Annotated in this window: 57 protein-coding genes and 1 riboswitch (1 of these 58 only partly in view); of the genes, 28 read left to right on the forward strand and 29 right to left on the reverse strand. The window is 62.5% G+C overall.

Annotated elements, in window-relative coordinates; genetic code table 11:
• Positions 1-107, reverse strand: a 107-nt coding sequence (locus AC07T0_RS03525) for a thiamine pyrophosphate-binding protein (protein ID WP_495000285.1), incomplete at its 3' end; no start/stop codon positions are given.
• A 272-nt stretch (positions 108-379) separates the two neighbouring features.
• Between AC07T0_RS03525 and AC07T0_RS03530 the strand changes: the two genes are divergently transcribed.
• The 5 genes from AC07T0_RS03530 to AC07T0_RS03550 all read left to right on the forward strand — a co-directional run bounded on the left by AC07T0_RS03530 (position 380) and on the right by AC07T0_RS03550 (position 5436).
• Entirely contained in the window at positions 380-1375 is a 996-nt protein-coding gene (locus tag AC07T0_RS03530; RefSeq protein WP_494999882.1) for an ArsR/SmtB family transcription factor, read from the forward strand.
• A gap of 18 nt (positions 1376-1393) precedes the next feature.
• A complete protein-coding gene (gene metK, locus AC07T0_RS03535; protein WP_248795169.1) occupies positions 1394-2584 on the forward strand; it encodes a methionine adenosyltransferase in 1191 nt (396 codons plus the stop codon).
• 188 nt (positions 2585-2772) lie between these two features.
• Entirely contained in the window at positions 2773-3171 is a 399-nt protein-coding gene (locus AC07T0_RS03540; protein WP_494999883.1) for a DUF1090 family protein, read from the forward strand.
• A gap of 97 nt (positions 3172-3268) precedes the next feature.
• The gene (ligB, locus tag AC07T0_RS03545; protein WP_494999884.1) at positions 3269-4939 is read left to right on the forward strand and encodes an NAD-dependent DNA ligase LigB; all 1671 of its coding nucleotides are present in this window, start codon (positions 3269-3271) and stop codon (positions 4937-4939) included.
• A 101-nt stretch (positions 4940-5040) separates the two neighbouring features.
• On the forward strand, positions 5041-5436 hold the full coding sequence (locus AC07T0_RS03550) for a DUF1090 domain-containing protein (protein WP_494999885.1): 396 nt from the start codon (positions 5041-5043) through the stop codon (positions 5434-5436).
• 178 nt (positions 5437-5614) lie between these two features.
• On the opposite strand, the gene AC07T0_RS03555 is transcribed toward AC07T0_RS03550, so the two are convergent.
• Complete coding sequence (locus AC07T0_RS03555; RefSeq protein ID WP_494999886.1) at positions 5615-6064, reverse strand: c-type cytochrome; 450 nt, start codon at positions 6062-6064, stop codon at positions 5615-5617.
• 146 nt (positions 6065-6210) lie between these two features.
• On the opposite strand from AC07T0_RS03555, the gene mltA reads away from it, so the two are divergent.
• Positions 6211-7362, forward strand: coding sequence for a murein transglycosylase A (gene mltA / locus AC07T0_RS03560; protein WP_494999887.1), 1152 nt, complete (start codon positions 6211-6213; stop codon positions 7360-7362).
• Positions 7363-7388: 26 nt separating this feature from the next.
• On the opposite strand, the gene AC07T0_RS03565 is transcribed toward mltA, so the two are convergent.
• Positions 7389-7775 (reverse strand): MAPEG family protein, encoded by a 387-nt coding sequence (locus AC07T0_RS03565; RefSeq protein WP_494999888.1) that lies wholly within the window; start codon positions 7773-7775, stop codon positions 7389-7391.
• Positions 7776-8005: 230 nt separating this feature from the next.
• On the opposite strand from AC07T0_RS03565, the gene AC07T0_RS03570 reads away from it, so the two are divergent.
• Positions 8006-9175 (forward strand): MFS transporter, encoded by a 1170-nt coding sequence (locus tag AC07T0_RS03570; RefSeq protein WP_494999889.1) that lies wholly within the window; start codon positions 8006-8008, stop codon positions 9173-9175.
• Here AC07T0_RS03570 and AC07T0_RS03575 read toward each other — a convergent pair.
• The 3 genes from AC07T0_RS03575 to AC07T0_RS03585 form a co-directional block, all read right to left on the reverse strand.
• Positions 9172-9396, reverse strand: coding sequence for a helix-turn-helix domain-containing protein (locus tag AC07T0_RS03575; RefSeq protein ID WP_494999890.1), 225 nt, complete (start codon positions 9394-9396; stop codon positions 9172-9174). The genes AC07T0_RS03570 and AC07T0_RS03575 overlap by 4 nt on opposite strands.
• A 13-nt stretch (positions 9397-9409) precedes the next feature.
• A complete protein-coding gene (locus AC07T0_RS03580) occupies positions 9410-9958 on the reverse strand; it encodes a DUF2975 domain-containing protein (RefSeq protein WP_494999891.1) in 549 nt (182 codons plus the stop codon).
• A 128-nt stretch (positions 9959-10086) separates the two neighbouring features.
• Complete coding sequence (locus tag AC07T0_RS03585) at positions 10087-10494, reverse strand: acyl-CoA thioesterase (protein ID WP_494999892.1); 408 nt, start codon at positions 10492-10494, stop codon at positions 10087-10089.
• A 198-nt stretch (positions 10495-10692) separates the two neighbouring features.
• Positions 10693-10799, forward strand: a riboswitch (S-adenosyl-L-homocysteine riboswitch).
• 21 nt (positions 10800-10820) lie between these two features.
• Between AC07T0_RS03585 and AC07T0_RS03590 the strand changes: the two genes are divergently transcribed.
• The 4 genes from AC07T0_RS03590 to rhlE2 all read left to right on the forward strand — a co-directional run bounded on the left by AC07T0_RS03590 (position 10821) and on the right by rhlE2 (position 16332).
• Entirely contained in the window at positions 10821-12230 is a 1410-nt protein-coding gene (locus AC07T0_RS03590; RefSeq protein WP_494999893.1) for an adenosylhomocysteinase, read from the forward strand.
• A 133-nt stretch (positions 12231-12363) separates the two neighbouring features.
• Positions 12364-13209 (forward strand): methylenetetrahydrofolate reductase [NAD(P)H], encoded by an 846-nt coding sequence (gene metF / locus AC07T0_RS03595; protein ID WP_494999894.1) that lies wholly within the window; start codon positions 12364-12366, stop codon positions 13207-13209.
• Between the two features lie 112 nt (positions 13210-13321).
• On the forward strand, positions 13322-14077 hold the full coding sequence (locus tag AC07T0_RS03600; RefSeq protein WP_494999895.1) for a substrate-binding periplasmic protein: 756 nt from the start codon (positions 13322-13324) through the stop codon (positions 14075-14077).
• A gap of 374 nt (positions 14078-14451) precedes the next feature.
• The gene (rhlE2, locus tag AC07T0_RS03605) at positions 14452-16332 is read left to right on the forward strand and encodes an RNA helicase RhlE2 (protein WP_494999896.1); all 1881 of its coding nucleotides are present in this window, start codon (positions 14452-14454) and stop codon (positions 16330-16332) included.
• Between the two features lie 197 nt (positions 16333-16529).
• On the opposite strand, the gene AC07T0_RS03610 is transcribed toward rhlE2, so the two are convergent.
• Positions 16530-17126 (reverse strand): YceI family protein, encoded by a 597-nt coding sequence (locus tag AC07T0_RS03610; protein ID WP_494999897.1) that lies wholly within the window; start codon positions 17124-17126, stop codon positions 16530-16532.
• 31 nt (positions 17127-17157) lie between these two features.
• Positions 17158-17709: a cytochrome b gene (locus tag AC07T0_RS03615; protein ID WP_494999898.1), complete on the reverse strand. Its 552-nt coding sequence runs from the start codon at positions 17707-17709 to the stop codon at positions 17158-17160.
• A gap of 284 nt (positions 17710-17993) precedes the next feature.
• On the opposite strand from AC07T0_RS03615, the gene AC07T0_RS03620 reads away from it, so the two are divergent.
• Together AC07T0_RS03620 and AC07T0_RS03625 are read left to right on the forward strand one after the other, a co-directional pair.
• Entirely contained in the window at positions 17994-19400 is a 1407-nt protein-coding gene (locus AC07T0_RS03620; protein WP_494999899.1) for an adenosylmethionine--8-amino-7-oxononanoate transaminase, read from the forward strand.
• 178 nt (positions 19401-19578) lie between these two features.
• A complete protein-coding gene (locus tag AC07T0_RS03625) occupies positions 19579-20298 on the forward strand; it encodes a 16S rRNA (uracil(1498)-N(3))-methyltransferase (RefSeq protein WP_494999900.1) in 720 nt (239 codons plus the stop codon).
• A 145-nt stretch (positions 20299-20443) separates the two neighbouring features.
• Here AC07T0_RS03625 and trhA read toward each other — a convergent pair whose 3' ends face one another.
• Positions 20444-21061 (reverse strand): PAQR family membrane homeostasis protein TrhA, encoded by a 618-nt coding sequence (trhA, locus tag AC07T0_RS03630; protein WP_494999901.1) that lies wholly within the window; start codon positions 21059-21061, stop codon positions 20444-20446.
• Between the two features lie 338 nt (positions 21062-21399).
• On the opposite strand from trhA, the gene AC07T0_RS03635 reads away from it, so the two are divergent.
• Both AC07T0_RS03635 and AC07T0_RS03640 read left to right on the forward strand, forming a co-directional pair.
• A complete protein-coding gene (locus tag AC07T0_RS03635) occupies positions 21400-21768 on the forward strand; it encodes a DUF6124 family protein (RefSeq protein WP_494999902.1) in 369 nt (122 codons plus the stop codon).
• Between the two features lie 255 nt (positions 21769-22023).
• Positions 22024-22938: a LysR family transcriptional regulator gene (locus AC07T0_RS03640; protein ID WP_494999903.1), complete on the forward strand. Its 915-nt coding sequence runs from the start codon at positions 22024-22026 to the stop codon at positions 22936-22938.
• Positions 22939-22942: 4 nt separating this feature from the next.
• Here the strand turns inward: AC07T0_RS03640 and madM are convergent, their stop codons facing one another.
• The 9 genes from madM to mdcA all read right to left on the reverse strand — a co-directional run bounded on the left by madM (position 22943) and on the right by mdcA (position 30368).
• Positions 22943-23707 (reverse strand): malonate transporter subunit MadM, encoded by a 765-nt coding sequence (madM, locus tag AC07T0_RS03645; RefSeq protein ID WP_494999904.1) that lies wholly within the window; start codon positions 23705-23707, stop codon positions 22943-22945.
• Between the two features lies 1 nt (position 23708).
• Complete coding sequence (madL, locus tag AC07T0_RS03650) at positions 23709-24125, reverse strand: malonate transporter subunit MadL (RefSeq protein WP_494999905.1); 417 nt, start codon at positions 24123-24125, stop codon at positions 23709-23711.
• A 65-nt stretch (positions 24126-24190) separates the two neighbouring features.
• Complete coding sequence (mdcH, locus tag AC07T0_RS03655; protein WP_494999906.1) at positions 24191-25120, reverse strand: malonate decarboxylase subunit epsilon; 930 nt, start codon at positions 25118-25120, stop codon at positions 24191-24193.
• The gene (locus tag AC07T0_RS03660) at positions 25117-25761 is read right to left on the reverse strand and encodes a malonate decarboxylase holo-ACP synthase (RefSeq protein ID WP_494999907.1); all 645 of its coding nucleotides are present in this window, start codon (positions 25759-25761) and stop codon (positions 25117-25119) included. Before AC07T0_RS03660 ends, mdcH begins: the two co-directional genes overlap by 4 nt.
• A 6-nt stretch (positions 25762-25767) precedes the next feature.
• The gene (mdcE, locus tag AC07T0_RS03665) at positions 25768-26571 is read right to left on the reverse strand and encodes a biotin-independent malonate decarboxylase subunit gamma (RefSeq protein WP_494999908.1); all 804 of its coding nucleotides are present in this window, start codon (positions 26569-26571) and stop codon (positions 25768-25770) included.
• Positions 26568-27419 carry a biotin-independent malonate decarboxylase subunit beta gene (locus AC07T0_RS03670; RefSeq protein WP_494999909.1) on the reverse strand — a complete coding sequence of 284 codons (852 nt, stop codon included), beginning with the start codon at positions 27417-27419 and terminating at the stop codon, positions 26568-26570. The genes mdcE and AC07T0_RS03670 overlap by 4 nt, the downstream gene beginning before the upstream one ends.
• Entirely contained in the window at positions 27412-27711 is a 300-nt protein-coding gene (locus tag AC07T0_RS03675; protein WP_494999910.1) for a malonate decarboxylase subunit delta, read from the reverse strand. The genes AC07T0_RS03670 and AC07T0_RS03675 overlap by 8 nt, the downstream gene beginning before the upstream one ends.
• Complete coding sequence (locus tag AC07T0_RS03680; protein WP_494999911.1) at positions 27711-28691, reverse strand: triphosphoribosyl-dephospho-CoA synthase; 981 nt, start codon at positions 28689-28691, stop codon at positions 27711-27713. Before AC07T0_RS03680 ends, AC07T0_RS03675 begins: the two co-directional genes overlap by 1 nt.
• Positions 28692-30368: a malonate decarboxylase subunit alpha gene (mdcA, locus tag AC07T0_RS03685; protein ID WP_494999912.1), complete on the reverse strand. Its 1677-nt coding sequence runs from the start codon at positions 30366-30368 to the stop codon at positions 28692-28694.
• A 496-nt stretch (positions 30369-30864) separates the two neighbouring features.
• Here mdcA and AC07T0_RS03690 point away from each other — a divergent pair, with 496 nt between their 5' ends.
• Complete coding sequence (locus tag AC07T0_RS03690) at positions 30865-31350, forward strand: hypothetical protein (RefSeq protein ID WP_494999913.1); 486 nt, start codon at positions 30865-30867, stop codon at positions 31348-31350.
• Positions 31351-31481: 131 nt separating this feature from the next.
• Here AC07T0_RS03690 and AC07T0_RS03695 read toward each other — a convergent pair whose 3' ends face one another.
• The 8 genes from AC07T0_RS03695 to pilG all read right to left on the reverse strand — a co-directional run bounded on the left by AC07T0_RS03695 (position 31482) and on the right by pilG (position 43164).
• Complete coding sequence (locus AC07T0_RS03695; RefSeq protein WP_494999914.1) at positions 31482-31916, reverse strand: hypothetical protein; 435 nt, start codon at positions 31914-31916, stop codon at positions 31482-31484.
• The gene (locus tag AC07T0_RS03700; RefSeq protein WP_494999915.1) at positions 31879-32508 is read right to left on the reverse strand and encodes a nucleotidyltransferase domain-containing protein; all 630 of its coding nucleotides are present in this window, start codon (positions 32506-32508) and stop codon (positions 31879-31881) included. The genes AC07T0_RS03695 and AC07T0_RS03700 overlap by 38 nt, the downstream gene beginning before the upstream one ends.
• A gap of 832 nt (positions 32509-33340) precedes the next feature.
• Positions 33341-33796 (reverse strand): chemotaxis protein CheW, encoded by a 456-nt coding sequence (locus AC07T0_RS03705; RefSeq protein ID WP_494999916.1) that lies wholly within the window; start codon positions 33794-33796, stop codon positions 33341-33343.
• Positions 33789-39710 carry an Hpt domain-containing protein gene (locus AC07T0_RS03710; RefSeq protein ID WP_494999917.1) on the reverse strand — a complete coding sequence of 1974 codons (5922 nt, stop codon included), beginning with the start codon at positions 39708-39710 and terminating at the stop codon, positions 33789-33791. Before AC07T0_RS03710 ends, AC07T0_RS03705 begins: the two co-directional genes overlap by 8 nt.
• Before the next feature lie 10 nt (positions 39711-39720).
• Positions 39721-41778, reverse strand: coding sequence for a methyl-accepting chemotaxis protein (locus AC07T0_RS03715; protein ID WP_494999918.1), 2058 nt, complete (start codon positions 41776-41778; stop codon positions 39721-39723).
• A gap of 3 nt (positions 41779-41781) precedes the next feature.
• Positions 41782-42333 (reverse strand): chemotaxis protein CheW, encoded by a 552-nt coding sequence (locus AC07T0_RS03720; RefSeq protein WP_494999919.1) that lies wholly within the window; start codon positions 42331-42333, stop codon positions 41782-41784.
• Between the two features lie 12 nt (positions 42334-42345).
• The gene (gene pilH / locus AC07T0_RS03725; protein WP_191489457.1) at positions 42346-42711 is read right to left on the reverse strand and encodes a twitching motility response regulator PilH; all 366 of its coding nucleotides are present in this window, start codon (positions 42709-42711) and stop codon (positions 42346-42348) included.
• Between the two features lie 45 nt (positions 42712-42756).
• The gene (pilG, locus tag AC07T0_RS03730) at positions 42757-43164 is read right to left on the reverse strand and encodes a twitching motility response regulator PilG (protein WP_100944626.1); all 408 of its coding nucleotides are present in this window, start codon (positions 43162-43164) and stop codon (positions 42757-42759) included.
• Positions 43165-43415: 251 nt separating this feature from the next.
• Between pilG and gshB the strand changes: the two genes are divergently transcribed.
• The 7 genes from gshB (at position 43416) to AC07T0_RS03765 (ending at position 49425) form a co-directional block, all read left to right on the forward strand.
• Positions 43416-44369, forward strand: a complete 954-nt coding sequence (gene gshB / locus AC07T0_RS03735; RefSeq protein ID WP_494999920.1) for a glutathione synthase — start codon at positions 43416-43418, stop codon at positions 44367-44369.
• Positions 44370-44446: 77 nt separating this feature from the next.
• Positions 44447-45346, forward strand: coding sequence for an energy transducer TonB (locus tag AC07T0_RS03740; protein WP_494999921.1), 900 nt, complete (start codon positions 44447-44449; stop codon positions 45344-45346).
• Positions 45347-45556: 210 nt separating this feature from the next.
• On the forward strand, positions 45557-46126 hold the full coding sequence (locus AC07T0_RS03745) for a YqgE/AlgH family protein (RefSeq protein WP_494999922.1): 570 nt from the start codon (positions 45557-45559) through the stop codon (positions 46124-46126).
• Positions 46126-46566 carry a Holliday junction resolvase RuvX gene (ruvX, locus tag AC07T0_RS03750; protein WP_494999923.1) on the forward strand — a complete coding sequence of 147 codons (441 nt, stop codon included), beginning with the start codon at positions 46126-46128 and terminating at the stop codon, positions 46564-46566. The genes AC07T0_RS03745 and ruvX overlap by 1 nt, the downstream gene beginning before the upstream one ends.
• 67 nt (positions 46567-46633) lie before the next feature.
• On the forward strand, positions 46634-47140 hold the full coding sequence (gene pyrR, locus AC07T0_RS03755) for a bifunctional pyr operon transcriptional regulator/uracil phosphoribosyltransferase PyrR (protein ID WP_494999924.1): 507 nt from the start codon (positions 46634-46636) through the stop codon (positions 47138-47140).
• A gap of 12 nt (positions 47141-47152) precedes the next feature.
• The gene (locus AC07T0_RS03760; RefSeq protein ID WP_494999925.1) at positions 47153-48157 is read left to right on the forward strand and encodes an aspartate carbamoyltransferase catalytic subunit; all 1005 of its coding nucleotides are present in this window, start codon (positions 47153-47155) and stop codon (positions 48155-48157) included.
• A complete protein-coding gene (locus tag AC07T0_RS03765; protein ID WP_494999926.1) occupies positions 48154-49425 on the forward strand; it encodes a dihydroorotase in 1272 nt (423 codons plus the stop codon). The genes AC07T0_RS03760 and AC07T0_RS03765 overlap by 4 nt, the downstream gene beginning before the upstream one ends.
• Before the next feature lie 125 nt (positions 49426-49550).
• Here AC07T0_RS03765 and AC07T0_RS03770 read toward each other — a convergent pair whose 3' ends face one another.
• Positions 49551-49970 carry a TM2 domain-containing protein gene (locus AC07T0_RS03770; RefSeq protein WP_191489448.1) on the reverse strand — a complete coding sequence of 140 codons (420 nt, stop codon included), beginning with the start codon at positions 49968-49970 and terminating at the stop codon, positions 49551-49553.
• A gap of 252 nt (positions 49971-50222) precedes the next feature.
• Between AC07T0_RS03770 and AC07T0_RS03775 the strand changes: the two genes are divergently transcribed.
• Entirely contained in the window at positions 50223-50876 is a 654-nt protein-coding gene (locus AC07T0_RS03775; RefSeq protein ID WP_494999927.1) for a C40 family peptidase, read from the forward strand.
• Positions 50877-51059: 183 nt separating this feature from the next.
• On the opposite strand, the gene AC07T0_RS03780 is transcribed toward AC07T0_RS03775, so the two are convergent.
• Together AC07T0_RS03780 and AC07T0_RS03785 are read right to left on the reverse strand one after the other, a co-directional pair.
• Positions 51060-52166, reverse strand: coding sequence for a PilT/PilU family type 4a pilus ATPase (locus AC07T0_RS03780; protein WP_494999928.1), 1107 nt, complete (start codon positions 52164-52166; stop codon positions 51060-51062).
• A gap of 64 nt (positions 52167-52230) precedes the next feature.
• Complete coding sequence (locus AC07T0_RS03785) at positions 52231-53265, reverse strand: type IV pilus twitching motility protein PilT (RefSeq protein ID WP_248806771.1); 1035 nt, start codon at positions 53263-53265, stop codon at positions 52231-52233.
• A gap of 56 nt (positions 53266-53321) precedes the next feature.
• Between AC07T0_RS03785 and AC07T0_RS03790 the strand changes: the two genes are divergently transcribed.
• From AC07T0_RS03790 to metX, 4 genes are all read left to right on the forward strand, one after another.
• Positions 53322-54008: a YggS family pyridoxal phosphate-dependent enzyme gene (locus AC07T0_RS03790; protein WP_494999929.1), complete on the forward strand. Its 687-nt coding sequence runs from the start codon at positions 53322-53324 to the stop codon at positions 54006-54008.
• Positions 54009-54041: 33 nt separating this feature from the next.
• Entirely contained in the window at positions 54042-54860 is an 819-nt protein-coding gene (proC, locus tag AC07T0_RS03795) for a pyrroline-5-carboxylate reductase (RefSeq protein WP_494999930.1), read from the forward strand.
• Between the two features lie 18 nt (positions 54861-54878).
• Entirely contained in the window at positions 54879-55466 is a 588-nt protein-coding gene (locus AC07T0_RS03800) for a YggT family protein (protein ID WP_494999931.1), read from the forward strand.
• Between the two features lie 219 nt (positions 55467-55685).
• Positions 55686-56082, forward strand: partial view of a homoserine O-succinyltransferase MetX gene (gene metX / locus AC07T0_RS03805; RefSeq protein WP_494999932.1) — the 5' end (the start) only. The gene runs 743 nt beyond the window's last position; only the first 397 of its 1140 coding nucleotides appear in the window; the start codon lies at positions 55686-55688; its stop codon lies beyond the right edge, outside the window.

Raw genomic sequence — 56082 nt, forward strand, 5'->3', positions numbered from 1 at the left:
ATATCCGCCATACCCATGGGGGCACCGGGATGGCCGCTGTTGGCTTTTTGCACGGCATCCATGCTGAGGGCACGAATAGCGTTGGCACGCTCACGACGGCTGGGCATCGCTGATCTCCTGAGGATATTGAATTGAAAGTGAATAAAACGAAACGGAAAAAAGGCGAGCATTTTCCCTCAGGGACCGCCAAGGGGCAATGACAGATAGTCACTGCGGGGCGTTTTTCCTGCGGATAGTTGCGCATTCCTCGGGTGAAACCTTTCCGCTGTCGATCTGTATAGACCAGCGCACGCCTGAAAGTGCCACCTATCGACCAATATCAAAACTTTTTGATATTGGTCTTGCTAGGCGGGCGAGGGGTCACTAGACTGCTGGCCTTATGAATTTACGCGTGCCCACGATTCGTCATGACGCCAGCGACGACCTGTCCGCCTTGTGCAAGGCCGGCGGCGATCCGTTGCGCCTGAACGTCTTGCGGGCCCTGGCCAACGATTCGTTCGGCGTGCTGGAACTGGCGCAGATCTTCGGCATCGGCCAATCCGGCATGAGTCATCACCTGAAAGTGCTGGCCCAGGCCGACCTGGTGGCTACCCGCCGTGAAGGCAACGCGATCTTCTACCGCCGCGCCCTGCCCCACACCGAGCGCCTGGGCGGCAAGCTGCACGCGGCGCTGCTGGAGGAAGTCGACGAGCTCGACCTGCCGGGCGACGTGCAAGCCCGTATTGGCCTGGTGCACGGCCAGCGCGCCGCCGCCAGCCAGGACTTTTTCTCACGGGTGGCGGAGAAATTCCGCGCCCAGCAGGACTTGATCGCCGGCCTGCCGCAGTACCGCGAAAGCGTTCTCGCGCTGCTCGACAAGCTAAGCTTCGGCCCCCAGGCCACGGCCCTGGAAGTCGGCCCCGGTGACGGCGCCTTCCTGCCGGAACTGGCACGGCGCTTCCAGCAGGTCAGCGCGCTGGACAACAGCCCGGCCATGCTCGAACTGGCCCGTCAGTTGTGTGAGCGTGAAGCGCTGGCCAATGTCAGCCTGCATCTGGCCGATGCCTTGCAAGATGTCAGGTTGCAGGCCGACTGCGTGGTGCTGAACATGGTCCTGCACCATTTCGCCGCGCCGGCCGAGGCCCTCAAGCAGATGGCCGGCCTGCTGCAACCTGGCGGTAGTTTGTTAGTGACAGAATTGTGTAGCCACAACCAGAGTTGGGCCAGGGAGGCCTGCGGTGATCTCTGGTTGGGGTTCGAACAGGACGATCTGGCCCGTTGGGCCATCGCTGCGGGGCTCGTGCCCGAGGACAGCCTCTATGTAGGCTTACGTAATGGTTTCCAGATTCAGGTTCGCCATTTTCAGCGACCGGCTGGCACCACTCACCATCGGTAACTCAGGAAAACCATCGATATGAGCGAATATTCCGTTTTCACCTCCGAGTCCGTGTCCGAAGGGCATCCGGACAAAATCGCCGACCAGATCTCCGATGCGGTGCTGGACGCCATCATCGCTGAAGACAAGTTCGCCCGTGTCGCGTGCGAAACCCTGGTGAAAACCGGTGTGGCGATCATCGCTGGCGAAGTGACCACTTCGGCCTGGGTCGACCTCGAAGACATCGTCCGTAACGTGATCCTCGACATCGGCTACAACAGCTCCGACGTCGGCTTCGACGGCGCCACCTGCGGCGTGATGAACATCATCGGCAAGCAGTCCGTGGACATCGCCCAGGGCGTTGACCGCAGCAAGCCGGAAGACCAGGGCGCCGGCGACCAGGGCCTGATGTTCGGCTACGCCAGCAACGAAACCGCGGAGCTGATGCCGGCCCCGATCGCCTTCTCCCACCAACTGGTTCAGCGCCAGGCCGAAGCCCGTAAATCCGGCCTGCTGCCTTGGCTGCGCCCGGACGCCAAGTCGCAAGTGACTTGCCGTTACGAAGGCGGCAAGGTGGTCGGCATCGACGCCATCGTGCTGTCGACCCAGCACAACCCGGAAGTGTCCTACAAAGACCTGCGCGAAGGCGTGATGGAGCTGATCGTCAAGCACGTGCTGCCTGCCGAGCTGCTGACCAAGGACACCCAGTTCCACATCAACCCGACCGGCAACTTCATCATCGGTGGCCCAGTGGGCGACTGCGGCCTGACCGGTCGCAAGATCATCGTCGACAGCTACGGCGGCATGGCCCGTCACGGCGGTGGCGCGTTCTCCGGCAAGGATCCATCCAAGGTTGACCGTTCCGCCGCCTACGCTGGTCGTTACGTGGCCAAGAACATCGTCGCCGCCGGCCTGGCCGACCGTTGCGAAATCCAGGTGTCGTACGCCATCGGCGTCGCTCAGCCGACCTCGATCTCGTTGAACACCTTCGGCACCGGCAAGATCAGTGATGACAAGATCATCAAGCTGGTTCGCGAAATCTTCGACCTGCGCCCATACGCCATCACCACCATGCTCGACCTGCTGCACCCGATGTACCAGGAAACCGCGGCCTACGGCCACTTCGGTCGCACCCCGGAGCAGAAGACGGTCGGCGACGACACCTTCACCACCTTCACCTGGGAAAAGACCGACCGCGTAGACGCGCTGCGAGCGGCTGCCGGCCTGTAATATAGCCTGTATCACAAAAGCCCCCCATGGCTGGCCATGGGGGGCTTTTTCATGCCCATCGAAACTTGCACAGCGGGGCATGCCTGCCTAAAATCCCGCCCCCTCTCGGACCCTTTTCCCACTTGGATATTGCACGGCGCCAGTTCGAGACTTCCTTTCGCGCCGTCAATCGAACATTGAGGTTTGTCATGCGTCTTTCCACACTCGCCCCTGCCGCCATCCTGCTCGGCCTGGTCTCCCTGTCCACCCAGGCCGCCGACCTGAGCACCCTGGCCGGTGGCCTGACCTCGCAACTGGGCGGCACCGCCGCAGCGCCAGCGGCCGGCACCACCGCCGGCTCGGGCCCCTGCAACAAGCAGATCCAGGACCTGCAGGCGAAGATCGATAGCGCCAAGGCCAAGGGCGACGACCTGAAGGTCAGCGGCCTGCAAATGGCCATGGACCAGGCTTCCAAGGGCTGCACCAAGCTCAATGGCCAGGCGGCCGCTGCGCCACAACCGGCCGCGGCTACCCCCGCTGCCACCCAGGACCCCAAGGCCCAGGCCGCGGATGCTGGCATGAAGGCACTGGGCGGCCTGCTCAAGTAAGCCGACACACGCAGTAAAAAAGCCCCGCCTGCCGCGGGGCTTTTTTATGCGCGGCGTGATCTAGGCTTGGGTTTTAGTTCGAGCAAGGATGCTCAGGATGCCTCTCTTCAGTGCTTTTCTGCTGTTCGTTTTCTGCCTCGGCGCCCATGCCCAGGCTTGCCCCGACTGGCAGGCGGAACGCGCCCGAAGTGAAATCGGCGCTCTGCAGGAACAATTGGCCGAATGGGACCACAGCTACCATCGTCTGGGCCTCTCCCCCGTGGCCGATGAACTCTACGATCAATCCCGACAGCGGCTTGAACAGTGGCGCGGCTGTTTCCGACTGCCATCAGGCAAGCCCGAGACACCGGCGGGCGCGAGCGGTCCCGCTCGCCATCCGAGCGCCCATACCGGCCTCGACAAACTGCCCGATGCCGAGGCCGTCCAGGCCTGGATGCAAGGCCGCGAAGACCTGTGGATTCAGCCCAAGGTCGATGGCGTGGCGGTGACCCTGATTTATCGCCAAGGCCGACTGCATCAGGCCATCAGCCGCGGCAACGGCCTGAGCGGGCAGGACTGGACCGCCTCGGCGCGCAAGATCCTGGCGATCCCCGGCCGCTTGCCGGTGGCCCGCGACCTGGTGCTGCAAGGCGAATTGTACTGGCGGCTGCCGAACCATGTACAAGCTCACCAAGGCAGCCTGAACGCCCGGGGTACCGTGGCTGGGCTGATGGCCCGGCACCAGCTTGGCCGGGTGGAGGCGGCCGGTATCGGCCTGTTCGTCTGGGACTGGCCGGAGGGGCCGGCGACACAGGAGGAACGGCTGGACGGATTGCAGGCCTTGGGTTTCCCGGACAGCAAGACCTACAGCCAGCCCGTCGCTGACTTCGGCGAGGCGCAGCACTGGCGCAATCACTGGTACCGCCAGCCGTTGCCCTTCGCCAGCGACGGCATCGTCCTGCGCCAGAGCCGACGCCCCACCGCAAAAGCCTGGCAGGCCCAGCCACCCTACTGGAGCGTGGCCTGGAAATATCCCCACGCCCAGGCCTTGGCCCATGTGCGCAAGGTCAATTTCAACGTCGGGCGTACCGGGCGCATTACCCCGCTGCTGGAACTGACACCCGTGCAACTTGATGACCGACAGATCAGGCGGGTCAGTCTCGGCTCGCTACAACGTTGGCAGGCCCTGGATATCCGCCCCGGCGACCAGGTCGCGATCAGCCTCGCCGGCCTGACCATCCCGCGCCTGGACAGCGTGGTCTGGCGCAGCCGCGAACGTGAGCCGCTGTCCGCCCCCGACCCAGGGCACTTCCACCCCCTGAGTTGCTGGGAATATGGCCCGGGTTGCGAAAGCCAGTTTCTTGCTCGCTTGCGCTGGCTAAGCGGCAAGCAGGGGCTGGATCTGCCTCACCTCGGTGGTGGCACCTGGGAAAAACTACTGGCCAGCGGACGGGTCACGCGACTGCTCGATTGGTTGACCCTGGAAGGGGAAGAGCTTGCTACCATTACCGGCTTCGGCCCGCGCAGCCGTGCGCGATGGCTGGAGACCATCCAGTTGGCCCGGCAACGGCCTTTCGAGCGTTGGCTCAAGGCGCTGGGGCTGCCCCCCAGCGCAACGGCGCCCCTGGACCCGCCCTGGGCGGTATTGGCAGGCCGTACGCCTCAGGCATGGCAGGCGATACCCGGCGTCGGAGCCGAGCGGGCGGTGCAACTGAGCGCATTTTTCCGCGACCAGGAAGTACAGGCCCTGGCCGAATCATTACGTAATGCCGGTATCGCGGGATTTTGAGGAAATAATCCCTGTCCACTTCAGATCATTCATACAGACAGTCTTGCTATCTATTTATCAGAGTGACCTTTTTTCAATCATTGTTTCCGTTCGGAGTGTTTATGCGATTTTTCCCGCCGCTGGCGATTGTCACCTTGTGCAGCATCCTCGCCGCCCCTCTGCTGGCCGCCGAAGAACCCAGCGAACTGACCGGTTGCGCGGCGAAGCGCCAGGCCATCAGCAGCCAACTCGATAGCGCCAAGGCCCAGGGCAACGGCGAACAGCAGGCGGGCCTGGAAAAAGCGCTGGATGAAGTAACCACCCATTGCACCGATGCCTCGCTGAAAAGAGAACGGGAAAACAAGGTGCTCGACGCCAAGCACGAAGTCAGCCGCCGTCAGGCCGACCTCGACAAAGCGATGAAAAAGGGCGATCCGGACAGGATCAACAAGCGCAAGGAAAAGCTTGCCGAGTCGCGCAAGGACTTGCAGAGCGCGCTGGATGAGCTGGACAAGTAGACCAACGGAATTGATAACCTGTAGGCGCTGGCTTGCCGGCGATCAGGCCTTGAGCCTTGCGCTGCCCATAGGGACGCCATCGCCAGCAAGCCGGCTCCTGCATGACCGCGTTATCCGTCGCGATGCCCAGGTTCATGGGGATTCCGCAGGCTCCGTTGCCCTTTATCGTCCGTCAGTCTCAATGATCACGAAATTCCTTATGGCAAGCATCGCAAGCATCCTCGACCTTCTCGACCGCCGGCTTCAGGGTACTGGCCTTATAGGGCTGGACCTGACTGGCCAGCCGCAGTTCGCCGGTCGCCGCCTCCAGCGAGTGCGCCAGCTCCTGGAAATGCGCCTGCTTCTGCCAAACCGTATCCCGGGCGCTGGTATGCTCCGTTTCCTTGACTTGCGGGAAGTGCTTCCACGGCTCGCGAGACAGGTTGTCGAGCTGGTTCGCACCTTCGACGAAACGCGGCCCGTCAAAGGGAATACGGCCACGCAGCATGCCGCCCAGGTCTTCACTGGTCTTGAGCATCTGCTTGAAAATGGTCTTGCGCTGGCCCAGCGGAGAATTCGGGTCGACGCCGCCGCACGCGCTGAGGGTCAGGCAGGCCAGCAATACAACAGAAAGTCTTTTAAGAGTCATGATGGCTTCAGGTCACGGGAAACGGCGGCCAGTATCCTCGCCTGATTGGCAAAGACCAAGCGCCTGCCCCCTTCTTAACCACACTAAATCAGTGGAATTGCTGAACAAAGTCTGAACAGGCAATCACCCAAGGAATTCACCGCTGTATGAACACCACTTTCAAACGACTGGCCACAAGCCTTTGCGTCCTCGCCCTGCTCGCCGGCTGCAAGCCCAAGCAACCCCCTGCGCCCCTGCCGCCAGTGACCACCTACCTGAAGGCGGACTGGCAGGCGCTACCAACGGTGTCCGACGCGGACCTGCAAGCGGGTTTCACCTCGTGGCGCAGTGCCTGCGCCCGACTCAAGGCCGACGCCAACTGGGGGCCGACCTGTCTGGCGGCCGCCAATGTGGCCAATACCCCGGCGGCCATCCGCGATTTTCTCCAGCAGAACCTTGAGGTCTACGGCCTGCGCTCGGCGCAGAACAGTGCCGACGGCCTGATCACCGGCTACTACGAGCCCGTCTACCCCGGCAGCCTGAACCAGACCGCCAGGGCCACGGTACCGGTCTATGGCGTACCGGACGACCTGATCGTGGTGCAACTCGACAGCCTCTACCCCGAACTCAAGGGCAAGCGCCTGCGCGGGCGTCTGGAAGGTCGCGTGGTGAAACCCTATGACGATGCGGCACTGATCGCTACCCAGGGCGTCAAGGCCCCGGTGCTGGCCTGGCTGACCGACCCGATGGACCTGCAATTCCTGCAGATCCAGGGCTCGGGGCGGATTCGCCTGGATAACGGCCAGCAATTGCGGATCGGTTACGCCGACCAGAACGGCTACCCCTACCGCGCCATCGGACGCTGGCTGGTGGAACAGGGCGAGTTGAAGAAGGAAGAGGTCACCATGGGCGCCATCAGCGCCTGGGCCAAGGCTCATCCGACGCGCATCCCGCAATTGCTCGGCAGCAACCCCAGCTATGTGTTCTTCGCCCGCAACCCGGACAGCAACGAAGGACCGCGCGGTTCGCTGAACGTACCGTTGACCGCCGGCTATAGCGTGGCGGTGGACCGCAAGGTGATTCCGCTGGGCAGCTTGCTCTGGCTGTCGACCACCAAGCCGGACGGCAGCGCCCTGGTCCGCCCGGTGGCGGCCCAGGATACCGGCGGCGCGATTGCCGGCGAGGTGCGGGCAGACCTGTTCTGGGGCACCGGCGAGGCGGCGGGGCAGTTGGCTGGGGACATGAAGCAGAAAGGCAATATCTGGATGCTGTGGCCCAAGGGCATGGCGTTGCCCACGGCTCCAGACACAGGCAGCTGATCACTGCCTGATCGGGAGGCCGAGCCTTAGATCGAGACGAAAAAGAACGTCGCGATCAAGGCCATGCCGATAAACCACACCAGCGAACGCAGCATCGCCCAGTCCGCCAGGTAGCAGATGATGTAGAGCAGGCGGCTGGTGATGAACAGCACCGCCAGCACATTGATGGTCACCAGTGACGCCGTGCCGGCGATATGAGCAATGATCACCGCAGCGGCAAAGGCCGGGGTGACCTCGAAGCTGTTCAGTTGCGCCGAGTGGGCCCGCTTGGCGAAACCTTCAAGGCCGTCGAGAAAGGCCCGCGGATCATGGTTCTGTTGCGGGCCGAACTTGCCGCCACTGAACTTGGCGATGCCAATACACAGGTAAGGCAGGCAAAACGCAATAAATACACACCAGAAAGCAGCGGTCATAACCAGAGTCCTTGCAGAGTGCCAAACGGCGTCGCCGACAACACTAGCGCATAACCAGACAATCCACAGAAACCGATTCGCCAACGCGGCGCCGCTGTTTATACTGAGCGCACCACGCCGCACTTCACGCGCATAGACCTATTCCAATAAATTCCGCTTCTGCCCGATCGCTCGCGATCGGGACGGTGGCATGCGTACACCCGGCCCCGCTGCCCTGAGAGATCACCCGCATGCCACTCGCCTTGCTTGCCCTCGCCGTTGCCGCTTTTGGCATCGGCACCACTGAATTCGTCATCATGGGTCTGCTGCCCAATGTCGCCCGCGACCTCCATGTCAGTATTCCCAACGCCGGCCTGCTGATCACCGGCTATGCCCTGGGCGTGGTCTTCGGCGCGCCAATCCTGGCCATCGGCACCGCGAACATGCCGCGCAAGGCCACGCTGCTGGGCATGACCCTGATGTTCATTCTCGGCAATATGCTCTGCGCCCTGGCGCCGAATTACGCCACCCTGATGGCCGCGCGAGTGGTCACCGCGTTGTGCCATGGCGCCTTCTTCGGCATCGGTTCGGTGGTGGCCGCCAGTTTGGTCGCCCCCAATAAACGGGCCCAGGCGATTGCAATGATGTTCACCGGCCTGACCCTGGCCAATGTGCTCGGCGTTCCGCTGGGCACCGCCCTGGGGCAATACGCGGGCTGGCGCTCGACCTTCTGGGCGGTGTCGCTGATCGGGATGGTCGCAGCCATCGCGCAGTGGGCCTGGCTGCCGAAACAGATCCCCATGGACAAGGCCAACCTGGCCAGCGAGTTCCGCGTCCTGGGCAAGAGCAATGTGCTGCTGGCCCTGGGCATGAGCGTGCTGTCCTCCATCAGCCTGTTCAGCGTCTTTACCTATATCGCACCGATCCTGCAGGACGTCACCGGCGTCAGCCCCCACGGCGTGACCCTTATGCTGCTGTTGTTCGGCGTCGGCCTGACGGCCGGCAGCATGCTCGGCGGACGCCTGGCCGACAGCCACTTGCTGCCCGCACTGGTGGGCATGACCCTGGCGGTGGTGCTGGTGCTCGCGGCATTCAGCCAGACCAGCCGCTCGCTGATCCCGGCGGCGATCACCCTGGTGCTGTGGGGGATCTTTGCCTTTGCCCTGTGCCCTATCCTGCAACTGCTGATCATCGACCAGGCCCATGAAGCGCCGAACCTGGGCTCGACCCTGAACCAAAGCGCCTTCAACCTGGGCAACGCCGGCGGTGCCTGGATCGGCGGCTTGGTGGTAGGCAGCGGCATCGACCTGGCGGACCTGCCATGGACCGGGGCGTTGAGCGGCTGCGTCACGCTGCTGGCGGCGCTGCTCTTTATCTTCCTGCAGCGGCGCAATCAGCAGTTGGCCAACACTCCGGCTTAAGCGTCAGCGTTCTTCACCACAGGTCGGTATTTCAGCAGATCGCCGGGCTGGCAATTGAGCGCCTCACAAATGGCCTCAAGGGTCGCCAGGCGAAAGCCCTTGACCTTGCCCTGCTTCAACAACGAAAGGTTCTGTTCGGTGATACCAATTTGCGCCGCCAAGTCCTTGGACTTGACCTTGCGCATGGCCAGCATCACATCCAGCGTTATTTCAATCGGCATCGACACGTCCTGGCTAGATGAATTGTTGATTTTCACGGGCCATCTGGCAGGCGTTGCCCATGATCCGGGCCACCAGCATGACCGCGGCGGCGAGAAACAAGGCCACTAGCTGAGCGGGACTGAAACCGAGGCTCAGCAGACGTTCTCCCGGTGGCAGCAGCAGGGTGATCCACACGCTCATCAGCGGATACAGCAACACACTGCAAAGCACCCAAAGGCCGACACTCTTGCCTACCGTGCCCAGCAGATCAGCCGTTTCCCGGGAAAAATATTCACCTTGCGCATAGGTCTGGAACAAAGCACGCAGCGCTCCCAGCCCGCGCGTCAGGACCAGCAATGGGATGCTGCTGAGCAGCATGCCGCCACCCACCTGCCACCAGGGCATGTCAGCAATCTCAACTTCCAGTTCCCTGGCCAGGGACGTCAGGTTGAAGTCCAGCCCGTGCTCGACAAGCACCGGAAACAGCCAGCAAGCCAGGTTCAACAGCAACATGCTCACCAGCAAAACCAGGGTGGCATTGGCCAACCAACGACTGTGCCTGATCAAACGATCATCTTTCATTGAATACTCCTGTCAGTTCTTTGGCCGGATGACCCGGCAAAGAAACTAACAGGGGTTAAAATTATCGCAAAACGATAATTTATTACAAAATAACAACAACAAATAGCCTTATGCCACAACCCAACCGATCACTTCTGGGCCGCCTCGTCTTCCTTGAACTGATCCTTCACGTAGCGGATCTCGGTCCGCCCGTGGGGCGCCGGCAGGCCATCTTCGCCGAGGTTGACGAAGACCATCTTTTCCACGGTCAGGATGCTTTTGCGGGTGATCTTGTTGCGCACTTCACAGGTCAGGGTGATGGAGGTACGGCCGAACTCGGTGGCGGTGATGCCCAACTCGATGATGTCGCCCTGGCGCGAGGCGCTGACAAAGTTGATTTCGGAGATGTACTTGGTCACCACGCGCTGGTTGCCCAACTGGACGATGGCATAGATCGCCGCCTCCTCGTCGATCCAGCGCAGCAGGCTGCCGCCGAACAGCGTGCCGTTGGGATTGAGGTCTTCGGGTTTGACCCATTTGCGGGTGTGGAAATTCATGCTCACTCCTGACCGTCTTGCCGATTGATGGCAATCATCATGGCAGACCGAGCGGTCAAGCTCCACGCAGGCTCGACTATAGTCGCCATCAACAATCTTCATACAGCCGACAGAAACCCTTGGGAAGTCCGTTCCGGGCAGCTATAATCCCCACCGTTTCAAAACGGTCATCTTCCCTTGATACCGTTTTCCCGCCACCTGTCCGAGGGGCGCTGCAGCAGGTTCGACCTGTCAGGCTCGGATGGGGCGTTGTTCGCTCAGGGCTCCCTGCACGGACACTAAACGCACAACGGCGCCCATTCGCATACTACGAATGGAGGCTCTTCATGAGCGCTGTCAACACGCCTGCAGATTTCAACGACTACAAAGTCGCCGACATGTCCCTGGCTGCCTGGGGTCGTCGTGAAACCATCATCGCCGAATCGGAAATGCCGGCCCTGATGGGTCTGCGCCGCAAGTACGCCGGTGAGCTGCCGCTCAAAGGCGCCAAGATTATCGGCTGCATCCACATGACCATCCAGACCGCCGTGCTGATCGAGACCCTGGTTGTCCTGGGTGCCGAAGTGCGCTGGTCGTCCTGCAACATCTTCTCGACTCAGGACCAGGCCGCTGCCGCCATCGCCGCCGCCGGTATCCCGGTTTTTGCCTGGAAAGGCGAAACCGAGCAAGAGTACGAGTGGTGCATCGAGCAGACCATCCTGAAAGACGGTCAGCCTTGGGACGCCAACATGATCCTCGACGACGGCGGCGACCTGACCGAGATCATCCACAAGAAATACCCGGCCATGCTGGAAAAAATCCACGGCGTGACCGAAGAAACCACCACTGGCGTGCACCGCCTGCTGGACATGCTGGCCAAGGGCGAGCTGAAAATCCCGGCCATCAACGTCAACGACTCGGTGACCAAGAGCAAGAACGACAACAAGTACGGCTGCCGTCACAGCCTGAACGATGCCATCAAGCGCGGCACCGACCACCTGCTGTCCGGCAAGCAAGCGCTGGTGATCGGCTACGGTGACGTGGGCAAGGGCTCGGCCCAGTCCCTGCGTCAGGAAGGCATGATCGTCAAGGTCTCCGAAGTCGACCCGATCTGCGCCATGCAAGCCTGCATGGACGGTTTCGAAGTGGTCTCGCCGTTCATCAACGGCCTGAACGACGGCAGCGCCGCCAGCATCGACACCGCCCTGCTGGGCAAGATCGACCTGATCGTGACCACCACCGGCAACGTCAATGTCTGCGATGCGAACATGCTCAAGGCCCTGAAGAAGCGCGCCGTGGTCTGCAACATCGGTCACTTCGACAACGAAATCGACACCGCTTTCATGCGCAAGAACTGGGCATGGGAAGAAGTGAAGCCACAGGTGCACAAGATCCACCGCACCGGCCATGGTGATTTCGACCCACAGAATGATGACTACCTGATCCTGCTGGCCGAAGGCCGCCTGGTGAACCTGGGCAACGCCACCGGTCACCCAAGCCGCATCATGGACGGCTCGTTCGCCAACCAGGTACTGGCACAGATCTTCCTGTTCGGCCAGAAGTACGCCAACCTGTCCGTCGCCCAGAAAGCCGAGCGCCTGACCGTGGAAGTGCTGCCGAAGAAACTCGACGAAGAAGTGGCCCTGGAAATGGTTCGCGGCTTCGGCGGCGTGGTCACCCAACTGACCAAGACCCAGGCCGACTACATCGGCGTGGCTGTCGAAGGTCCGTTCAAGCCGCACGCCTATCGCTACTGATACGCCTGGCTCCTTGTAGGAGCGAGCTTGCTCGCGATAGCGGTGTCACTGACACTGCGCATCACGTTCATCGCGAGCAAGCTTGCTCCTACCAGAGCCAGCGTCCGGCTTTCGTGTTTCCAAGGATCCGACCATGTCCCAAGATCGTCGCTACAGCTTCGAGTTCTTCCCGACCAAGACCGATGCTGGGCAGGAAAAACTGCTCGCCACTGCTCGTCAGCTGGCCAGCTACAACCCCGACTTTTTCTCCTGCACCTACGGTGCCGGTGGCTCGACCCGCGACCGCACGATCAATACCGTGCTGCAGCTCGAGAGCGAAGTAAAGATTCCCGCCGCACCGCATCTGTCCTGCGTCGGCGACAGCAAAGCCGACCTGCGCGGCCTGCTGGAGCAATACAAGGGCGCCGGCATCCAGCGCATCGTCGCCCTGCGCGGTGACCTGCCTTCCGGCATGGGCATGGCCAGCGGCGAGTTGCTGCACGCCAATGACCTGGTGGCCTTCATTCGTGAAGAGACCGGCAGCCACTTCCATATCGAAGTCGCCGCCTACCCGGAGATGCACCCGCAAGCGCGCAACTTCGAAGACGATCTGCGGAACTTCGTGCGCAAGGCCAACGCCGGCGCCGACAGTGCGATCACCCAGTATTTCTTCAACGCCGACAGCTACTTCTATTTCGTCGAGCGCGTACGGGCAATGGGCGTGAATATCCCCATCGTGCCGGGCATCATGCCGATCACCAACTACAGCAAGCTGGCGCGTTTCTCCGACGCCTGCGGTGCGGAAATCCCACGCTGGATCCGCAAGCAACTGGAAGCCTACGGCGACGACGTCAAGAGCATCCAGGCCTTCGGCGAGCAAGTGATCAGCCAGATGTGCGACCGCCTGCTGGAAGGTGGCGCGCCAGGGCTGCACTTCTACACCCTGAACCAGGCGGAACCGAGCCTGGCGATCTGGAACAACCTGAAGCTGCCTCGCTGAAAATCGCAAGCCCCCGGAAACCCGGGGGCTGCAACCCTGCCCCCGATGCAAAACCTGTAGAGAAAACGCTCCAGAGCTTCTATTCAGCGCTCTAGCGTCGTACTCTCCAGCCATGTCCGTCATTGCCCAACTTCTGACAGCCGTGCTTTTCGCTAGCCTGAGCTTCGCCGCTCAAGGTGAAAAGCTGCGTATTGTCACTGAACCCTGGGCGCCCTACGTTTACGAAGAAAACGGCCACGCCAAAGGGCTCGATTACGAAACCACGGCCATTGTCTTCCAGCGCCTGGGCGTCGAGGTGGAGTGGCAGTTCCTGCCCTGGAAACGCTGCCTGATGCTGCTCGATCAGGGCCAGGCCGATGGCGCCCTGGACATCTTCCACAATCACGAGCGCGACAACAGCCTGCTCTACCCCAGCGAACCCTTGTCGGCAGTGGAGTTCGTGCTGTTCTACGCCAAGGCCCGCCCACACCCCTTCACCACCCTCGGCGACCTCAAGGGTCTGACCATCGGCACTTCGCCCGGTTATCTGTACAGCTCGGTATTCAAGGACACGACGGGGCTCAAGCGCGAAGACGGTCCCAGCCACGAAGCCAACTTCGGCAAACTGCTGCTGGGTCGCATCGACCTGCTGATCACCGACCGCCGGGTCGGCCGGCGCCTGCTGAAACAGCTTCAGTTGCAAGAGCAGGTCGACCAGTACCCGATGGTGATTGCTCGGGAAAGCCAGTACCTGGCGGTCCGCCGCAACGCCGGGATGGACCTGTTGATCCAGCGTTTCGGCACCGAACTGCGGCGTTTCAAACGTGAGCCGGCCTATGCCGAGCTGGCTGCCCGCTATACCGACAAGGCCAATACCGCGCAGCCTTGATGCGCACGCGGCCCCTACAAAAGAAGCGCGTATTGGCGCCACGGTAACGAAAGCGCAAACCGTTGAGCAGCAGGAAAGCGGCGCACGGCGTCAGCTCTGTTATACTCCGGCGTTCCCGCCAGGCTCACGCCCGGACGCTCGACCTTGCATCAGGTATTCCGACACTGCGACCAGCGCCGCCCAACGGCCCGCGCGAGCGGTGCGTAGAGCCTCAAGGCCCAGCAGGACCGGACGGGATGTGCCCACCAGGGGTCTGCAAGAAAACTCGCCGGGCCGCAAGACAGGCGGCCAGCTTTCCTCTTACAGAACCTGAAACGCCATTCGCGCCAGGCAAGATTCCCATCGGGCCAAGCCCTAACTGAACAGGATTACTCATGTCCTTTGCTTCCCTCGGTCTCTCCGAGGCTTTGGTCGCTGCCATCGAGGCAGCCGGCTACACCGAGCCTACTCCGGTGCAACAGCGGGCCATTCCCGCCGTGTTGCAAGGTCGCGACCTGATGGTCGCGGCACAGACAGGTACGGGTAAAACCGGAGGCTTCGCCCTTCCGATTCTGGAACGGTTGTTTCCCAACGGTCACCCGGACAAATCCCAGCGTCACGGCCCGCGCCAACCGCGTGTGCTGGTCCTGACCCCGACCCGTGAACTGGCTGCCCAGGTCCACGAGAGCTTCAAGGTCTACGCGCGCGACCTGAAATTCGTCAGCGCCTGCATCTTCGGCGGCGTCGGCATGAACCCACAGGTTCAGGCCATGTCCCGGGGCGTCGACGTCCTGGTTGCCTGCCCGGGTCGTTTGCTCGACCTGTGTGGCCAGGGCAGTGTCGATCTGTCCCACGTGGAAATCCTCGTGCTGGACGAAGCCGACCGCATGCTCGACATGGGCTTTGTCCATGACGTGAAGAAGGTCCTCGCGCGCCTGCCGTCCAAGCGGCAGAACCTGCTGTTCTCGGCGACCTTCTCCAAGGACATCACCGACCTCGCCGGCAAGCTGCTGCACAACCCGGAACGCATCGAAGTCACGCCACCGAACACCACGGTCGAGCGTATCGAACAGCGTGTGTTCCGCCTGGCCGCCAGCCACAAGCGCTCGCTGCTGGCGCACCTGATCACCGCCGGCGCCTGGGAACAGGTCCTGGTGTTCACCCGCACCAAGCACGGCGCCAACCGTCTGGCCGAGTACCTGGACAAGCACGGTCTGAGCGCCGTCGCCATCCACGGCAACAAGAGCCAGAACGCCCGCACCAAAGCCCTGGCCGATTTCAAGGCCGGTGAAGTGCGCATCCTGGTGGCCACCGATATCGCCGCTCGCGGCCTGGATATCGACCAGTTGCCGCACGTGGTGAACTTCGAACTGCCGAACGTCGATGAAGACTACGTGCACCGTATCGGCCGTACTGGCCGGGCCGGTCGTTCGGGCGAAGCCATTTCCCTGGTCGCGCCGGACGAAGAGAAACTGCTCAAAAGCATCGAGCGCATGACCAAGCAGAAAATCGCCGACGGCGACCTGATGGGTTTTGATTCCAGCGCCGTGGAAGCCGAGAAGCCGGAAGTGCGCGAGCGTCCGGATGTGCGTAACCCACGCAACAACCCACGCGGTCCGAAGGGCGATGGCCCGAACGGCAGTGGGGGTGGCGGCGGTCGCAAGGATAAAGGCAAGGACAAGGGCGGCAAGGAAAAGGCCGCGACCAACGGTCGTGGTGAGCGTCCAGCGCGTGAGCAGAAGCCCCGTGAAGGGACGCCGGCACGTGAGCAGCGTCAGCCAAGCCAGCCGCCGCGCGCGGCGGCGGATCGGGCTCCGGATGAGTTCCTGGATGACGATGTGGATAACTTTGGCAACCGCGTTGATTACGTGCCTCAGGCCAAGCCGGCTCAAGGTCGTGGTCGTCGTCCGGGGGCTCCGGCACAAGGCGGCGCTGCAGGTGCGGGCGCTCCGCGTACTGGGCAGCCGCAGGGTCGTCAGAATGGTCCGCGTAGCAGTAACGGTGCGACTACCGGTACTCCTCCGGCCAAGCGCAGCGGTCCGCGCAATGGCGCTCCCCGTGATGGGCAAGCCCGTCGTGAAGAGTCGCGTAATCGTCGTCCAAGCCGTGACGATCAGCCACGGGAAGAACCCGCGGTGCAGAACCCTCGTGGGCCGGCACCGAAGATCATTCATAAAGAGTCGAAGAGCGATCGCTTCCCGACACCTGAGCAGTTGGATCAACTGCCAGGCCGTCCACGGGGCGAGAAGCCGGCGTTGTTGACTCGCAATCGCTGAGTCGGCAGTGCAATAAAAACGCCCCCGGTTCGTGAGAGCCGGGGGCGTTTTTTTTATTGGGTGTCGCGGGGGACGTCGTGTTGAATCTTGACTTGTGACTACGGACAACGCGGTCACTTTGGGAGCCGGTTTGCGGGCGATTCGATGGTGCATTCACCACCGCTATCGCCAGCAAGCTGGCTCCTACAGTCTCAGCATTACTTCGCTTTCACACCCTCAAAGGTGATGTACAACTCAACAGCATCAGACGCCGGACCCAAATCCATCATCTTGCCAAAGTCCGAACGCTTGATATGCGCTACACCTTCGAAACCAGCACGGTAGCCGCCCCATGGATCCTTGCCTTCACCCAGGAACGTAGCCTTGACCACGATCGACTTGGTCACGCCGTGCAGGGTCAGGTCGCCAGTCACGTCAGCCGTGTCTTTACCATCAGCATTCTTGCCAGTGGACTTGACGCCGGTGGAAACAAACTTGGCCTCGGCAATATTGGCAACGTCCAGGAAGTCCTTGCTGGAGATGTGCTTGTCACGCTCAGCATTGTTGGTGAACACGCTGGCGGTACGCACGTTGACTTCGATCTTGCTGTCTTCAGGCTTGGCCGCATCGAAGCTGAACTTGCCGTCCAGGTCCTTGAAGGTACCCATGATGAAGCTGTAGCCCAGGTGGCTGATCTTGAAATTGACGAAGGCGTGCTGGCCTTGCTTGTCGATCACATAATCCGCAGCCATCGCCTGACCGGCAACAAACAGGGCAGAACCGATTGCCAGAGCGGCGAGAGTCTTTTTCAACATACTTCTATTCCTTTCAAGTCGAGGTTGAACATCAGGCTTTGCGACCCAGCATGCGGGTCAGCGTCGCATCACGGTCGATAAAGTGGTGTTTCAGAGCAGCCAGACCATGGAGAACCGCAAAGATCACCACCGTCCAGGCCAGGAACGAATGCACGCTGCCCGCCACATCCGCCTGATCGGGGATACTGGAAATCAAGGCAGGCACATCGAACAGGTTGAACACCGGAATCCCGACACCTTCGGCGGTGGAAATCAGGTAGCCGGAAAACATCAGGGCAAACAGACTGAGATAGAGGAATGCATGACCGAACTTGGCGCCCAGGCGGGTCAGCCGACCATGATTGGCCGGTGACGGCGGCGGCGGACTGATAAAACGCCAGATCAGCCGCAGCACCATGACCGCGAACAGGGTCAGGCCGATGCTTTTATGCAGCTCCGGAGCCGCCTTGCGCCACTCGCTGTAGTAGTCGAGCCCGACCATCCACAAGCCCAGCGCAAAAAGACCGAACACCACCAGGGCAACACCCCAGTGCAGGAAGATACTGACAGCACCGTAGCGAGAAGATGAGTTGCGTAGCTGCATTGCCGGAATCCTGTAAGTGATGCGCCCAAGACTAATGGTTTACCTATCGAATTAAAGCGGAAAATTTTGCTTTGAAATATCGAAAAATACGATCATCAGTCTGAAACGAACGGGTTAAGAAAATATTAAGGTCGATCGCTACGGTGAACACCCGGGCGCGACCTTTTATTCGCCTCCACAGCGAGGCGACTGCGCGGCCATGGGTTGTCCTGCGGCCGCGCATTGCATAGGCTTGCGCGATTGTGTGTCCGCCTGCGTCGCGGACTGCCTGCCGGAGAGTGGAAATGAGCCTGAATAACCAGTGGATGCAACGCGACCTCGCGGTGGTCTGGCATCCCTGCACCCAGATGAAAGATCACGAGCAACTGCCGATGATCCCCATCAAGCGCGGCGAAGGCGTCTGGCTGGAGGACTTCGACGGCAAGCGCTACCTCGACGCGGTCAGTTCCTGGTGGGTCAATGTGTTTGGTCACTGCAACCCGCGTATCGGCCAGCGCATCAAGGACCAGGTCGACCAGCTCGAACACGTGATTCTCGCCGGGTTCAGCCATCAGCCGGTGATCGAATTGTCCGAACGCCTGGTGAAGCTGACGCCGGAGGGCCTGACCCGCTGTTTCTATGCCGACAACGGTTCGTCGTGCATCGAAGTCGCGCTGAAGATGAGTTTTCATTACTGGCTCAACCGCGGCCTGCCGGACAAGAAGCGTTATGTCACCCTGACCAACAGCTATCACGGCGAAACCGTGGCGGCGATGTCGGTCGGCGATGTGCCGCTGTTCACCGAGACCTACAAGGCCCTGCTGCTGGACACCATCAAGGTACCCAGCCCGGATTGCTACCTGCGCCCACAAGGCATGAGCTGGGAAGAACATTCACGCAATATGTTCCTGGTCATGGAACAGACCCTGGCGGAGAACCACGCCAGCGTCGCCGCGGTGATCGTCGAACCGCTGATCCAGGGTGCCGGCGGCATGCGCATGTACCATCCGGTCTACCTCAAGCTGCTGCGCGAGGCCTGCGACCGCTATGGCGTGCATCTGATCCACGATGAAATCGCCGTGGGCTTCGGCCGTACCGGCACGATGTTCGCCTGCGAACAGGCCGGTATCCGTCCGGACTTCCTGTGCCTGTCCAAGGCCCTGACCGGCGGTTACCTGCCACTGGCGGTGTGCCTGACCACCGAAGACGTCTACAGTGCCTTCTACGACGACTATCCGACCCTGCGGGCGTTCCTCCACTCCCACAGCTACACCGGCAATCCATTGGCCTGTGCGGCAGCCCTGGCGACCCTGGATATCTTCGAGCAGGACAACGTCATCGAGAACAACAAGGCCTTGGCCCAGCGGATGGCCAGTTCAACCGCCCACCTGGTGGACCATCCGCATGTCGCTGAAGTCCGCCAGACCGGCATGACCCTGGCGATTGAAATGGTTCAGGACAAGGCAAGCAAGACCGCCTATCCGTGGCAGGAGCGCCGTGGCCTGAAGGTTTTCCAGCACGCCCTGGAGCGCGGCGCGTTGCTCCGGCCGCTGGGCAGCGTGGTGTATTTCCTGCCACCGTATGTCATTACGCCAGAGCAGATCGATTTCCTGGCTGAAGTGGCCAGCGAAGGGATCGATATCGCCACCCGCAGCGGTATCAGCGTGGCGGTGCCGGCCAATTTTCATCCGGATTTCCGTGATCCGGGCTAGGATATTGCGGCGCCTGTAATGCCGCCTTCGCGGGCAAGCTCCGCTCCCACAGGTTTTGTATCGAGCACAACATTCAGACTCGACTCAAATACTGTGGGAGAGGAACTTGGCGGATCGCCGCACCGCCGCGAAGAGGCCCTCCCAAGCAACACATCATTCCGATATTCAGAGATTCACCATGCGACTGTCCCGCTTCTTTATCGACGCCACGCTGAGTCTCGGCGAACACGAACTACCCGAGACCCAGGCTCACTACATCGGCCGTGTGCTGCGCATGGCCGAGGGTGACGCGCTGCAAGTGTTCGACGGTTCGGGCACGGAATTCCTCGGCAGCTTGCTGGAGGTCGGCAAGAAGCGCGTGCGCGTGCAATTGACCGAAAGCTTTTCCGGGCAGACCGAATCCCCCCTGCGCATCCACCTTGGCCAGGGCCTGTCCCGGGGCGAGCGGATGGACTGGGCGATCCAGAAGGCCACCGAGCTGGGCGTGAACGAAATCACCCCCATCGTCAGCGAGCGCTGCGAAGTCCGCCTCAAGGACGAGCGCGCCGACAAGCGCCTGGCCCACTGGCGGCAGATCGCGATCAGCGCCTGCGAGCAGTGCGGCCGCTCAACGCTGCCGGTGATTCATCCACCGCTGTTGCTGGCCGAGTGGGTGAAACAGACCGAAGCCGAGCTCAAGCTGGTACTGCACCCGGTGGCCGAACCGCTGACCAGTCACCCCAAGCCGGGGACACTGGCGTTCCTGATCGGCCCGGAGGGTGGGTTGTCGGACAGCGAAGTGGCCCAGGCCGCACAAGCTGGCTATCTGCCGGCGCGCCTTGGCCCACGGGTACTGCGTACCGAAACCGCACCCGTGGTGGCCTTGGCCGTGGCCCAGCAACTATGGGGCGACTTCTGACACTACACATTTTCTGAAACACCGCAAAACCTGTAGGAGCCAGCTTGCTGGCGATGAGGCCAGTGAGTCTTGCAGCGCCTGATCGGCCGCCATCGCCAGCAAGCTGGCGCCTACAAGGGTCCGCGTTAGCCGTTGGAGCGTGGCCTCAGATCACGTACCAGGAAATCGCCACGAAGTGCAGCACGCTGCCGGCAATCACGAACAGATGCCAGATCCCATGGGCGTGCCGCAACCGATAATCCAGCGCGAAAAAGATAATCCCCAGGGTATACAACGCCCCACCAGCCGCCAGCCAGACAAACCCTGCCGTACCCAGCGCCGCGAGCAGCGGCTTGACCGCCACCAACACGATCCAGCCCATCACCGCGTAGATCACGATGGACAGGATCCGCGCTTCGGAACGCGGCTTGATCTCCTGCAACATGCCGATCACCGCCAAGCCCCAGACGACCCCGAACAACGTCCAGCCCCAGGGCCCGCGTAGTGTCACCAGACAGAACGGCGTATAGCTGCCGGCAATCAACAGGTAGATCGACAGGTGATCGACCTTCTGCATGATCACCTTGGCCCGCCCGCGCACGCTGTGATAAACCGTCGACGCGCTGTACAGCAGCAACAGGGTCACGCCATAGATCGCCACGCTGACAATCTTCCAGGGGCTGCCGTCGAGGCTTGCCACCACCAGCAACCAGATCGCCCCGATACACGCCAACACGGCCCCTACCAAATGGGTCCAGGCGTTGAGTCGTTCCCCGTGATACATCTGCCACCTACCTCGCTTGGTCGATACAACTGCGCCCAAGGCTCAGGCCTTGCGGGCAAAAGCACAAGGGTCTTTGCGTGGCACCGTCAGGAAGACTTCCCGCACAGGCACCCTCCGGTAAAAAACAAAGCGCCCACCTCCTATATATCGTTCCATTGATGAAGAAAAAAAGACCGGGCCTAGAAAATGAAATACCACGAAGGGCTGTGCCGGTGAACGACACAGGCCTTGCCGGCCAAATAACCCCAGGAGGGTTGCAGCCGAAGCGGCTTTACTGACGGCCCGCAGCCTGATCGACAACACGCTCCCTACGCCAAAATACACCACGATTTGCCGTCATGACCTCAACCCAGGAGTTCAACGGAGCCCATGCTGATGTCCGCGCCCGCCCCCTCCCGCCCGCTGCACAAGCGCGACAAGACCAGCGACCGGGTATATTCGCCCATTACAACCTGCCACCGGTTGAACCATCCGAGCCTTATAAACCTCCGGATAGCCTGTTCCAGATTCGCGCGGATGTGCGCTCGGAAGAATCGCTGACCAGCGTCTATGAGCTGCTGGAGTCAGCCGCTGCGACGGCCTATGAATCCGTGGCAAACCTGAGCGGTGCCAACCGCAAAGTGGTGCGGGGTGTGGTGCATCTGGTCGAGTTGGCGAAGGCGTTGGTGGATTCGGCGTTGAACAAGCGCGGCGGGGAATACCTGTAAGTTCCGCGGCGCCTGGACCGACCTCTTCGCGGGCAAGCTCCGCTGCCACATTAGGTTTTGTGTCGGGCACAAGATTCAGGTCCGACTCAGACATTGTGGGAGCGGAGCTTGCCCGCGAAGAGGCCGGTGAGAGCGCCAAAAACCTCTCAGGCCATTGTGCATCCATCAAGCCAGCCCCGACCCCATTCTGAAAAAGCCCCAGCCAAAACCCCAGGACTTGGGCACAATTGGGGCATTCGAATAAGAGCCCGCGCCATGCTGATCGACGAAGAGCTGACCCTGAAAAAGCTGGAGGTGTTCCTGGCCTTTATGCGTACCGGCAACCTGGCGCGGGCGGCGGCTGAGTTGCAGACCAGCAATGTCAGCGTGCACCGGGCCATCCACTCCCTGGAAAGCGCCCTGCGCTGCCCGCTGTTCAAACACGAAGGGCGCAACCTGACTCCGCTGGAAAGCGCCTATGTGCTGGAAGAACGCGCGCAGAAGCTGATCCAGGACGTCGTCGAAAGTGTGCGCATGACCCGCGAAGCCGCTGGGTTCTCCGCCGAGCGCTTCAAACTCGGATCACTCTATTCGCTAACGGTGAAAACCGTGCCGCAACTGATCATGGGCCTGAAAATCCGTCGCAGCGAGCTCAATATCGACCTGATCCTGGGCTCGAACTTCGATCTGCTCTACAAGCTCAAGAACATGGAAGTGGACGCGATCCTGGTGGCGCTGGACGACTCGACCAACGACCCGGACTGCGAACACCTGCCGTTGTTTTCCGATGATATTTTCCTCGCCGCCCCCACCGATTCGCCGTTCGACCGGCAGAACGAGGTTGACCTGGCGGACCTGCGGGACATGACCTTCATCAGCCTGACCCAGGGCTTCGCCACGCATCGGGACAGTCACCGAGTGTTCGAGCAGGCGGGGTTCAAACCGAAGGTGGCCATGCAGGTCAACGACATCTTCACGCTATTGAGCATGGTCAGCTCCGGGGTCGGCTATGCCTTGTTGCCGGGGCGAATTGCCGCGGTCTACGAAAACCGGGTGAAGCTGATCCCATTACAGGCGCGCTACCGCCTGCAACAGCATATTGGCGTGGTGTTCCTCAGAGCCAAGGAACGTGATCCCAACCTGTTGGCGCTTCTGGCGGAATGCCGGATGTATGCCAACAGGTTGAGCTGAATGCTCAGCCCAGCAAACCACGCACGATGAAGAACAGCACCGAAGGCCCCAGCAGACAACCCAGCCCGGTATGGAAGGTCGCCGTCAGCGCGCCATAGGGCACCAGCCGCCGATCCGTCGCCGCCAACCCGGCGGTCACACCGCTGACCGTACCCGCCAGACCACCGAACACCATCGCTGAGCGCGGGTTGTCCAGTCCCATCCAACGCGCCGCCACCGGCGTGCCGACCATTACCAGAATGGCCTTGATCAAGCCCGTCGCGATCGACAGCGCCACCACATCGGAAGTCGCGCCAATCGCCGCCCCGGTCACCGGCCCGACAATGTAGGTCACCGCCCCGGCACCAATGGTGGTGATGCTCACCGCATCGCGATAACCGAAGGCCCAGGCCATGCTCGCGCCGACAATAAACGGCAGCACCGTGCCCAGCAGCAACGCCAGCGCACCGATCAAGCCGGCCTTTTTCGCCTCGCTCGCCTGTACCTCGAAAGCCGTGGCGACAATGGCGAAGTCACGCAACATCGCACCGCCCATCAATCCGACGCCGGAAAACAGCGCCACATCCGCCAGGCCCTTCTGCCCGCCGGTCAGCGTTCCGCCAATCCACGCCAGCACCAGGCCGATCGCAATGGCAATCGCCGAGCCGTGGATCCGGCCATAGGTCAGGCGCTTGGACAGCACCACCGACACCCACATCACCACGCCGACACCGGCGAAGGCTGTCACCAGCCCATTCGCGCCCAGATCTTTTCCAATGAGCTCCCACATATCAGCGACCTCCCGCAGTGGTTGAGATCGGTTCAAACGTTTCCGGTTCATCCGGTAACGGATCGCCTTTATGGATCCGACTGAGCAGGGTAATCGCGCAACCGCAGACCACCACCGAACCAATCGCCGCCAGCACCGCCAGCGGCCCACCGTGCAGCGCCGCGACCACGTTCTGGTTGGCGGCCATGGCGACCACCACCGGAATGTACATCGCGCCCCAGAAACCGACGCCCAGCTCGCAATCCTTGGTCAGACCGCCGCGTTTATGCATCCACAACCGGGCGCAGATCAGCAGGATCATGGCAATCCCGACCCCGCCGACATTGGATTTGACACCCAGCAGCACGCCCAGCATGTCACCCAGAATCACCCCTGCCAGCGTACAGATCGCCAGCAGCGCCACACCGTAAATAATCATTGTTGTTATCCTCGTAGTGCATTGCCGAAGTTGTTGTTTTTGTCCTTCGAAGCAGCAGCCGGTGTTTATCGGTGACGGCGTCCCTCCTCATCCAGCAGCGCCTTGAGGCTGTCCAGCCGGGCTCCGTCGAACGCAATGACGCTGCCTTGCTCGAACACCCGGCGTGCCAGGCCGGTCAAGACCGATCCCGGAGGCAGTTCAATCTGCAGACGGGCACCACGCTCATAGGCGCTTTGCACGGTGCCGCGCCAATCGACGACCCGACGCATGTTGAACGCCAGGTCATCGCGGATCTGTTCAGCGCTATGCAGGAGCCGCGCGCTGCTGCCGCTGAGGTAGCCCAGGCGCGGTGCCTGCAGCGACACCGTGGCGAAAGCGGCGGCCAGTATCCGGGCCGGTTCGTCCAGCAACGGGCAATGGGACGGCACGCTCACCGCCAGGCGCTTGGCCACGCCGTCCTTTCCCATCAGGGCCACGAGTGCACTCATGCCCTCGTCGCTCCCGGCGATCACACATTGGTTATCGGCGTTGATATTCGCCAGGTAGACCGGTGTGCGTTCGCTGTGAACCTGGGCCAATAACTTATCCACAGCCGCCAGCTCCAGCCCGATTACCGCCGTCATACCGTAGCCCTGTGGATAAGCCTGTTGCATCAACTCGCCGCGCAGGCTGACCAGCCGCAGGGCATCGCTGAACGCCAGGCTCTCGGCCAGTACCGCTGCCGGGTAGGCGCCGATGGACAAGCCGGCGACATAGGCCGGTGCTGCAGTGTCGGCCAACAGCAGGCGAGCACTGGCCACCCCGGCCACCAGCAAGCAAAGCTGGACCGCGCGGGTCGAGGCCAGGGCATGCGGCGTATCCAGCAAGCCCACGTTCTCGCCCAGCACATCGCTCGCCTCGTGCAGGCAGCCACGCACGATCGGGGCATCCGGCAGGCGATGCAGCATGCCGGGCTGTTGCGCACCCTGGCCGGGAAACACCAATAGGCTGCTCATGCCATTTGCTCCTGGACGCACCAGGGATCGAGCACCAGTTGTGCACCCTCGACACACTTGAGCAGAACCCGTCGCGCCGGGCCCGCCCACTCCGCCAATGCCACCGCGCCCAGCGGGGTTTGCAGTTGCAGGTCGACACGACAAAACGGGTTATCGAGTTGCTGCAACAAGCTGGCGGCCTGACAACGCGACAACGCTTGCGGTGCACGCAGAATCAAATCCAGGTCGCTGTGTTGATGCAGGGCCGGCAAACCGCTGGCCAACTCGAAACCGGCACTGCCGCTGACGCCCCAGGCCAGCCTCGCTTCATTCAGCAACGGACGCAGGTAATGCAGCGCCTGCAAGGCTGGCCAGTCCTGCGCAGCGACTTCAATATCGATCAGGGCTTCGGGCCGTACGCGACGTTCAACCAGCGCCCGCGGCATCAGCGTGGCGAAACGTTGCTCACGCAAAGCCCCGCGTACGCCCACCGGCACCTGATCCACCGCGGCCAGCGCCCGACGCACCACCACCGGCTGGCCGAGGCTCAGCGCCTCGGCCACCCAGCCCGGGGCGTCCGCCGGCAACTGCGCCGGGGTCAGCCCCCAGAGCAGGTCATGAGCCAGTAAATCAGGGGGCGGGAGCTCGTCGTCAGCGCGCATCGCGGCTCACCACTGCTCGCGCAGCAGCTGCCGAACCCGGCTCGACGCCGCCCGATTGCTCGCGCCCAGGCGCCCACTCAAGTCCGTGCCCTGCTGCGCCACATCGCCGATCGCTTCGATCAGGCAGCCCCGCACCTGCGCCAAGTCGTCCACTGTCGGCTGCTCAATCTGGTCCACGCCCAGGGTTTTCCACAGCAGCCCGAGACTGGCGTAGCTGTCGATGTCATAGGCCATCGGCGGCACGCTGGCGGCCAGGGCTTCCAGCTCTTCGACACTGCGCAGGGTCACCCGCGCCGCCGATGCCTTGCCCATGGCATGCACCATCACCCCCGGATCGCGCAGGGCGATCAGCCGATTGGCCTGATAACCGTGGGCGAGGAACGCCCCGGACATCGCCTTGCCGACCAGCAGCGCGATCACCGCGTGCCCCGCCAGGCGGGCCCGGGCATAACTGTCCGCCGCACCGGCCAGGGCCTGGTGAATCCCCAACGCTTCTTCGCGACGGCCGTAAGCCTGGCTCGGCACATCGACTATGGCGATCAACGCGCGCTTGTTCGCACGGCCGCTGTCGGCCTCGATCACTTCGTCCACGGCCTTGGCCAGGCCCCAACCTTCGAGCAGCCCGACCTCACCGTTGCGGGCGCGGACAAAGCGGTTGGCCGGATCGGCCACCACCGCCAGAAAGCGCACCGGCTGACCCGCGAGTTCAGCGTCGGCGACTTTCAATGAAGGCGGCAGCCCGGACACTTCGGCCGCGCCTGACGCCAATGCCTGGAACCAGTGCAAACCGCGCAGGGAATAAGTGCTCATGGGCGCTCTCCTTGGAAAAGACCACGGACCGTGGCCGGATCGATTTGCGGTTCGGCATCCAGCTCGGCCAACCGTTGCAGATACCAGTCCGCCTTCCGACTGCGCTGTACGTCGGGCAAGCCGGCCTCCAGCAATGCGGCGACCTGTTGCTGGATCAGTGCGACATCGTCGGCGACATAACGGTCCACCAGGCCACTGGCGAAACGTTGCTCGCCACCGGTCAGGCTCCAGATAAACGGTCGGTCACGGGAGTCGTACTCCTTCAGCCCCGCCTCCTGCTCGATCACCTGCGGGCCGTTGAGACCCAGGCGGGCCTCCTGGGTCACCAGCAGATAACTGCACAGCGCCGCCGCGATGGACATGCCGCCAAAACACCCGACGCTGCCGGCCACCACACCGATCACCGGCTGATAACGGCGCAGGTCGACAATCGCCGCGTGGATATCAGCGATGGCCGCCAGCCCCAGATTGGCCTCCTGCAAACGCACGCCGCCGGTTTCCAGCAGCAGCACGGCGCGGGTCGGAATGCCGTTGCGGTTGTCCTCGGCGGCCAGTTCCAGGGCGCCGGCGATTTTCGCGCCGCCGACTTCACCGAGACTGCCGCCCTGGAACGCGCCTTCGATGGCGGCGATCACCACCGGCAAGCCGTCGATGCTGCCTTTGGCGATCACCACGCCGTCGTCGGCCTGCGGCACCACGCCCTGGCGTTCGAGCCAGGGCGACATGACCCTGGCAAAGGGATCGAGCAATTCGCGGAAACTGCCACGATCGAGCAAGGCTCGGGCCCGCTGCCGGGCACCCAGTTCGACGAAGCTGTGCTTGTTCAGCAAACGCGCGCTGTCAGTCATGGCCGATTTCCTCGAAACCTTGTTCCAGGCGCAAGCGGACCACCCCGGGGGTGGCGCCGAAATCATGGATATCGATGGCCAGCGCGGGCGGCAACTGGCCGTCGAACAGGCGCTCGAACAGATGTTGCCAGCGGGTTGAGCTGCCATTCACCGAGGTTGTGACCTGGATCGACAAGGTGCCCGGATGACCGGGTTCCAGCAGCACTTCCAGGTCGCCCGAACCGACGCAGCCCACCAGCGCACGGCCCTTGGGCGGTTGCCCGGCGGGGAATTCAAAGGACAATTTTTCCATCACAAGGCTTCCTGTTCGAGGCGATCGATCAGCAGGCAGGCGGCGAGCAGATCCGCCGCGCCACCCGGTGAAGCGTTCATCGCCAAAAGCTGTTGATCCAATTCATGCAGGCAGCGCCGACCGGCCAGGCTGGCGCTACCGCCGGCCTCCAGCACGGCGCGGGCGCCCTGTTGCATGGCCTGCAACCCCGGCACGCCGGCGCGATAGAGCACGCAGGTGTCGGCCAGCTCGGTCATGATGGCGAGCAAGGCATCCAGCCGGGCGTTCTGCTCGCCATGGCCGGCGAGCCGGCTGCGTTTGAGTTGCGGCAGGCCGAGTCGGGTCACCGCCGGAAAGCCCAACTGCGCTTCCTCACGGGCACCGCGAGCGCCGTAGCGTTGGGCGACCTGGCTGCCATGGCTGCTGCTGTTGGGCGCGAAACGATCTTCCAGCAAGGCCAGGCGCGCGGCGCGCAGAGTCAGTGCCTTGGCGCTGACGGAGCGAGGCTCGAGCGCCGCCGCCGCCACCAACAGCCCCAAGGCCCAGATCGCCCCGCGATGGGTATTCACCCCGCCAGTGGTCTGCAGCATCGCCTGCTCGCCTTCGCGACCGATGCGGCCCAGTGCTTCACGCAACTCCCTGTAGGAGCGAGCTTGCTGGCGATGGGCGTCAACGATAACGCGGGGTGCCTGATACCCCGTGGCGCCTGGACCTCCATCGCGAGCAAGCTCGCTCCTACAGGGGACGGTGTATTCCGAAACGTCGCTGGCGTTATCAAGACCTTGCGCCGCTTCGGCCATCTCCTTGAACATCGGCCACAGCGACAATGCCGAGGCATGCATCAGGCCCAGATGTAGATCGCTGTGCGCACCGTTGCCGCGTCGATCCACCAACGCTGGCTTGGGCGACAGGTCGGCTTCGTCGATCAGCGCGTCCACTGCGAAGTCCGCCAGGCGCTCGGCCAGTGACAGGGGTTGGGCTAGCAGATTGAAGGCGTGCATTTACCAACTCCTGAATTTGGCGGGCGGGTTGTACAGGCCACCCGACCACTCCACCAGGTCGGCCACGCTCTTGGCCGCCAGCAGCTCGCGGCTGGCATCGGTGCGCCGAATGCCGAGGTCTTCGGGCAAGGCGATCAGGCCTTCGCGACGCATCCGCAGGGTGTCCTTGGGGTTATGCCGCAAGCCGATGGCGGTCACACCGGCCACGGCGGCGATCATCGCCTGGCGCTCTTCCAGGGAACGGGCCTTGTACAGGTAGGCGATGCCTTCTTCGGTGAGCAAATGGGTGACGTCGTCGCCATAGATCATGATCGGCGCCAGCGGCATCCCGCTTTTCCTCGCCACCTCCACGGCATCGAGGGTTTCAACGAAGGTCGGTTTGCCCCCCTCCTGGAAGGTCTCGACCATCTGCACCACCAGCTTCTTGCCACGCTCGAGCAAGGCTTCGGGCGCATCGCTGGTATTCAGGCGCATATCGAGCCAGGCCGGGGTGCCATGCCGACGACCGCGCGGGTCATGGCCCATGTTCGGCGCCCCACCGAAACCGGCCAGGCGGCCACGGGTCACGGTGGACGAATGACCGTCACCGTCGACCTGCAAGGTCGCGCCGATAAACAGGTCCACCGCATACTGCCCGGCCAACTGGCAGAACATCCGGTTCGAACGCATCGAGCCATCACGCCCGGTGAAGAACACATCCGGGCGGGCCGCGATGTAGTTTTCCATGCCCAGTTCGGTACCGAAGCAATGCACGCTTTCGACCCAGCCGCTTTCGATGGCGGGAATCAGCGTTGGGTGCGGGTTGAGCGTCCAGTTGCGGCAGATCTTGCCTTTCAAACCCAGGGATTCGCCGTAGGTCGGCAGGATCAGCTCGATGGCGGCGGTGTTGAAACCAATCCCGTGGTTGAGGGACTGCACCTTGTGTTTTTCGTAGATCCCGCGAATCGCCATCATCGCCATCAGCACATGCACCGGCTTGATATGGCGCGGGTCGCGGGTGAACAGCGGCTCGATATAGAAAGGTTTGTCCGCCACCACCACGAAGTCGACCCAGGACGCGGGGATATCCACCCGCGGCAGCTCGCTGACGTCATCGACCAGTTGATTGACCTGGACGATCACGATCCCGTCGCTGAACGCCGCCGGTTCGATCAGCGCCGGGGTGTCTTCGGTACTCGCACCGGTGTAAATATTACCGGCGCGGTCGGCCATGAAACCGGCACTGAGCACCACGTTGGGGATCAGGTCCACCACCAGGCGCGCATAGAGTTCGATGTAGGTGTGAATCGCGCCGATTTCCAGCAGGCCGTCTTCCAGCAACTGGCTGATACGCAGGCTCTGGGTGCCGGCGAAGGAAAAGTCCAGCTTGCGGGCAATACCGCGTTCGAACAGGTCCAGGTGTTCGGCGCGGCCGACGCTGGGCATGATCATATGCAAATCATGGAGCTTGGCCGGATCGGCTTTGACCAGGGAACGGGAGAGGAAATCCGCCTGCTTCTGGTTATTGCCCTCCAGCACCACCCGGTCGCCCGGCATGATCAGGGCTTCGAGGGCGGCGACGATCTTGTCGGTCGGCAACACCACGCCATCGGCGAGGCCTCGTACCTGCTCGAGACGGCGCTGCTTCTCGGTGCGCCGCCGCGTCCAGCGCGAGTCGGGGGAATTGGGGGTTGTCATGCTCACTCCACGGGTTCGCTTTCGTGGAGTAGACAGTAGAAGTGAATCGGTCCGGCATCAATCAAGCCCGCCGGCGGATCGTTACGCTCAGGGTAATGGTTCCCCGAATGGAAGCCGCGCAACACTTGATGGAAGGTCCCAATAAGGGAACGATAGGTCTCTTATTGGGACCGTTCGAAATACGTCGGCGGTGAATACGCGAAGGGTAGGCACCCGTGAGATTTTCGCGTATGGGTCAGAGTCTTCGTGGGCGAGTCCATCCAATTACAGTGCGGCGTCGATAACAAGCTTTGCGTACGACACAAACCTGAGCAGGGCTTGCCCGCGAAGAGGCCAGCAGCCATTACGTCAAACCGTCTGTCGGTTAACCGCTTCACCCTGTCAGTTCTGACAGTAGTCAAACATCCGTCTCCAGCGCCTACTAAAAACCGCGCCGCGATCTCCAATGTCCGGTTCCACGGGCAGGGTCAAAAGCGCCTGCGACCGGAGAAAAAAGATGAAGAATCTAGACGATTTTGTCGATTTCGAAGATGGAGAAAGGCACGGATGGGAAAATGATATTGGCTCTCTCGATGGGATACTCAAGACGGAAGAAGGCCCGAATACTTTCTGGTCCGGCAAGCTGGAATGCAGACCCACACACCGGTTTATGCCCTCTCTTGCCAAGATGTTTACCCTTCCTGGCGGAGAGCAAGAGAGAGGGACACTTGAAATATCCTTCAGATACCGCGTTTATCCGCCGGAGCCGGGGGAAGCAACACTGGTCGCGGTCATAATTACAGCGAACGTATCACTGGCTTATAGCGCTTTTCTTATAGATAGGAACACTCCAACCGGCAAGTGGCATCAAAATGGCGCCGGAGTTCGCTACACCGGTAACAGGGCTCATATCGTGATCGGTACGGATTTCGGAGATGGGAGTGGTGTGTCCCGTAGGGTGGACATCGATGACATCAAGGTTGTGCAAATTCCCGACAAATAAATAGACATTCACCAAGGCCGCCTGACTTGCGAGTGTTGTTACCCAGTGGAGCCAGCTCCCTCGCCACGGGTTTCAGGTGGCCCGACGGATCAGGCTGAAGTGGTTACGCTCAAGATAATGCTTCTTCTCACTCAGCAGGAATAGAGCCCAGCCATTGTTTGATCGACGACGGCCTTCAATGCAGTGGCGTTGTCGATCAACTCCGTCAGCAATCCCTCGTCTTCATCCATGTAGCCTTCATATTCCGCCAGGTTCCGGCGCTCGTGACACAAGGCGAACAAGCGAACCTGCAACTTGTTGATCCCGGCGGTATGAACCAGGCACTGGAACACCAGATAACGGCGGTCGGAACGAAAGCCCGATAAGCGCAATGCCGTGAGGGCAATGCCATGGGCGGCGTTGTAGGCTAGGTCGAAGCGACTGGCAAAGGAGAGCTGGGTACTACGTGCATCCTGCAAACGGTCACTCGCCGAGCGCATCAGACCTTCGCACTCCTTGCGGTCCGCTGGCTCGGCCTTCAGGCCGCCGCTACGTTGCAGGTTTTCCAGGCTTTGGTTTTTGTCCATCCTTAGACTCCGACGGGTTTTCACCCATGATGTTGAGCTTTTCCTGCCCCAGCACCCGCTGAACGAAGCTGTTGCCAGTGGCAAGTTTTGCGTTCCAATCCTGCAAGCTGTACAGCGTGGGGTTGATGGTGCGGCCCAGTTGTTCTTCCATGGGCAACAGCCGCTCCATCACTTCGCTGTAGTGCAGACCGTCACCGATCAGCATCAGGTCGATATCGCTGCCGGAATGGGCTTGATCCTTGGCGATGGAACCGTAGACAAACACCCAGACCACTTGATCCGCAAACGAACCGAGCGCCACGCGCAAATGTTCAACGATACCAAACGTCTTGCGCACGATACCCAGCAGCTCCTGATAAATAGGACACGCGGGATTGGCCTGATAGTGCGTCTGATTGCCTTGCCGACTGAGGGTCAGGATGCCAGCCCGTTGCAAGCGTTCCAGCTCACGCATCAGGCTGCCTTTACCAACCTTCGCCCAACGGGCTATCTCATTGGCATAAAAACTATGGTCTGGCTTGCCAAAGAGCAAGCCCAAGATTCGCTGTTGTGTTGCAGTAAATAACGCGTCGCTGAGGGAGAGGGTTTGCATGAGCACACCAAAGAGTCCCAAAAAGGGAACCATAGGTCCCTTTTTGGGACTTATCAAGCACCTTTCAAGCCGACTTCGACTCCAACATCAGCCGCCCCACGATCCGCCCCTGATTGCCCGGCGCCAACGGACAGCCGCAAGCGGCTTCGAAGCTGATCAACCGATTTAGCAAGCAGGATTATAATTTTGTGGCGAGGCGATTTATCCCCGCTGGGTGCGCGAAGCGGCCCTCAAGCGGGCATCCCCCAATGCAAACCGTTTGTCGGTTAACCGCTTCACCCTGTCAATTCTGACAGTAGTCAAAATCCGTCTCCAGCGCCTACTAAAACCTGCTCCGTGACCTCCAATGTCCGGCTCCACGGGCAGGGTCAAAAGCGCCTGTAAACGGAGAAACGAACATGAAGCGCTTTAATGATTTTACCGATTTCACGGATGGAAATTGGAATGGCTGGCAAAACGGACGGGGATTACCCGGTGGACAGCTCAAGACCGATAAAGAAGAAAAAGGCCCGAATACTTTCTGGACGGGCAAGTTGGAAACGGATCCCGGGCATCCGTCAAAAATTCAGGCGTCGCTCTGGAAAGAATTTACCTTTGAGAGCGAAGAGGACAGGAAAGCCTACTACATAATCACTTTCGACTACCGCGTTCAAAAGCCGGAATCAGGGGAAGCCCCATGGATCACGCTCACGATTACTACAGAAAGACGACACGACTGGCTCAATAATTCGATAATAGAGCCTGATACCGAGCCCGGTAAATGGCAGCACTCTCGGCCCTATCTTGGTTACCCACGAAGGGCCCGGCGGCCGTTACGCCAGAGTCCGGGTTGTCAGGCCAACCCGGACTCCAACACCAACTGCTCCAACCCCAGCAGGTCCGGTACCTTCGCCACCCACTCACCGACCTGCACCGCGGCCTTCTCGAACCGGCACAGCGGCACATCGACAAAACTCAGCTGGCTATCGAGCTTGTACGAACGCGGAATCCCCTGGATCACCAGCGCGATGAACTTCAATTCCGGCCGCCCGCCGAGGGCATTGAGCACCACGATCCGTGCCCGATCGCCCACCGCCAGCGGACAGCCGCAGGCCGCCTCGAAGCTGATCAGCGGCAATTGCTGATTACGCCAGGTCACCTGCCGCAGGTACCACGGCGGCGCATCACTGGCCGGCTCGCCGCGCTGGTAGTCGATCAACTCCGCCACCGCGACATTGGGCAACAACAGGTAACGGTCCGCCAACGGCAGCATCAAGCCCGTCAGGCTGCTGGTGCTGTGCTCATGCATGAAGCTGGCTCCAATGGGCGATGCTTTCCAGCAACGCCGACTCCTGGTACGGCTTGCCCAGGTATTCGTTGACGCCAATGGCCATGGCCCGGTCGCGATGTTTCTGGCCGGTGCGCGAGGTGATCATGATGATCGGCAGATCCTTGAGCCGCGCATCGTTGCGGATCCGCGTCGCCACTTCGAAACCATCCATGCGCGGCATTTCAATGTCCAACAGCATCAGGTCCGGGGTGTGCTCCTCCAGCAACATCATGGCATCCACCCCATCCTTGGCCGTCAGCACGTTCATGCCGTTGCGCTCCAACAAGCGACTGGTGACCTTGCGCACGGTGACCGAGTCGTCCACCACCATGACCAGGGTCGGACGCAGCGGCGTCGCATCCACGCCGTTGCCACTGGACATGGACGGTACCGGCGGCCGCGCCAAGGCGTTGCGTACATGGGCGATCAAATCGAGAATCAACACCACGCGACCGTCGCCAAGGATAGTCGCCCCCGACAACCCCGGTACCGCGGCGAACTGTGGCCCGAGGTTCTTCACCACGATTTCCCGCGACCCGGCCAGGGCGTCCACTTGCAGCGCCATGCGCTGGTCGTTGCAGTGCACCAGCAACACCGGCAGCGCCAGGTTCTGGCCGAGCAACTTCGGTTTGCCCACGGTTTGCAACAGCTCACCGAGATAACGCAGTTCGTAGGTCTGTCCGGCGTACTCGTAGCGCGGCGGATCCAGTTGGTAATAGCTTTCCAGCTCACCCGGCAGCACCCGCACCAGCCCTTCGACGGTGTTCAACGGCACCGCGTATTGCTCGTCGGCGCACTGCACCATCAACGCACGGTTCACCGAGACGCTGAACGGCAGGCGGATCTGGAAGTGCACGCCCTGCCCCGGGATGGAATCGATGCGCATGCTGCCGCCCAGTTGCCGCACCTCTTCATGGACCACGTCCATGCCCACGCCGCGCCCAGAAATCTGGGTGATTTTTTCCGCCGTGGAAAAGCCCGGCTGGAGGATGAACTGCAACACGTCGCGATCGCTGATCGGCATGTCCGGCTCCAGCAGCCCGCGCTTGATCGCCTTGCGCCGCACCGCTTCGAGCGGCACCCCGGCACCGTCGTCACGAATATCGAAGACAATGTCACCGCCTTCGTGGGACAGGTCCAAAGTGATCAGCCCCTGCTCCGGCTTGCCGGCGGCACGCCGGCCTTCGGCATTTTCCAGCCCGTGGTCGACGGCATTGCGCAACATGTGCTCCAGGGGCGCGACCATGCGCTCCAGCACATTGCGGTCCATCTCGCCCTCGGCATTGCCGACGACGAAATCGACCTCCTTGCCCAACTCCCCCGCCACCTGCCGGACGATGCGCTTGAGACGCGGCACCAGGCGCTCGAACGGCACCATGCGCGTACGCATCAGGCCTTCCTGCAACTGGGTGTTGACCCGCGCCTGTTGCGCCAGCAGGTTTTCCGCATCCTGGTTGCGCCCGGCCAGGGTTTCCTTGATATCCAGCAAGTCGGAGGCGGATTCGAACAAAGCCCGCGACAATTGCTGCAACTGCGAATGCCGGTCCATTTCCAGCGGATCGAACTCTTCATAACCCAGGCGCTCGGCTTCCACCTGCTGGCGGCTGAGGATCCGCCCCTGGGTCTCGGTGTCGAGGCGGCGCAGCTGGTCGCGCATACGCTCGATGGTGGTCTCCATTTCGTTGAGCGCGATCCTGGCATCGTTGACCTGCTGTTCGATACGGCCACGGAAGATCGAGGTTTCGCCCGCCAGGTTGACCAGGTCTTCGAGCACATCCGCCGAGACCTTGACCATATCCTGGGCCGCCCGCTCGGCCTCGGCGACCGTCGGCGCCTCGGGCTTGGGCGCTGCCGGCGCGACAACCGGGGCCAGGGCCGGCAGGTTGACCGGCGACTGTCGGCCAAACGCCTGGATATCCTGGATCAGCGCAGCGGCGGGTAGCACTGGCTGTTCGGCATGCACCGCGTCGAGCATCTGCGCCAACCGATCGTGGCCGGCCTGTAACAAGCCGAATAGCTCGACACTCGGTTGCAGCAGGCCCGCCGACAGCCCTTCGTAGAGAAACTCCAGCTCATGGGCCAGGTCGCCGATCGGCACGATTTCCACCATGCGCGCGCTGCCCTTGAGGGTATGCAGGTCGCGCAACAGGGTTTCCACGTCCTGGCGATTCGCCGGCTCAGCCTGCCAGCGCAGCAAGGCCGCGCCGGAGCTTTCGAGGATGTCGAAGCCTTCTTCGAGGAAGATCTCCAACAACTCCGGGTCGTTGCCGGTAACGGACTCCGGCGCTTCGATGGCTTCGCTGACTTCCGGCGGCGCACTGCTGCCCTGGCGGAACAGGCGCAAGCTCTCGATCAGCGCACTCGGATCGCCCAGGGGCTGATGCCCCTGGAGCTGGTCGAGCAGGACCGCCAGGCGGTCATGGCTTTTCTGCAACAGCAGCGCCAGTTCGGGAGAATGACTGAAGCGCCGGTCCACCAGCCCTTCATAGAGATTTTCCAGCTCGTGGGCCAGATCGCCCACCGGGCCGATCTCGGCCATCCGCGCGCCGCCCTTGAGGGTGTGCAGATCCCGTTGCAGGGACAGCAGCGGCGTGGCGTTGTCCGGCTCGTCGAGCCAGCGCAGCAGGGCCGCGCCGGCACTGTCGAGGATATCCGCAGCCTCTTCGAGGAAGATCACCACGATCTCATCGTCGAGCTCCACTTCATCGAGAGCCTGGCTCGCTTCAGCGGTGGCGGCGCCCAGTTCGGCGATGCTCAGGGCGCGGCTGCCATCGGTCTTGATCAACCCGGTGGCGGATGGGTCGAGAGCCTCGTCGAGCAGCTCGCGCAGCGCCCGGAGCCGTTCCGGCCGCGCCTTGATTTCCTGGCCGGCGGCCAGTTCGTCGAACATATTGATCAACGCTTCATGGGCGTTCTGCGCCTCATGGAAAAACCGCTCGCTGACCGCCAGGCTGCTTTCTTCGACCGCGCCGTACAGGTCGAGCAAGGCTTCGCAGAGTTCGTCCACCGGGTGCAGGTCGGCACTGTGGGCGCCCTGGCCGAGGGTGGTCAGTTCGTCGAGCAACTCGTTGAGTTCCTGCCGCTCGCCGGGGTGCTGTTGCCAGCGCAGCAGCAGGTTTTCCGCGTCCAGCAGGATGTCCATGCCCTGCGCCAGGAAATTATTGATCAGTTGCGGATCACGCTTGGTGCTGCTGGAAACGCTGAGCAGGGACTCCAGCCGGGCCGCGAGCAGCGCCTCGGCACGCCGGATCAGCTCCGGGGCGCCGTCGATGGCCGCCAGCGGATCGTCCGCCAGTTGCTTCAACCCTTGGTGCAACAGGACCTCGGCCTCCAGCAGCAACTCGACCTCATCCAGGTCCAGTGGCAACAGATGGGCCTTGAACTCACGCACCAGGTGATAAAACGGTGCCGCCAGTTCGGCGATCGGCCGCACGCCCGCGACGTAGGCGCTGCCCTTGAGGGTATGCAAGGCCCTTTGCAGTTCGTCGCTGGCGGCCAGTGGCAAATGTTCGGTGGCCTGTTCGAGGAAATGGTTGAGGCTGTCCAGGTGGGTCTCGGCCTCGTTGCGGAAAATCTCCAGCAACTGCCGGTCGATGGACTCATCCGCGGTTTCGCCCTCCTCTCCGCTCCTGGCCTCACCCGAACCCGCCAACTCATGGGCGCGGGCGGCCAACAGGTCGACATCGTCGCGCTGACGCTGGGCCTGTCCGGCAAACTCGCTGACCAGTTCCGGCAACACCCGCAGCACATCGTCGAGCAATTGGTGAACCGGCGCATCGGCCACGACGCTGTGTTCGAGCACGCGGTTGAGCAGGTTCTCCACGGCCCAGGCCAGTTCGCCCAGCACCAGCGCCCGGACCATCCGGCCGCTGCCCTTGAGCGTATGGAAAGCACGGCGCAACTCGGTCAGGGCCGATTTGCTCTCGGTATTCAGCGCCCAGCGCGGCAGGTATTCGCGCAGCACATCGAGCACTTCCGCGCATTCCTCAAGGAAGACTTCACGCAATTCATCGTCCACCGGCGCCTCGTCGTCCGGTGGCGGCAGCAGGCTGCCCGGGACCTGGCGGGCCGGCGGGTTGAGGACGGACACCGGGCTGGCCAGGACATCGGCCAGCGACTGCACCACCCGTGGGTTGTCCAGCGTCTGCAAATCCTGCATCACCAGGGCTTCGTTGGGGCTCAGGACATCCTCGAGCACCGGCACGTCCTGCTCGGCAGGCGTATAGCCGAGGGCGTCAAGGCTTTCCTCGGCCATATCCAGCACCCGCTCACCCGGGGCCTCGTGGTCTTCGCCCAAACGTTCGAGGTAGTACTCGATGCTGGTCAGGGCATCGGCCAGGCGGTCGAGTTGCTGCCAGGACGGCGGCTGCGGGTCGTGCAACAGATGATCGTGGATATAGCGATTACAGGTTTCCAGCAAGCTCGCGGCCCGGCCGAGGGGAATCATCGACAAGGCGCCACGGACCTGGGTCAGCAGCTCGGGCAAGGGCAACAGGCGCTCGCGGTCCCAGTCGGCATCGATGTACTCGATGATCAGGTCCTTGGCCTGTTGCAGGCAGATCCGCGATTCCTTGACCACCAACTGGTGGATCTGGGTCAGATCGGTGGTCGGCAGGCGGCTTTCTTCGCGGCTTTCCGGCTCCACGGTGCCGATCATCCCGGCCAGGGTCGCCTCGACGTAGAGCAAGGCCCCGGCGACGTCCATCAGCACCGCGTCATTCGGCTCGCGCTGGCCCTGGACCAGGCCCAGGACCACCGCTGTCTGGTCGATAATGACCTTGCGCGGCTGGCCGAAGCCGAGCACCGCCAGGGTATCGGCGATCTGCCGCAAGGGCGCCAGCAAGCTCGACAGTTCGTCGGTGTGCTGGCGGTCGCCACGCACGAACAGGTCCAGGCGTTCCTTGACCCGCACCAGTTCCTCGCACAGCGCCGCGACCACCGAACGCATGGCATCGCGGTCCGGACCGGCCAGGCGTGCCCGTTCTTCGTCGACCACCGCCGTGTCGGGCAGGGCTTCATCGAGGCCATAACGTTCTTTCAGGGCGAGCATCTGCGCCGTCGGCTGTTGCGCCTTGGCGATATAGAACAATAGGCTCTTGAGCAATTCTTCCGGGGCCGGCTGGTTGATTCCGATAATGCCCTGCTCCAGCAGGCGCTTGAGTTCCTTGTCGGAATCCTTGAGCAGGCTGCGCAGCGCCGGGCTGTTGGCGATGACCCCGGCGAGCATGCCCTCGACCAGCGCCGAAGCCACTTGCCAGAGCGCGCCCAACGGCGCCGCCAGGCAGAGGCTTTCCAGACGCACGAAAACCTTGGCCATATAGCCGAGGTTAGTCTCATCGTCCTGTTCGCGCAGCAAGCCAACCAGCGCGGTCTGCAGCATTTGCCGCAGCTTGCGCAACAAGGCCGGCAGTTCCGCCGGGGTCAGTTCGGCGAGGGTGGCCTCGTCCAGCGGCGGTACCTCCGGCAGCGTCGGGCTGAACAGGCTGGTTTCCGACAGCAGGCTTTCACCGCGGGCGCTGCGCAGGTCGTTGAGCAGCGGCAGCACCACCAACGGCAGATCACGGCGCGCACTGTGGACCCGATCCAGATACAGAGGCATCTGGCCCAGGGCCTGGCGCAGCAATTTCAACGCTTCCGGCAGATCGACCACCCGCCCTTGTTGCACGGCCAGGGCCAGGGCTTCGGTTTCTTCGGCGAGCAGGGCCGCGCCGTAGAACTCGACCATCTGCAAGCTGCCATGGACCTGGTGAATGCATTCCAGGCACTCGGCGATGTCCTGGGCCGCATGCAGCGGCTCATCGAAGGCATCCAGAGCCTGGCGCGCCTGTTTCAGGGTATCGGCGATTTCGCCCTTGACCCATTCGAGGGCCACATAGTCGTGCTGATCGCTCATGACGACTCCACTAACGGGTTTCACGCGCATCTGGCGCCGCGGGCAGGGTGAAGCCGGAGACCGAGCGCCGCAGTTGGCTGGCCATTTTCGCCAGGTTGCCGATGCTCTCGGCGGTGGCGGTCGAGCCGGACGACGTCTGGCTGGTGATTTGCTGGATCACGTTCATGGTCAACGAGATCTGCCCGGCCGACGAGGTCTGTTGCTGGGCCGCGTTGGAGATGCTCTGGATCAGCGCCGCCAGGGTCTTGGACACGCCTTCGATCTCTTCCAGGGCCACCCCGGCATCCTGCGCCAGCCGCGCGCCGCGCACCACTTCGGTGGTGGTCTGCTCCATGGAGATCACCGCCTCGTTGGTGTCGGTCTGGATCGCCCGCACCAGGGTTTCGATCTGCCGGGTCGCCGCCGACGAACGCTCCGCCAGGCGCTGGACTTCATCGGCCACCACCGCGAAACCGCGCCCGGCATCGCCAGCCATGGAGGCCTGGATTGCCGCGTTGAGGGCGAGGATGTTGGTCTGGTCGGCGATGTCGTCGATCAGGCTGACGATATCGCCGATTTCCTGGGAGGACTCACCGAGGCGTTTGATCCGCTTGGCGGTGTCCTGGATCTGTTCGCGAATGTTGTCCATGCCGTGGATGGTGTTGTGCACCACCTCGTTGCCCTTGTTGGCGATTTCCACCGAGCGCTCGGCCACCGCCGACGACTCGGCGGCGTTGGCCGAGACCTGGTCAATGGACTCGGCCATGTCGCTGATAGCGGTGGACGCTTCGGAAATCTGCTGGGCCTGGTGTTCGGAGGCCTCGGCCAGTTGCATCGCGGTGGCCTGGGTTTCCTGCACGGCGGCGGCAACCTGGCCGGCGGTGAGGTTGATGGTGGCCACCAGATCGCGCAACTGGTCGACGGAATAATTGATGGAGTCGGCAATGGTCCCGGTGAAATCTTCGGTGACCGAGGCGGTGACGGTCAGGTCGCCGTCGGCCAGGTCCTCGATTTCGTCCAGCAGGCGCATGATCGCGTGTTGGTTGCGCTCGTTCTTCTCGGCGGTCTCGTGCAGTTGCCGGTTGGTTTCGCGGACCATCACCAGGCCGATCAGGATGATCGAGGTCAGGGCCAGCAGGCCGAGGACATAACCGCCAATGGTGTCCAGGGAGCGTTCGCCGGCGAGGTTTTCAAAACCATTGGCCAGATGCGAGGCTTCGTCCAGCAGGGTTTGCGACAGGCTGAAGATATTCCCGGCCGATTCGCGGACCTGGAACAACTGCGGCGAGGTTTCGAGGATTTCATCCACCGAGCCGGAGACGAACTCGAACAGCTCGGCGATATCCCCCAGGCGGGCGCGGGCGTCCTTGTCTTCGACCTGGGTGATCTTCAGGGTCGCATTGCCCTGGAGCATGCCGTTGAGGACCTGGCCGAAACGCGCCGCGTCGCGACCGAAGGCATCGGCGGCCTGGGATGAGGTTTCGTCGCCGGCCAGTACCGTGTTCACCGCACCGAGGATCCGCTCGGCAAGCAACGACTGGCGCTGGGCCATGGCCACTTGCGCCGCCGGGGCGCCGCGTTGCAGGAGGATCTCCACGACCTTTTCGTATTCGACCTGCAACTGCGGCACGGTTTCGGCCAGGGTCGCGGCCACCTGGTGCAACGACAGCACGGTCTGTTCGCTGGCGAGGATGGCGTCGGTGTTGCGCAGCAGGTTTTCCCAGTCCTGCTGCACCGCGTGCATTTCCGTGCGCACCACGGGTGGCGCGGCGGGCAGACCGGTGGCCGGGTCGCCTTTCTTCAGGTAACCCCAACGCTGGGCGAAATCGTTGCGCGCATCGCTCAGCAGCTTGAACGCCGCAGCCTTGCCGGAAGCGGCTTCCGTGGCGTTCTTGGCGATACGCTGGGACAGCACCCGCAGCTCGCCGGCATGGCTGATGTATTGCTTGTCGTAGGTGGACTGGGTGTTCAGGTAGGCGAAGTTGGCGAACAGCAGCATGATGAACACGATCAGGGCGATAAACAGCACGATGATCTGCGAACGACTGCGCGAAGCCTCCAACGGTTTGCCGGTTTTAGCGTTTGTCATCGATCAGGCCCCTGCCTGTAAGGCCACATCCAGAAACCCCGGCGCCTGCGCCAGGGCAAACGGGCTGAACACCCACCAACTGCGTTCACGCTCGAAACGGCCCTGGACAAAGGGCGCCACCGCCGCATCCGGCGGCGGGAGCGAAAGCCCCTGCTGCCCACCTTGGGGAAAGTGCTGCAGGCCGGCCACTTCGTCCACCATCAGGCCGGCGAACACGTCTTTATACTCCACCACCAGCACCCGCCGCTGCTTGCGCAACGCGCAAAGCTCATGGCCGAAAAAACCACACAGGTCCATGATCGGCAGCAGGCGCCCGCGCAGGTTGGCCACGCCCTTGACCCAAGGTTTCACCCCTGGCAACAGGGTGTGGCGCGGCTCGTGCAGGACTTCGCCGACTTCGCCCATCGGCGCCACATACCAGTGCTCGCCAAGGCGGAAGCCGATCCCGCTCCAGGTGTCCTGACGGGCCTGCTGCGACGGCAGGTCGGCCGCCAGCAGGCGACAGCGCTGGTCGATTTCCAGCAGCAGCTGAAAGGCGGTCTGCGATGGGCTCATGGGCGCGGGCCGTCAGCCGGCGAGGACGCTGTTCAGGGTCTTGATCAGGGTGTCTTCCTCCACCGGTTTGGTCAGGTAGTCGCGGGCGCCCTGGCGCGTGCCCCAGACCTTGTCGGTTTCCTGATCCTTGGTGGTGATGATGATCACCGGGATATGACTGGTTTCACTGTCCTTGGTCAGTTGCCGGGTGGCCTGGAAGCCATTGAGGCCCGGCATGACGATGTCCATCAACACCGCGTCGGGCTTTTCCTGGCGGGCCAGGGCCACGCCATCGGCACCGTTCTCGGCCTTGAGCACCTCATGACCGTGCTTTTCCAGCATGCCGGTCAGTTTGTACATTTCAGTCGGCGAATCATCGACGATCAGGATACGTGCCATGGTGTTCCCCACTGCTTATAAGACGGGCGGCCAGGCGGCCGACCGTCAATGTGCTTGTTCTACCGCCGCGAACCCCGGCACATGGGCCTTGATCGCGGCCAGCAGTTCTTCCTTGCTGAACGGCTTGGTCAAAAACTGATCAGAACCGACGATACGCCCCTTGGCCTTGTCGAACAGGCCGTCCTTGGAAGACAGCATGATTACCGGCGTGGACTTGAACGCACGGTTGTTCTTGATCAGGGCGCAGGTCTGGTAGCCATCCAGGCGCGGCATCATGATATCGACGAAGATGATACCCGGATGATGATCGGCGATCTTGGCCAGCGCATCGAAGCCGTCGATGGCCGTGATCACTTCGCAACCCACGTGTTTCAACAGCGTCTCGGCGGTTCGGCGAATCGTCTTGGAGTCGTCGATGACCATCACTTTCAAGGCTGTGGAATGCTGTTCCATATCTGCTCTACCATCGCCACAGCGACTCGATTGACTGCATTTAAGCGCTTTTCAGGCGCGAAGCCCTTGATGTGTAAGCGCTTCGAGCGGTATGCGAGCCTTTTTAGCACAGTCTCAAGATGCAATCTATCAACCGCCCCCGACCCCACCGGGACCGGCGGTTTTTCCTTGACCGGGAATCGGTGTAGCGCCACTCTGACGCCACTTTTTCAAGCCATTTCGGCCATCACGGCCCATAGAGGATATAGCCCATGAGCGTTCGTCTCGGGATTGTCATGGACCCCATCGCCAACATTTCCTATAAAAAGGACAGTTCCCTGGCGATGTTGCTGGCCGCCCAGGCGCGCGGCTGGACCCTGTTCTACATGGAACAGCAGGATCTGTACCAGGATGCCGGCGTGGCGCGGGCGCGGATGCGGCCGCTGAAAGTGTTCGCCAACCCCGAGCACTGGTTCGAACTGGAAGCCGAGACCGACACGGCCTTGAGCGACCTGGATGTGATCCTGATGCGTAAGGACCCGCCCTTCGACATGGAGTTCGTCTACTCCACCTACCTGCTGGAACAGGCCGAGCGCGCCGGGGTGCTGGTGGTCAACAAGCCGCAGAGCCTGCGCGATTGCAATGAAAAGCTCTTCGCCACCCAGTTCCCGCAGTGCACGCCGGCGACCCTGGTCAGCCGGCGCGCCGATGTGTTGCGCGAGTTTGCCGCCAAGCATGGCGATGTCATCCTCAAGCCGCTGGACGGCATGGGCGGTACCTCGATCTTCCGCCACCGGGTCGGCGATCCGAACCTGTCGGTGATCCTCGAGACCCTGACCGCCCTGGGCAACCAGCAGATCATGGCCCAGGCCTACCTGCCGGGGATCAAGGACGGCGACAAGCGCATCCTGATGGTCGATGGCGAGCCGGTGCCGTACTGCCTGGCGCGGATCCCCGCGGCCGGCGAAACCCGCGGCAACCTGGCGGCCGGTGGTCGCGGCGAAGCCCGTCCACTGACCGAGCGTGATCGCTGGATCGCCGCCCAGGTCGGCCCGACCTTGCGCGAAAAAGGCCTGCTGTTCGTCGGCCTCGACGTGATCGGTGAGCACCTGACGGAAATCAACGTCACCAGCCCGACCTGCATCCGCGAAATCGACAACGCCTTTGGTACCGATATCGGCGGTCTGCTGATGGATGCCATTGAGCGCAAGCTGCAAGCCCGTTGATGTAGAACAGCCGAGAAAAAACCAACATTGCGTTATCATGCCGGGCTCTTGATACGTGCGATGTTGGTTTCCTGGTCATGACGCTTCCCGCCGATCTGCCTCCCGAACTTTCCCGCGCCGGCGTACGCCCGGCGGATCGGCTCGGCTTCACACTTTTCCTAGCGGCGCTGCTCCACCTGGCACTGCTCCTCGGCGTGGGTTTCACCTTTATCGAACCCAAGCAGATCAGCAAGACCCTGGAAATCACCCTGTCCACCTTCAAGAGCGAGAAGCCGCCGGAAAAGGCCGACTTCCTTGCCCAGGACAACCAGCAGGGCAGCGGTACCCTGGATAAAAAGGCGATTCCCAAGACCACCGAGGTCGCGCCATTCCAGGACAACAGCATCAACCAGGTCACCCCGCCACCGCCGGCCAAGCAGGAAGTGACGGAAGCGGCGCCGAAAGCGGTGGTCACCACGGTGGCGCCGAAGCCGAAGAAAGCCGTGATCAAGCATGAACAGGTCAAGACCGAGGCGGCGCCCCAGGAACAGGCCCCGACATTCGACAGCTCGCAACTGACCAGCGACATCGCCAGCCTCGAAGCGGAACTGGCCAAGGAACAACAGCTGTACGCCAAACGCCCGCGCATTCATCGCTTGAGCGCGGCCTCGACCATGCGCGACAAGGGCGCCTGGTACAAGGATGACTGGCGCAAAAAGGTCGAGCGCATCGGCAACCTCAATTACCCCGAAGAAGCCCGGCGCCAGCAGATCTACGGCAACTTGCGGCTGATGGTCTCGATCAACCGCGACGGCTCGCTGTATGAAGTGCTGGTGCTCGAATCCTCCGGGCAGCCGCTGCTGGACCAGGCGGCGCAACGGATCGTGCGCCTGGCGGCTCCGTTCGCGCCCTTTACCGGCGACCTGTCGGACATCGACCGCCTGGAAATCATCCGTACCTGGCGTTTTGCCCGGGGCGACAAGCTTTCCAGCAATTGACCGCATCCAATTGAATTCCCCTGGCGGGCCTCGAACCTGTGGGAGCGGAGCTTGTCGGATCGCCGCACCGCCGCGAAGCTTTTAGCGATATCAAGGGCGCCTTCGCGGGCAAGCTCCGCTCCCACAGGTTCCGCGCCCGAAGTGCAAGCGTGCCGCATCAAGCGCTTGATCCGCTTGTCAGGTCGGCCGCCCACAGCCACACTAGGGCTCATGAAAAACCTCACCCCGATGTACCTCAAGCATCACTTCCTGATCGCCATGCCGCATATGGCCGACCCGAATTTCGCGCAGACCGTCACTTATATAGTCGAGCACAGCGCGAACGGTGCCATGGGGCTGGTGATCAACCGCCCACAATCGCTGAGCCTGGCCGATATCCTTGAACAGCTGCGTCCGGACATCGAGCCGCCGGCCCTCTGCCAGCATGTGCCGATCTATACCGGCGGCCCGGTGCAGACCGACCGCGGTTTTGTCCTGCACCCCATCGGCAAGACCTACCAGGCCACCGTCGAACTGGAAGGCCTGGCGCTGTCCACCTCCCAGGACGTGCTGTTTGCCATTGCCGACGGCGACGGCCCGTCGCGCAGCCTGATCGCCCTCGGCTACGCCGGTTGGGAAGCCGGGCAGCTGGAAGCGGAACTGGCCGACAACGCCTGGCTGACCTGCCCGTTCTCCGCGGACATCCTCTTCGAAACCGACAGCGACGCACGCCTGGCCGCCGCCGCCGCGCACCTGGGCATCAACCTCAGTTTGCTCACCAGCCAGGCGGGGCACGCCTGATGGCCGCCATCCGCCTGCTGCTGGGTTTCGACTACGGCACCAAACAGATCGGCGTCGCCGTCGGCCAGATGATCACCGGGCAAGCCCGCGAGCTGTGCACCCTGAAAGCGCAGAACGGTATTCCCGACTGGAACCAGGTCGAAGCCCTGATCAAGGAATGGAAACCCGACGCCGTGGTGGTCGGCCTGCCGCTGAACATGGATGGCACGCCCAGCGACATGTGCGTCCGGGCGGAGAAATTCGCCCGCCGGCTCAACGGTCGCTACAACCTGCCGTTCTTCACCCAGGACGAACGCCTGACCACTTTCGAAGCCAAGGGCGAACGCATGGCCCGGGGCGGCCAGAAAGGCACCTATCGCGACAACCCGGTGGACGCCATCGCCGCCAAGCTGCTGCTGCAAAGCTGGATCGAAGAACACCCGACGCCCGCCGAATCCTGAACTGCGGCGGTGCCCGAACGTTTCACCCTCGCCTTGATTCCCCGCAAGGGCCCTTGAAGGAGCAACCATGAGCCTGCCCAATCCCGCCGACCTGATCAGCCAGATGGCCGTCGATCTCAACGCCCACCTGAGCAAACGCGGCATTGTCGAGCCACGTTTCATCGGTATCCGTACCGGCGGCGTGTGGGTGGCCCAGGCGCTGCTCAAGGCCCTCGGCAGCGCATCGCCCCTGGGTACCCTGGATGTGTCCTTCTACCGCGACGATTTCAGCCAGAACGGCCTGCACCCACAGGTGCGCCCGTCCGAACTGCCGTTCGAGATCGAAGGCCAGCACCTGGTGCTGATCGACGACGTGCTGATGAGCGGCCGGACCATCCGCGCCGCCCTCAATGAACTCTTCGACTACGGCCGCCCGGCCAGCGTGACGCTGGTCAGCCTGCTCGACCTCGATGCCGCCGAATTGCCGATCCGCCCCAATGTGGTCGGTGCAACACTGTCGCTGGCTCCCACGGAACGGGTAAAATTGTCCGGCCCCGCGCCGCTCCAACTCGAACTTCAAGACCTCGCCCCTTAAGAGTCCTTTGCGATGACGCCTCTAGACGCCAAGCGCCCGCTGCAGCTCAATGATCAGGGCCAGCTGCGCCACTTCCTGTCGCTCGACGGCCTGCGCCGCGAGTTGTTGACCGAAATCCTCGACACCGCCGACTCCTTCCTCGAAGTCGGCGCCCGGGCCGTGAAAAAAGTCCCGCTGCTGCGCGGCAAGACCGTGTGCAACGTGTTCTTCGAGAACTCGACCCGCACCCGCACCACCTTTGAAATGGCCGCCCAGCGGTTGTCGGCCGACGTGATCACCTTGAACGTGTCCACTTCCTCGGCGAGCAAGGGCGAAACCCTGCTCGACACCCTGCGCAACCTCGAGGCCATGGCCGCTGACATGTTCGTCGTGCGCCACGGCGACTCCGGTGCCGCGCACTTCATTGCCGAGCACGTCTGCCCGCAGGTGGCGATCATCAACGGCGGCGACGGCCGCCACGCGCACCCGACCCAGGGCATGCTCGACATGCTGACTATCCGTCGGCACAAGGGCAGCTTCGAAAACCTCTCGGTGGCCATCGTCGGCGACATCCTGCACTCGCGGGTGGCGCGTTCGAACATGCTCGCGCTCAAGACCCTCGGCTGCCCGGATATCCGCGTGATCGCGCCGAAGACCTTGCTGCCGATCGGCATCGAACAATACGGGGTGAAGGTCTACACCGACCTGGCCGAAGGCCTGAAGGACGTCGATGTGGTGATCATGCTGCGCCTGCAGCGTGAACGCATGACCGGTGGCCTGCTGCCCAGCGAAGGCGAGTTCTACCGCCTGTTCGGCCTGACCACCGCGCGCCTGGCCGGTGCCAAGCCGGATGCCATTGTCATGCACCCGGGCCCGATCAACCGTGGCGTGGAGATCGAATCGGCGGTGGCCGACGGTCCCCATTCAGTCATCCTCAATCAAGTCACCTACGGCATTGCCGTACGCATGGCCGTGCTGTCCATGGCCATGAGCGGGCAGACCGCCCAGCGCCAATTCGACCAGGAGAACGCCCAGTGAAACTCAGCATACTTGGCGCCCGCGTCATCGATCCGAGCAGCGGCCTGGATCAAGTGACCGACCTGCACCTCGAAGCCGGCAAGCTGGTGGGCATCGGCGCGGCCCCGGCGGGTTTCGCCGCCGTTGAAGTGATTGACGCCAAGGGGCTGGTGGCCGCCCCCGGGCTGGTGGACCTGAACGTATCCCTGCGTGAGCCGGGCTACAGTCGCAAGGGCAGTATCGCCAGCGAAACCCGCGCGGCGGCGGCCGGCGGCGTCACCAGCCTGTGCTGCCCGCCCAAGACCAAGCCGGTGCTGGACACCTCGGCGGTGGCCGAACTGATCCTCGACCGCGCCCGCGAAGCCGGCAACACCAAGGTGTTTCCTATCGGCGCCCTGAGCAAGGGCCTGGAGGGCGAGCAACTGGCCGAGCTGGTGGCCTTGCGCGATGCCGGTTGCGTAGCGTTCGGCAACGGCCTGGAGAGTTTCCGCAACAGCCGCACCCTGTGCCGGGCGCTGGAATATGCGGCGACTTTCGACCTGACGGTGATTTTCCACTCCCAGGAGCATGATCTGGCCGACGGTGGCCTGGCCCACGAAGGCCCTACCGCCAGCTTCCTCGGTTTGCCGGGGATTCCGGAAACCGCCGAGACCGTGGCCCTGGCCCGGGACCTGCTGCTGGTGGAGCAGAGCGGCGTGCGTGCGCACTTCAGCCAGCTGACCAGTGCCCGTGGCGTGGCTCTGATCGCCCAGGCCCAGGCCCGTGGCTTGCCAGTGACCGCCGATGTGGCCCTGTACCAGCTGATCCTGACCGACGAAGCGCTGATCGACTTCTCCAGCCTCTATCACGTGCAACCACCGCTGCGCACCCGCGCCGACCGCGACGGTTTGCGCGCGGCGGTGAAGTCCGGGGTGGTGAGCGCCATCTCCAGCCATCACCAGCCCCATGAGCGCGACGCCAAGCTGGCGCCGTTCGGCGAGACCGAGCCGGGCATCAGCAGCGTCGAGCTGTTGCTACCGCTGGCGCTGACCCTGGTGGAGGATGGCCTGCTGGACCTGCCAACCCTGCTCCAGCGCCTGAGCGCCGGTCCTGCCGAGGCCTTGCGCCTGCCAGCGGGCAAGCTGGCGGTGGGCGCGGCGGCGGACCTGGTGCTGTTCGACCCGAGCACCTCGACCGTGGCCGGTGAGCACTGGTTGTCCAAGGGCGAGAACTGCCCGTTCCTCGGCCATGCGTTGCCGGGGAGCGTGCGTTATACGCTGATGGATGGGCGCATCACGCACCAGGCCTGATCCGCCCCCCTGTAGGAGCGAGCTTGCTCGCGATGGACGTCAACGATGACGCGGGGTATCTGATCCCCCGGGGTGTCTGAACCACCATCGCGAGCAAGCTCGCTCCTACAGTGAGGGGGCCGTGTTCAACCCCGCCCGCTGTTCCTCAACGACACTTGGTCATTCAGCGTCCAGAAGTCATACAGCACCCCCAACCCCAACAACCCACCCGTTACCAGATAGAGCAACCCGGTCAGCCATTTGCCCATGTACATCCGATGCACACCGAGCAGCCCCAGGAACGTCAGCAGCAACCAGGCGACGTTATAGTCCAGCGGCCCGGCGGTGAAACGCAGGTCCGCCTCGCGATCCATGCTCGGAATCAGAAACACGTCGATCAACCAACCGATGCCGAACACCCCAAAGGTGAAAAACCAGATCGTCCCAGTGATCGGCTTGCCGTAATAGAAGCGGTGTGAACCGGTAAAACCAAAAATCCACAGCAAATACCCGAGTAAAACGTTGTGGGTATTCACGGGTGTGCCGTCCTGCCGATAGGTGTTCATCAACGCCTTCTCCGAGCCCGATAGATAAATATTTCGTAATTTCGTGTGACTTTTTTACTGTCTCAAAACATGTAACAAACCCTTACCGAAAATCGCTGAAAGCCTTGTGGGGCCTGACTTTCACGTGACCCACGGGTCGGATTCCACAGCCTCTGGCCATTTTAAACCCCTGTATTGATTCGACAAACGGGGCCAGAAGTGACCAAAAAGCTGTTATAAAGTTGCGCGATCACCTATTTAGAGCCTTGCCTAATGCGACCATTTTTCAAGACATGGCTAACCATTTGCCTATTAATGCCACTGGCCGCCCACGCCACCAACCGTGAGCAACGTCTTCCTTCCGTCAACGGTCACACTGCCAAATCACCGGTTTCCGTTGCCCATGCTACCGATCTGACAGCACCTGTCGTCAAGCGCCCTGGCAAGCACAGCAGCCATGGCAAAGCCCATCATAATACCGTCGCGGCGATCAATCCGGCCGCACCGAACGCCAAGCAGAGCAGCGCCGTGCTCAGCCGTGCGGTGAATGTGTTGGGAACGCCGTACCGTTGGGGCGGCAGCAGCCCGAGCAAGGGCTTCGACTGCAGCGGCCTGGTCAAGTATGCCTTCAACGGCGTAGCCGCCAGTGACCTGCCGCGTACCTCCAATGCCATGGCCGCCGGCCACGGGCAGAAAGTCGCGCGCAAGGACCTCAAGCCTGGCGACCTGCTGTTCTTCACCCTCAAGAGCCGCAAGGTCAACCACGTGGCCATCTACCTGGGCAACGACCGGTTTATCCACGCGCCGCGTCGCGGCAAGTCGGTGAGCATCGACACGCTGAAGAAACCCTACTGGGACAGCCATTACGTGATTGCCAAGCGGGTGATCCCGAAAGAGCAGAATCATATGCAGGTTGTGCAGCGCTGATCGGATTGGAGGTGTGCCTGTGAAGCTTTGGGCGCTCTCAAGGGCCTCTTCGCGGGCAAGCTCCGCTCCCACACTAGATTTGAGTCGTGCCTGAGTCTTATGTACGACTGAAAACCTGTGGGAGCGGAGCTTGTCGGACCGCCGCACCGCCGCGAAGAGGCCAGAACAGCCACCACAAGGCTGCTAGGCCGGCCCCAGGCTCAAGCTATCCGCCCCTTCGCCACCCGCCCCCTTCTCCAGCTTGATCATCAGCCGCAAGTCATTGGCTGAGTCGGCGTACGCCAGCGCATCGCGATAGCTGATCGCGCCCTCCCGATACAACGCATACAACGCCTGGTCCAGGGTCTGCATACCCTGTTCGGTCGAACGCTTCATCAACGCCTTGAGCTCCTTGATCTCGCCCTTGCGAATCAGGTCGGCCATCAACGGCGTATTCAGCAACACCTCCACCACCGCGCGCCGCCCCTGGCCATCCTGGGTCGGAATCAACTGCTGGGCGACAATCGCCCGCAGGTTGAGTGACAGCTCCATCCAGATCTGCGGATGCCGGTCCACGGGAAAGAAGTTGATGATCCGCTCCAGCGCCTGGTCGGCATTCGGCGCGTGCAGGGTCGCCAGGCACAGGTGCCCGGTTTCCGCGAAGGACAGGGCGTGGCCCATGGTTTCCCGGGTACGCACTTCGCCGATCATGATCAGGTCCGGGGCCTGGCGCAGGGTGTTTTTCAGTGCCACTTCATAGGAATCGGTGTCGATCCCCACTTCGCGCTGGGTAATGATGCAGTTCTGGTGTTCGTGGACAAATTCGATGGGATCTTCGACCGTGACAATATGGCCGCTGCCCTGTTGATTGCGGTGGCCGATCATCGCCGCCAGGGTGGTCGACTTACCGGTCCCGGTCGCCCCGACCAGCATCACCAGCCCACGTTTGAGCAGCGCCAATTGCTCGATGGCCGGCGGTAGTTTCAGCGTTGCCAACTCGGGAATCCGCGTTTCGATGCGCCGCAACACCATGCCCGGTTGGCTGCGCTGGTAAAAGGCACTGACGCGGAAACGCCCCACGCCCTTGGGATGGATGGCGAAATTGCATTCGTGCAGGTGGGTGAAGTCGAGCTTCTGACGCTCGGTCATCAGCCCGAACACCGCGTCCTGGGTCTGCTCCTGGGTCAGCGGGGCGCGGGTCACCGGCAGGATCTGCCCATTGACCTTCAACGACGGCGGCAGGCCCGGGGTGATAAACAGGTCGGAAGCGCCCTTCTCGACCATCAGGCGCAGCAGTTTCTCGAACTCCATGAGCTTCTCCGCGTCGAATCAGGCACACACGTGTGTGACAGCGTAGAAGCTCGTGGGGTTTACGTCAGAAGTTGTCCGGGATCTTGGCCTTCTCCCGGGCGTTGTCACGGGTGATCAGGCCCTTGCTCAGCAGGTCCTTGAGGCACATGTCCAGGGTCTGCATGCCCAGCGAACCGCCGGTCTGGATCGAGGAATACATCTGCGCCACTTTGTCCTCGCGGATCAGGTTACGGATCGCCGGGGTACCGAGCATGATCTCGTGGGCGGCGATCCGCCCGCCGCCAACCTTCTTCAACAGGCTCTGGGAAACCACCGCCTGCAGGGATTCGGAGAGCATCGAGCGGACCATGGACTTCTCTTGTGCCGGAAACACGTCGACCACCCGGTCGATGGTCTTGGCCGCCGAGGTGGTGTGCAGCGTGCCGAACACCAGGTGACCGGTTTCCGCAGCGGTCAGCGCCAGGCGGATGGTTTCCAGGTCGCGCATCTCGCCTACCAGAATCACATCCGGGTCCTCACGCAGGGCCGAACGCAGGGCCGCGGCGAAACTCTGGGTGTCGCGATGCACTTCACGCTGGTTGACCAGGCACTTCTTCGATTCGTGGACGAACTCGATCGGGTCCTCGATGGTCAGGATATGGTGATGCTTGTTGTTGTTCAGGTGATCGATCATCGCCGCCAGGGTGGTCGACTTGCCCGAACCGGTCGGCCCGGTCACCAGCACCAGCCCGCGCGGCACCTCGGTGATCTTGCGGAACACCTCGCCCATGCCCAGGTCGCTCATGGTCAGGACTTTCGAGGGAATGGTGCGGAACACCGCGCCCGAACCCCGGTTGTGGTTGAAGGCGTTGACCCGGAAGCGCGCCACACCCGGCACCTCGAAGGAGAAGTCGGTCTCCAGGAACTCCTCGTAGTCCTTGCGCTGACGGTCGTTCATGATGTCGTAGATCAGGTCGTGGACCTGCTTGTGGTCCAGCGCCGGCAGGTTGATCCGCCGGACATCGCCGTCGACCCGGATCATCGGCGGCAGGCCCGCCGAGAGGTGCAAGTCCGACGCGCCCTGTTTGGCGCTAAAGGCCAGCAGCTCGGTGATATCCATGAGACTCCCCAATACAGGTAGAATGCCGCAGACTTTTGACCTGCTGGCGAATTTGAATGACCACGATAGCAGACAACATCACCGCCGTTGCAGCCCGCATCGCTGCCGCCGCACAGGCCGCTGGCCGTGACGGTGCCAGCATCGGCCTGCTCGCCGTGAGCAAGACCAAGCCCGCCGCCGCCGTGCGCGAAGCCCATGCCGCCGGCCTGCGGGACTTCGGCGAGAATTACCTGCAGGAAGCCCTGGGCAAACAGGCGGAATTGACCGACCTGCCCTTGTGCTGGCACTTCATCGGCCCCATTCAATCGAACAAGACTCGCGCCATTGCCGAGCATTTCGACTGGGTGCACTCCGTGGATCGCCTGAAAATCGCACAACGCCTGTCCGAACAACGCCCGGCCAACCTGGCGCCGTTGAATATCTGCATCCAGGTCAACGTCAGTGGCGAGGCCAGCAAGTCCGGCTGCACCCCGGCCGACCTGCCGGCACTCGCCGCAGCCATCAGCGCCTTGCCGAACCTGACCCTGCGCGGACTGATGGCGATCCCCGAACCGACCGAAGAGCGTGCCGAACAAGACGCCGCGTTCGCCACCGTGCGGACTTTGCAAGACAGCCTCCACCTGCCGCTCGACACACTTTCCATGGGCATGAGCCACGATCTCGAGTCGGCCATTGCCCAAGGCGCCACCTGGGTGCGGATCGGTACCGCGCTGTTTGGCGCCCGCGATTATGGCCAGGCCTGAAATGGCCTCACACACTCGTCTTAAGGATCCGTCATGAGCAAGAATCGCATCACTTTTATCGGCGCCGGCAACATGGCCGCCAGCCTGATCGGCGGCCTGCGGGCCGAGGGCCTGGACGCCGCACTGATTCGCGCCAGCGATCCCGGCGCCGAGACCCGCGCGCGGGTCCAGGCCGAACACGGTATCGAAGTGTTCGCCGACAACGCCGAGGCCATCCTCGGGGCTGACGTGGTGGTGCTGGCAGTCAAGCCGCAGGCCATGAAAGCCGTGTGCGAAGCCTTGCGCCCCAGCCTGAAAGCCCATCAACTGGTCGTGTCGATTGCCGCCGGGATCACCTGCGCCAGCATGAACCGCTGGCTGGGCGAGCAGCCGATCGTACGCTGCATGCCGAACACCCCGGCGCTGCTGCGCCAGGGCGTCAGCGGCCTGTTCGCCACCGCGCAGGTCTCCGCCGAACAGCGCCAACAGGCGTACACCCTGCTGTCGGCGGTGGGCAGCGCCTTCTGGCTGGACGAAGAGCGGCAACTGGACGCGGTCACCGCGGTGTCCGGCAGCGGCCCGGCGTATTTCTTCCTGCTGATCGAAGCCATGACCGCCGCCGGCGAAAAGCTCGGCCTGCCGCGTGATGTCGCCCGCCAGCTCACCCTGCGGACCGCCCTGGGCGCCGCCCATATGGCCGTCTCCAGCGACGTCGAGGCCGCCGAGCTGCGCCGTCGCGTGACGTCGCCTGCCGGCACCACCGAAGCCGCGATCAAGGCCTTCCAGGCCGGAGGCTTCGAAGCCCTGGTAGAACAGGCGCTCGGCGCCGCCGCCCATCGTTCGGCCGAAATGGCCGAGCAACTCGGTCAGTAATCCTCGAGGGAACACTTAATGTTTGCATTCAATAGCGCTGCCATTTTTGTCATTCAAACCCTGGGCAGCCTTTACCTGTTGGTGATTCTGCTGCGTTTCATCCTGCAACTGGTCCGAGCCAATTTCTACAACCCGCTCTGCCAGTTCACCGTCAAGGCCACCCAACCGCTGCTCAAGCCGCTGCGGCGGATCATTCCGAGCATGTTCGGCCTGGACATGTCCTCGCTGGTGCTGGCGATTGCCGTGCAGATGCTGCTGATGGCGGTGATCCTGCTGCTGAGCAGATCGAGCTACAACATCGTCTCCCTGCCGATCTGGGCGGTCATCGGCATCACCTCGCTGTTCCTCAAGGTGTTCTTCTTCGCCATGATCATCAGCGTGATCCTCTCCTGGGTCGCTCCCGGCAGCCATAGTCCGGCCGCCGAGTTGGTGTTCCAGATCAGCGAACCGGCCCTGGCGCCGTTCCGCAAGATCGTACCGAACCTGGGTGGCCTGGATATCTCGCCGATCCTGGCGTTCCTGGTGATCCAGTTGATCCAGAGCTACGTGATTCCACCGCTGGCCTTCATGAGCGAGATGCCGGACGTGCTGTTCCGGTTGATCTGATCAGCGGTGGGAGCGGAGCTTGCCCGCGAAGCTTTTAGCGATCTCAAGGGCCCCTTCGCGGGCAAGCTCCGCTCCCACACAAGCTCATACACCACAGCATGGTTCGACACGGCTTTGTGGGAGCCGGCTTGCTGGCGATACGGACGCCGCGGTCTCCCTGCTTGCCGCTAACCCCCCCGCTCATTAGACTTACGCCTCATTCAAGCGTGAGCAGGGTCGATGTCCACTGTCTTTCCCCACGATTCCGTCGGGCTGGTCGTGCCGCAAACGGCACATTTCAGCGAGCCCCTGGCCCTGGCCTGTGGCCGTTCCCTGCCGGCCTACGACCTGATCTACGAAACCTACGGCACTCTCAATCCCGCGGCGAGCAACGCCGTGCTGATCTGCCATGCCCTTTCCGGGCACCATCACGCCGCCGGTTTCCATAGCCCCGACGAGCGCAAGCCCGGCTGGTGGGACAGCTGCATCGGCCCCGGCAAGCCCATCGACACCCACAAATTTTTCGTCGTCAGCCTGAACAACCTCGGTGGCTGCAATGGCTCCACCGGCCCGAGCAGCCTCAACCCCGAGACCGGCAAACCCTTCGGCGCCGATTTCCCGGTGCTGACCGTGGAAG

The organism is Pseudomonas sp. GW821-FHT04D07 (assembly GCF_059420225.1).

Bases quoted from the DNA above. Each gene is read 5' to 3' on its own strand.
- AC07T0_RS03690 (WP_494999913.1), top strand. From the start codon at position 30,865: ATGAAGAATCTAGACGATTTTGTCGATTTCGAAGATGGAGAAAGGCAC.
- trhA (WP_494999901.1), bottom strand. From the start codon at position 21,061: ATGTATCACGGGGAACGACTCAACGCCTGGACCCATTTGGTAGGGGCC.
- AC07T0_RS03610 (WP_494999897.1), bottom strand. From the start codon at position 17,126: ATGTTGAAAAAGACTCTCGCCGCTCTGGCAATCGGTTCTGCCCTGTTT.
- metK (WP_248795169.1), top strand. From the start codon at position 1,394: ATGAGCGAATATTCCGTTTTCACCTCCGAGTCCGTGTCCGAAGGGCAT.
- AC07T0_RS03540 (WP_494999883.1), top strand. From the start codon at position 2,773: ATGCGTCTTTCCACACTCGCCCCTGCCGCCATCCTGCTCGGCCTGGTC.
- AC07T0_RS03705 (WP_494999916.1), bottom strand. From the start codon at position 33,796: ATGCATGAGCACAGCACCAGCAGCCTGACGGGCTTGATGCTGCCGTTG.
- AC07T0_RS03675 (WP_494999910.1), bottom strand. From the start codon at position 27,711: ATGGAAAAATTGTCCTTTGAATTCCCCGCCGGGCAACCGCCCAAGGGC.
- AC07T0_RS03570 (WP_494999889.1), top strand. From the start codon at position 8,006: ATGCCACTCGCCTTGCTTGCCCTCGCCGTTGCCGCTTTTGGCATCGGC.
- AC07T0_RS03565 (WP_494999888.1), bottom strand. From the start codon at position 7,775: ATGACCGCTGCTTTCTGGTGTGTATTTATTGCGTTTTGCCTGCCTTAC.
- AC07T0_RS03640 (WP_494999903.1), top strand. From the start codon at position 22,024: ATGCTGATCGACGAAGAGCTGACCCTGAAAAAGCTGGAGGTGTTCCTG.
- AC07T0_RS03660 (WP_494999907.1), bottom strand. From the start codon at position 25,761: ATGCGCGCTGACGACGAGCTCCCGCCCCCTGATTTACTGGCTCATGAC.
- AC07T0_RS03670 (WP_494999909.1), bottom strand. From the start codon at position 27,419: ATGACTGACAGCGCGCGTTTGCTGAACAAGCACAGCTTCGTCGAACTG.
- AC07T0_RS03550 (WP_494999885.1), top strand. From the start codon at position 5,041: ATGCGATTTTTCCCGCCGCTGGCGATTGTCACCTTGTGCAGCATCCTC.
- AC07T0_RS03530 (WP_494999882.1), top strand. From the start codon at position 380: ATGAATTTACGCGTGCCCACGATTCGTCATGACGCCAGCGACGACCTG.
- madL (WP_494999905.1), bottom strand. From the start codon at position 24,125: ATGATTATTTACGGTGTGGCGCTGCTGGCGATCTGTACGCTGGCAGGG.
- ligB (WP_494999884.1), top strand. From the start codon at position 3,269: ATGCCTCTCTTCAGTGCTTTTCTGCTGTTCGTTTTCTGCCTCGGCGCC.
- AC07T0_RS03555 (WP_494999886.1), bottom strand. From the start codon at position 6,064: ATGACTCTTAAAAGACTTTCTGTTGTATTGCTGGCCTGCCTGACCCTC.
- AC07T0_RS03680 (WP_494999911.1), bottom strand. From the start codon at position 28,691: ATGCACGCCTTCAATCTGCTAGCCCAACCCCTGTCACTGGCCGAGCGC.
- pilH (WP_191489457.1), bottom strand. From the start codon at position 42,711: ATGGCACGTATCCTGATCGTCGATGATTCGCCGACTGAAATGTACAAA.
- AC07T0_RS03720 (WP_494999919.1), bottom strand. From the start codon at position 42,333: ATGAGCCCATCGCAGACCGCCTTTCAGCTGCTGCTGGAAATCGACCAG.
- metF (WP_494999894.1), top strand. From the start codon at position 12,364: ATGTCCCAAGATCGTCGCTACAGCTTCGAGTTCTTCCCGACCAAGACC.
- mdcA (WP_494999912.1), bottom strand. From the start codon at position 30,368: ATGACAACCCCCAATTCCCCCGACTCGCGCTGGACGCGGCGGCGCACC.
- AC07T0_RS03800 (WP_494999931.1), top strand. From the start codon at position 54,879: ATGTTTGCATTCAATAGCGCTGCCATTTTTGTCATTCAAACCCTGGGC.
- AC07T0_RS03600 (WP_494999895.1), top strand. From the start codon at position 13,322: ATGTCCGTCATTGCCCAACTTCTGACAGCCGTGCTTTTCGCTAGCCTG.
- mdcE (WP_494999908.1), bottom strand. From the start codon at position 26,571: ATGAGCACTTATTCCCTGCGCGGTTTGCACTGGTTCCAGGCATTGGCG.
- AC07T0_RS03745 (WP_494999922.1), top strand. From the start codon at position 45,557: ATGAAAAACCTCACCCCGATGTACCTCAAGCATCACTTCCTGATCGCC.
- proC (WP_494999930.1), top strand. From the start codon at position 54,042: ATGAGCAAGAATCGCATCACTTTTATCGGCGCCGGCAACATGGCCGCC.
- ruvX (WP_494999923.1), top strand. From the start codon at position 46,126: ATGGCCGCCATCCGCCTGCTGCTGGGTTTCGACTACGGCACCAAACAG.
- AC07T0_RS03575 (WP_494999890.1), bottom strand. From the start codon at position 9,396: ATGCCGATTGAAATAACGCTGGATGTGATGCTGGCCATGCGCAAGGTC.
- AC07T0_RS03615 (WP_494999898.1), bottom strand. From the start codon at position 17,709: ATGCAGCTACGCAACTCATCTTCTCGCTACGGTGCTGTCAGTATCTTC.
- AC07T0_RS03740 (WP_494999921.1), top strand. From the start codon at position 44,447: ATGACGCTTCCCGCCGATCTGCCTCCCGAACTTTCCCGCGCCGGCGTA.
- AC07T0_RS03695 (WP_494999914.1), bottom strand. From the start codon at position 31,916: ATGGACAAAAACCAAAGCCTGGAAAACCTGCAACGTAGCGGCGGCCTG.
- gshB (WP_494999920.1), top strand. From the start codon at position 43,416: ATGAGCGTTCGTCTCGGGATTGTCATGGACCCCATCGCCAACATTTCC.
- AC07T0_RS03770 (WP_191489448.1), bottom strand. From the start codon at position 49,970: ATGAACACCTATCGGCAGGACGGCACACCCGTGAATACCCACAACGTT.
- AC07T0_RS03580 (WP_494999891.1), bottom strand. From the start codon at position 9,958: ATGAAAGATGATCGTTTGATCAGGCACAGTCGTTGGTTGGCCAATGCC.
- AC07T0_RS03760 (WP_494999925.1), top strand. From the start codon at position 47,153: ATGACGCCTCTAGACGCCAAGCGCCCGCTGCAGCTCAATGATCAGGGC.
- pyrR (WP_494999924.1), top strand. From the start codon at position 46,634: ATGAGCCTGCCCAATCCCGCCGACCTGATCAGCCAGATGGCCGTCGAT.
- AC07T0_RS03590 (WP_494999893.1), top strand. From the start codon at position 10,821: ATGAGCGCTGTCAACACGCCTGCAGATTTCAACGACTACAAAGTCGCC.
- AC07T0_RS03780 (WP_494999928.1), bottom strand. From the start codon at position 52,166: ATGGAGTTCGAGAAACTGCTGCGCCTGATGGTCGAGAAGGGCGCTTCC.
- AC07T0_RS03700 (WP_494999915.1), bottom strand. From the start codon at position 32,508: ATGCAAACCCTCTCCCTCAGCGACGCGTTATTTACTGCAACACAACAG.
- AC07T0_RS03625 (WP_494999900.1), top strand. From the start codon at position 19,579: ATGCGACTGTCCCGCTTCTTTATCGACGCCACGCTGAGTCTCGGCGAA.
- AC07T0_RS03710 (WP_494999917.1), bottom strand. From the start codon at position 39,710: ATGAGCGATCAGCACGACTATGTGGCCCTCGAATGGGTCAAGGGCGAA.
- AC07T0_RS03620 (WP_494999899.1), top strand. From the start codon at position 17,994: ATGAGCCTGAATAACCAGTGGATGCAACGCGACCTCGCGGTGGTCTGG.
- AC07T0_RS03585 (WP_494999892.1), bottom strand. From the start codon at position 10,494: ATGAATTTCCACACCCGCAAATGGGTCAAACCCGAAGACCTCAATCCC.
- mdcH (WP_494999906.1), bottom strand. From the start codon at position 25,120: ATGAGCAGCCTATTGGTGTTTCCCGGCCAGGGTGCGCAACAGCCCGGC.
- AC07T0_RS03790 (WP_494999929.1), top strand. From the start codon at position 53,322: ATGACCACGATAGCAGACAACATCACCGCCGTTGCAGCCCGCATCGCT.
- rhlE2 (WP_494999896.1), top strand. From the start codon at position 14,452: ATGTCCTTTGCTTCCCTCGGTCTCTCCGAGGCTTTGGTCGCTGCCATC.
- mltA (WP_494999887.1), top strand. From the start codon at position 6,211: ATGAACACCACTTTCAAACGACTGGCCACAAGCCTTTGCGTCCTCGCC.
- AC07T0_RS03775 (WP_494999927.1), top strand. From the start codon at position 50,223: ATGCGACCATTTTTCAAGACATGGCTAACCATTTGCCTATTAATGCCA.
- AC07T0_RS03715 (WP_494999918.1), bottom strand. From the start codon at position 41,778: ATGACAAACGCTAAAACCGGCAAACCGTTGGAGGCTTCGCGCAGTCGT.
- pilG (WP_100944626.1), bottom strand. From the start codon at position 43,164: ATGGAACAGCATTCCACAGCCTTGAAAGTGATGGTCATCGACGACTCC.
- AC07T0_RS03635 (WP_494999902.1), top strand. From the start codon at position 21,400: ATGACCTCAACCCAGGAGTTCAACGGAGCCCATGCTGATGTCCGCGCC.
- AC07T0_RS03785 (WP_248806771.1), bottom strand. From the start codon at position 53,265: ATGGATATCACCGAGCTGCTGGCCTTTAGCGCCAAACAGGGCGCGTCG.
- madM (WP_494999904.1), bottom strand. From the start codon at position 23,707: ATGTGGGAGCTCATTGGAAAAGATCTGGGCGCGAATGGGCTGGTGACA.